The sequence below is a fragment of the Leptothrix discophora genome (assembly GCF_030705305.1).
GTDB classification, from domain to species: Bacteria; Pseudomonadota; Gammaproteobacteria; order Burkholderiales; family Burkholderiaceae_C; genus Sphaerotilus; species Sphaerotilus discophorus.
On sequence record NZ_JAUZEE010000005.1, the window covers coordinates 167,559 to 223,263 of the forward strand.

At 71.3% G+C, this 55,705-nt stretch carries 50 protein-coding genes and 1 pseudogene (2 of these 51 only partly in view); 21 read left to right on the plus strand and 30 right to left on the minus strand.

Annotation, left to right across the window (positions count from 1 at the left end):
- From Q8X39_RS11110 to Q8X39_RS11120, 3 genes are all read left to right on the plus strand, one after another.
- Window positions 1-34, plus strand: partial view of a sensor histidine kinase gene (locus Q8X39_RS11110; RefSeq protein ID WP_305749738.1) — the end only. It extends 1,541 nt beyond the left edge of the window; the window shows 34 of its 1,575 coding nt (coding positions 1,542-1,575); the start codon falls outside the window, past its left edge; it ends in the stop codon at window positions 32-34.
- Window positions 31-735, plus strand: coding sequence for a response regulator (locus Q8X39_RS11115; protein WP_305749739.1), 705 nt, complete (start codon window positions 31-33; stop codon window positions 733-735). Before Q8X39_RS11110 ends, Q8X39_RS11115 begins: the two co-directional genes overlap by 4 nt.
- A gap of 131 nt (window positions 736-866) precedes the next feature.
- The gene (locus tag Q8X39_RS11120) at window positions 867-2,819 is read left to right on the plus strand and encodes a potassium transporter Kup (RefSeq protein ID WP_305749740.1); all 1,953 of its coding nucleotides are present in this window, start codon (window positions 867-869) and stop codon (window positions 2,817-2,819) included.
- Window positions 2,820-2,926: 107 nt separating this feature from the next.
- Here Q8X39_RS11120 and Q8X39_RS11125 read toward each other — a convergent pair whose 3' ends face one another.
- Both Q8X39_RS11125 and Q8X39_RS11130 read right to left on the minus strand, forming a co-directional pair.
- Window positions 2,927-3,562, minus strand: a complete 636-nt coding sequence (locus Q8X39_RS11125; RefSeq protein WP_305749741.1) for a response regulator — start codon at window positions 3,560-3,562, stop codon at window positions 2,927-2,929.
- Window positions 3,559-5,037: an ATP-binding protein gene (locus Q8X39_RS11130; RefSeq protein WP_305749742.1), complete on the minus strand. Its 1,479-nt coding sequence runs from the start codon at window positions 5,035-5,037 to the stop codon at window positions 3,559-3,561. Before Q8X39_RS11130 ends, Q8X39_RS11125 begins: the two co-directional genes overlap by 4 nt.
- Before the next feature lie 204 nt (window positions 5,038-5,241).
- Here Q8X39_RS11130 and pqqA point away from each other — a divergent pair, with 204 nt between their 5' ends.
- From pqqA to ahpF, 7 genes are all read left to right on the plus strand, one after another.
- Entirely contained in the window at window positions 5,242-5,316 is a 75-nt protein-coding gene (pqqA, locus tag Q8X39_RS20525) for a pyrroloquinoline quinone precursor peptide PqqA (RefSeq protein ID WP_130482337.1), read from the plus strand.
- A gap of 160 nt (window positions 5,317-5,476) precedes the next feature.
- Complete coding sequence (gene pqqB / locus Q8X39_RS11135; RefSeq protein WP_305749909.1) at window positions 5,477-6,409, plus strand: pyrroloquinoline quinone biosynthesis protein PqqB; 933 nt, start codon at window positions 5,477-5,479, stop codon at window positions 6,407-6,409.
- Window positions 6,410-6,440: 31 nt separating this feature from the next.
- Window positions 6,441-7,202 (plus strand): pyrroloquinoline-quinone synthase PqqC, encoded by a 762-nt coding sequence (pqqC, locus tag Q8X39_RS11140; RefSeq protein ID WP_305749743.1) that lies wholly within the window; start codon window positions 6,441-6,443, stop codon window positions 7,200-7,202.
- Window positions 7,199-7,495: a pyrroloquinoline quinone biosynthesis peptide chaperone PqqD gene (gene pqqD / locus Q8X39_RS11145; RefSeq protein ID WP_305749744.1), complete on the plus strand. Its 297-nt coding sequence runs from the start codon at window positions 7,199-7,201 to the stop codon at window positions 7,493-7,495. The genes pqqC and pqqD overlap by 4 nt, the downstream gene beginning before the upstream one ends.
- Window positions 7,492-8,655 (plus strand): pyrroloquinoline quinone biosynthesis protein PqqE, encoded by a 1,164-nt coding sequence (gene pqqE, locus Q8X39_RS11150; protein WP_305749745.1) that lies wholly within the window; start codon window positions 7,492-7,494, stop codon window positions 8,653-8,655. The genes pqqD and pqqE overlap by 4 nt, the downstream gene beginning before the upstream one ends.
- A gap of 181 nt (window positions 8,656-8,836) precedes the next feature.
- Window positions 8,837-9,400 carry an alkyl hydroperoxide reductase subunit C gene (gene ahpC, locus Q8X39_RS11155; protein ID WP_305749746.1) on the plus strand — a complete coding sequence of 188 codons (564 nt, stop codon included), beginning with the start codon at window positions 8,837-8,839 and terminating at the stop codon, window positions 9,398-9,400.
- 278 nt (window positions 9,401-9,678) lie between these two features.
- Window positions 9,679-11,259, plus strand: coding sequence for an alkyl hydroperoxide reductase subunit F (ahpF, locus tag Q8X39_RS11160; RefSeq protein ID WP_305749747.1), 1,581 nt, complete (start codon window positions 9,679-9,681; stop codon window positions 11,257-11,259).
- Here ahpF and Q8X39_RS11165 read toward each other — a convergent pair whose 3' ends face one another.
- From Q8X39_RS11165 to Q8X39_RS11180, 4 genes are all read right to left on the minus strand, one after another.
- Window positions 11,260-12,012 carry a cytochrome c3 family protein gene (locus tag Q8X39_RS11165; RefSeq protein WP_305749748.1) on the minus strand — a complete coding sequence of 251 codons (753 nt, stop codon included), beginning with the start codon at window positions 12,010-12,012 and terminating at the stop codon, window positions 11,260-11,262. It lies immediately after the preceding gene.
- A complete protein-coding gene (locus Q8X39_RS11170) occupies window positions 12,009-12,593 on the minus strand; it encodes a hypothetical protein (protein WP_305749749.1) in 585 nt (194 codons plus the stop codon). Before Q8X39_RS11170 ends, Q8X39_RS11165 begins: the two co-directional genes overlap by 4 nt.
- Window positions 12,593-13,858 (minus strand): 2Fe-2S iron-sulfur cluster-binding protein, encoded by a 1,266-nt coding sequence (locus Q8X39_RS11175; protein WP_305749750.1) that lies wholly within the window; start codon window positions 13,856-13,858, stop codon window positions 12,593-12,595. The genes Q8X39_RS11170 and Q8X39_RS11175 overlap by 1 nt, the downstream gene beginning before the upstream one ends.
- Window positions 13,859-14,028: 170 nt before the next feature.
- The gene (locus Q8X39_RS11180; protein ID WP_305749751.1) at window positions 14,029-14,946 is read right to left on the minus strand and encodes a LysR family transcriptional regulator; all 918 of its coding nucleotides are present in this window, start codon (window positions 14,944-14,946) and stop codon (window positions 14,029-14,031) included.
- Between the two features lie 110 nt (window positions 14,947-15,056).
- Between Q8X39_RS11180 and Q8X39_RS11185 the strand changes: the two genes are divergently transcribed.
- On the plus strand, window positions 15,057-15,779 hold the full coding sequence (locus Q8X39_RS11185; RefSeq protein WP_305749752.1) for a DsbA family oxidoreductase: 723 nt from the start codon (window positions 15,057-15,059) through the stop codon (window positions 15,777-15,779).
- 94 nt (window positions 15,780-15,873) lie between these two features.
- On the opposite strand, the gene fusA is transcribed toward Q8X39_RS11185, so the two are convergent.
- Window positions 15,874-17,982 carry an elongation factor G gene (fusA, locus tag Q8X39_RS11190; protein ID WP_305749753.1) on the minus strand — a complete coding sequence of 703 codons (2,109 nt, stop codon included), beginning with the start codon at window positions 17,980-17,982 and terminating at the stop codon, window positions 15,874-15,876.
- Between the two features lie 392 nt (window positions 17,983-18,374).
- Between fusA and Q8X39_RS11195 the strand changes: the two genes are divergently transcribed.
- From Q8X39_RS11195 to Q8X39_RS11210, 4 genes are all read left to right on the plus strand, one after another.
- Window positions 18,375-19,637, plus strand: a complete 1,263-nt coding sequence (locus Q8X39_RS11195; RefSeq protein ID WP_305749754.1) for an efflux RND transporter periplasmic adaptor subunit — start codon at window positions 18,375-18,377, stop codon at window positions 19,635-19,637.
- Window positions 19,638-19,653: 16 nt separating this feature from the next.
- The gene (locus Q8X39_RS11200) at window positions 19,654-22,827 is read left to right on the plus strand and encodes an efflux RND transporter permease subunit (protein WP_305749755.1); all 3,174 of its coding nucleotides are present in this window, start codon (window positions 19,654-19,656) and stop codon (window positions 22,825-22,827) included.
- A gap of 1 nt (window position 22,828) precedes the next feature.
- Entirely contained in the window at window positions 22,829-24,370 is a 1,542-nt protein-coding gene (locus Q8X39_RS11205; protein WP_305749756.1) for an efflux transporter outer membrane subunit, read from the plus strand.
- A gap of 203 nt (window positions 24,371-24,573) precedes the next feature.
- Window positions 24,574-25,311 (plus strand): M48 family metalloprotease, encoded by a 738-nt coding sequence (locus Q8X39_RS11210; RefSeq protein WP_305749757.1) that lies wholly within the window; start codon window positions 24,574-24,576, stop codon window positions 25,309-25,311.
- A 197-nt stretch (window positions 25,312-25,508) separates the two neighbouring features.
- Here Q8X39_RS11210 and Q8X39_RS11215 read toward each other — a convergent pair whose 3' ends face one another.
- The 4 genes from Q8X39_RS11215 to Q8X39_RS11230 form a co-directional block, all read right to left on the minus strand.
- On the minus strand, window positions 25,509-26,996 hold the full coding sequence (locus Q8X39_RS11215) for an AMP nucleosidase (protein ID WP_305749758.1): 1,488 nt from the start codon (window positions 26,994-26,996) through the stop codon (window positions 25,509-25,511).
- 101 nt (window positions 26,997-27,097) lie between these two features.
- Window positions 27,098-28,219 (minus strand): endonuclease/exonuclease/phosphatase family protein, encoded by a 1,122-nt coding sequence (locus Q8X39_RS11220; RefSeq protein ID WP_305749759.1) that lies wholly within the window; start codon window positions 28,217-28,219, stop codon window positions 27,098-27,100.
- A gap of 105 nt (window positions 28,220-28,324) precedes the next feature.
- A complete protein-coding gene (locus Q8X39_RS11225) occupies window positions 28,325-29,164 on the minus strand; it encodes a class III extradiol dioxygenase family protein (RefSeq protein ID WP_305749760.1) in 840 nt (279 codons plus the stop codon).
- 5 nt (window positions 29,165-29,169) lie between these two features.
- Window positions 29,170-29,535: a protocatechuate 4,5-dioxygenase subunit alpha gene (locus Q8X39_RS11230; protein WP_305749761.1), complete on the minus strand. Its 366-nt coding sequence runs from the start codon at window positions 29,533-29,535 to the stop codon at window positions 29,170-29,172.
- 105 nt (window positions 29,536-29,640) lie between these two features.
- Between Q8X39_RS11230 and Q8X39_RS11235 the strand changes: the two genes are divergently transcribed.
- The gene (locus Q8X39_RS11235; RefSeq protein WP_305749762.1) at window positions 29,641-30,561 is read left to right on the plus strand and encodes a LysR family transcriptional regulator; all 921 of its coding nucleotides are present in this window, start codon (window positions 29,641-29,643) and stop codon (window positions 30,559-30,561) included.
- Here the strand turns inward: Q8X39_RS11235 and Q8X39_RS11240 are convergent.
- From Q8X39_RS11240 to Q8X39_RS11265, 6 genes are all read right to left on the minus strand, one after another.
- Window positions 30,539-31,147 carry a hypothetical protein gene (locus Q8X39_RS11240; RefSeq protein WP_305749763.1) on the minus strand — a complete coding sequence of 203 codons (609 nt, stop codon included), beginning with the start codon at window positions 31,145-31,147 and terminating at the stop codon, window positions 30,539-30,541. The genes Q8X39_RS11235 and Q8X39_RS11240 overlap by 23 nt on opposite strands.
- Window positions 31,148-31,277: 130 nt before the next feature.
- Window positions 31,278-32,288 carry an aldo/keto reductase gene (locus Q8X39_RS11245; protein ID WP_407068002.1) on the minus strand — a complete coding sequence of 337 codons (1,011 nt, stop codon included), beginning with the start codon at window positions 32,286-32,288 and terminating at the stop codon, window positions 31,278-31,280.
- Window positions 32,289-32,313: 25 nt separating this feature from the next.
- Entirely contained in the window at window positions 32,314-33,009 is a 696-nt protein-coding gene (locus Q8X39_RS11250; protein ID WP_305749764.1) for an HAD family hydrolase, read from the minus strand.
- 31 nt (window positions 33,010-33,040) lie between these two features.
- On the minus strand, window positions 33,041-34,288 hold the full coding sequence (locus Q8X39_RS11255) for a nucleoside recognition domain-containing protein (protein WP_305749765.1): 1,248 nt from the start codon (window positions 34,286-34,288) through the stop codon (window positions 33,041-33,043).
- Window positions 34,289-34,418: 130 nt separating this feature from the next.
- Window positions 34,419-36,692, minus strand: a complete 2,274-nt coding sequence (locus tag Q8X39_RS11260; protein WP_305749766.1) for a fibronectin type III domain-containing protein — start codon at window positions 36,690-36,692, stop codon at window positions 34,419-34,421.
- Window positions 36,693-36,709: 17 nt separating this feature from the next.
- Complete coding sequence (locus Q8X39_RS11265) at window positions 36,710-38,068, minus strand: hypothetical protein (RefSeq protein ID WP_305749767.1); 1,359 nt, start codon at window positions 38,066-38,068, stop codon at window positions 36,710-36,712.
- A gap of 311 nt (window positions 38,069-38,379) precedes the next feature.
- Here Q8X39_RS11265 and Q8X39_RS11270 point away from each other — a divergent pair, with 311 nt between their 5' ends.
- The gene (locus tag Q8X39_RS11270; RefSeq protein ID WP_305749768.1) at window positions 38,380-39,327 is read left to right on the plus strand and encodes a CysB family HTH-type transcriptional regulator; all 948 of its coding nucleotides are present in this window, start codon (window positions 38,380-38,382) and stop codon (window positions 39,325-39,327) included.
- 341 nt (window positions 39,328-39,668) lie between these two features.
- Here Q8X39_RS11270 and Q8X39_RS11275 read toward each other — a convergent pair whose 3' ends face one another.
- From Q8X39_RS11275 to Q8X39_RS11310, 8 genes are all read right to left on the minus strand, one after another.
- Window positions 39,669-40,736, minus strand: a complete 1,068-nt coding sequence (locus Q8X39_RS11275) for a sulfate/molybdate ABC transporter ATP-binding protein (protein ID WP_305749769.1) — start codon at window positions 40,734-40,736, stop codon at window positions 39,669-39,671.
- Window positions 40,737-40,801: 65 nt separating this feature from the next.
- Entirely contained in the window at window positions 40,802-41,728 is a 927-nt protein-coding gene (gene cysW / locus Q8X39_RS11280; protein ID WP_305749770.1) for a sulfate ABC transporter permease subunit CysW, read from the minus strand.
- A 105-nt stretch (window positions 41,729-41,833) separates the two neighbouring features.
- A complete protein-coding gene (cysT, locus tag Q8X39_RS11285; protein WP_305749771.1) occupies window positions 41,834-42,667 on the minus strand; it encodes a sulfate ABC transporter permease subunit CysT in 834 nt (277 codons plus the stop codon).
- A gap of 219 nt (window positions 42,668-42,886) precedes the next feature.
- A complete protein-coding gene (locus Q8X39_RS11290; protein ID WP_305749772.1) occupies window positions 42,887-43,912 on the minus strand; it encodes a sulfate ABC transporter substrate-binding protein in 1,026 nt (341 codons plus the stop codon).
- A gap of 176 nt (window positions 43,913-44,088) precedes the next feature.
- Complete coding sequence (locus Q8X39_RS11295) at window positions 44,089-45,360, minus strand: NAD(P)/FAD-dependent oxidoreductase (protein WP_305749911.1); 1,272 nt, start codon at window positions 45,358-45,360, stop codon at window positions 44,089-44,091.
- Window positions 45,361-45,397: 37 nt separating this feature from the next.
- A complete protein-coding gene (locus tag Q8X39_RS11300; protein WP_305749773.1) occupies window positions 45,398-45,760 on the minus strand; it encodes a c-type cytochrome in 363 nt (120 codons plus the stop codon).
- A gap of 376 nt (window positions 45,761-46,136) precedes the next feature.
- Window positions 46,137-47,453 carry a GNAT family N-acetyltransferase gene (locus tag Q8X39_RS11305; RefSeq protein ID WP_305749774.1) on the minus strand — a complete coding sequence of 439 codons (1,317 nt, stop codon included), beginning with the start codon at window positions 47,451-47,453 and terminating at the stop codon, window positions 46,137-46,139.
- The gene (locus Q8X39_RS11310) at window positions 47,450-48,130 is read right to left on the minus strand and encodes a hypothetical protein (RefSeq protein ID WP_305749775.1); all 681 of its coding nucleotides are present in this window, start codon (window positions 48,128-48,130) and stop codon (window positions 47,450-47,452) included. Before Q8X39_RS11310 ends, Q8X39_RS11305 begins: the two co-directional genes overlap by 4 nt.
- A gap of 300 nt (window positions 48,131-48,430) precedes the next feature.
- On the opposite strand from Q8X39_RS11310, the pseudogene Q8X39_RS11315 reads away from it, so the two are divergent.
- Together Q8X39_RS11315 and Q8X39_RS11320 are read left to right on the plus strand one after the other, a co-directional pair.
- A pseudogene (locus Q8X39_RS11315) lies at window positions 48,431-48,886 on the plus strand (cysteine dioxygenase family protein); the annotation flags it as partial.
- Between the two features lie 135 nt (window positions 48,887-49,021).
- The gene (locus Q8X39_RS11320) at window positions 49,022-50,329 is read left to right on the plus strand and encodes a rhodanese-like domain-containing protein (protein WP_305749912.1); all 1,308 of its coding nucleotides are present in this window, start codon (window positions 49,022-49,024) and stop codon (window positions 50,327-50,329) included.
- 32 nt (window positions 50,330-50,361) lie between these two features.
- Here Q8X39_RS11320 and Q8X39_RS11325 read toward each other — a convergent pair whose 3' ends face one another.
- The 5 genes from Q8X39_RS11325 to Q8X39_RS11345 all read right to left on the minus strand — a co-directional run bounded on the left by Q8X39_RS11325 (window position 50,362) and on the right by Q8X39_RS11345 (window position 55,006).
- Window positions 50,362-50,931, minus strand: coding sequence for an NAD(P)H-dependent oxidoreductase (locus Q8X39_RS11325; RefSeq protein ID WP_305749776.1), 570 nt, complete (start codon window positions 50,929-50,931; stop codon window positions 50,362-50,364).
- Entirely contained in the window at window positions 50,928-51,845 is a 918-nt protein-coding gene (locus Q8X39_RS11330) for an ATP-binding cassette domain-containing protein (RefSeq protein WP_305749777.1), read from the minus strand. Before Q8X39_RS11330 ends, Q8X39_RS11325 begins: the two co-directional genes overlap by 4 nt.
- A gap of 41 nt (window positions 51,846-51,886) precedes the next feature.
- A complete protein-coding gene (gene ssuC / locus Q8X39_RS11335; protein ID WP_305749778.1) occupies window positions 51,887-52,762 on the minus strand; it encodes an aliphatic sulfonate ABC transporter permease SsuC in 876 nt (291 codons plus the stop codon).
- Window positions 52,763-52,786: 24 nt separating this feature from the next.
- Window positions 52,787-53,959, minus strand: coding sequence for an FMNH2-dependent alkanesulfonate monooxygenase (gene ssuD, locus Q8X39_RS11340; RefSeq protein WP_305749913.1), 1,173 nt, complete (start codon window positions 53,957-53,959; stop codon window positions 52,787-52,789).
- A 90-nt stretch (window positions 53,960-54,049) separates the two neighbouring features.
- The gene (locus Q8X39_RS11345; protein WP_305749779.1) at window positions 54,050-55,006 is read right to left on the minus strand and encodes a sulfonate ABC transporter substrate-binding protein; all 957 of its coding nucleotides are present in this window, start codon (window positions 55,004-55,006) and stop codon (window positions 54,050-54,052) included.
- 356 nt (window positions 55,007-55,362) lie between these two features.
- Between Q8X39_RS11345 and Q8X39_RS11350 the strand changes: the two genes are divergently transcribed.
- On the plus strand, window positions 55,363-55,530 hold the full coding sequence (locus Q8X39_RS11350) for a hypothetical protein (RefSeq protein WP_305749780.1): 168 nt from the start codon (window positions 55,363-55,365) through the stop codon (window positions 55,528-55,530).
- Window positions 55,531-55,558: 28 nt separating this feature from the next.
- On the plus strand, window positions 55,559-55,705 hold the start of the coding sequence (locus tag Q8X39_RS11355) for a type 2 periplasmic-binding domain-containing protein (RefSeq protein WP_369538102.1). 360 nt of this gene lie beyond the right edge of the window; 147 of the gene's 507 nt are visible here — the first part of the coding sequence; the start codon lies at window positions 55,559-55,561; its stop codon lies beyond the right edge, outside the window.

Sequence of the window (55,705 nt, forward strand, 5' to 3'; positions counted from 1 at the left end):
GCTCTGGCTGCCGATCGAGGTGCAGCCGACATGAGTCGCACCGTCCTGCTGGTCGAGGACGACCGCGAGCTGCGCGCCACCCTGCGCGAAGCCCTGCAGGTCGAGGGCCATAGCGTGCTGGCCGCCGCCAGCCTGGCCGACGCGCGGTTGCTGGCCCGCCAGGCGCTCGCCAGCGACGCGCTGGACCTCGTGCTGCTGGACCTGGGCCTGCCCGACGGCGACGGTTCGCAGCTGCTGGCCGAGCTGCGCTCGCGCCCGGGATTGCCGCTGATCGTCATCTCGGCCCGCAGCGACGAGGAGGGCAAGGTCGCGCTGCTCGATGCCGGGGCCGACGACTACCTCGTCAAGCCCTTCAGCCTGGCCGAGCTGCTGGCTCGCCTGCGCGTGGCCTGGCGGCATCGCGGCCGGCATGTCGCACCGGCGCTGACCCGGATCGAGGTTGGCGGCCTGTGCGTCGACCTGCCGGCCCACCGTGTCACCCGGGACGGCCGCGAGGTTCACCTCACGCCGACCGAGTTCCGCCTGCTGGCGCGGCTGGTGCGGCAGGCCGGGCAGGTGGTCACGCACCGTCAGCTGCTGGCCGATGTCTGGGGCGTGTCCTTCGTCGAGCACACCCACTACCTGCGGCTCTACATGGGCCAGCTGCGGGCCAAGCTGGAGGATGAACCCGGCGATCCGCAGCTGCTGCTGACCGAGCCGGGGATCGGCTACCGGCTGGCGGATCCGGGCGTCTGATCCTGGCGGCGTTACCGGAGGCGCTACCGGTGACGTTTCCCGGCTGCGCTCCCCGGCTGCGGCCCCTGGCCCTTATGCCTTCCTGATGCGGCCGCCGGCATGCTGTCACCTTCCCAACCCCCAGGCTTGTCATGACCGACGCTCCCGCCTCGCAGGCCCCGTCCTCCCCTTCCCGTCCAGCACCCTCCCGCGACAGCGCCGATGCCGGCTACCAGGCCACCCGCCGCCAGGGCCTGGCGGCGCTGACGCTGGGCGCCATCGGCGTGGTCTACGGCGACATCGGCACCAGTCCGCTCTACACCATGAAGGAGATCTTCGCGCCCGCCACCGGCGTGCCGCTGGACGCGGCCAGCCTGATCGGCGCGGTCTCGGTGATCTTCTGGGCCCTGATGCTGGTGGTGACGCTGAAGTACGTCGTGCTCATCCTGAGGGCGGACAACCATGGCGAAGGCGGGGGGCTCGCGCTGACCGCCCTGGCCGCGCAGGCGGTGCAGGGCCAGCCCCGGCTGCGCCACGCCCTGCTGCTGCTGGGCGTGTTCGGCGCCACCCTGTTCTACGGCGACAGCGTGATCACGCCGGCGATCTCGGTGCTGGGCGCCGTCGAGGGCCTGCATCTCATCACCCCGACGCTGGATGCCTGGGTCGTGCCGCTGTCGGTGCTGATCCTCGTCGGCCTGTTCGCGCTGCAGCGCCATGGCACGGCGGTGGTGGGGCGCTGGTTCGGGCCGGTGATCGTGCTGTGGTTCGTCACGCTGGGCGTGGCCGGCGGGGTCCACATCGCCGAGGCGCCAGCCATCCTCGCGGCGCTCAACCCGGTCCATGCCTGGGACTTCCTGGCCGGACGCGGCTGGCATGTCTTTGCCGCGCTGGGCGCGATCGTGCTGGCATTGACCGGCGCCGAGGCGCTCTATGCCGACATGGGCCACTTCGGCCGGCGGCCGATCCAGCTGGCCTGGACCGGCCTGGTCATGCCCTCGCTGGCGCTGAACTACCTCGGCCAAGGGGCCCTGCTGATGAACGACCCGACCGCCATCGAGAACCCGTTCTACCGCCTGTTCCCCGATGCCTGGCTGCTGCCGGCCGTGGTGCTGGCGACGGCCGCCGCCATCATCGCGTCCCAGGCGGTCATCTCGGGCGCCTACTCGATGACGCGCCAGGCCATCCAGCTCGGGTTCCTGCCGCGCATGCGGGTGCGCCACACCTCCGCCCGCGAGGCCGGCCAGATCTACCTGCCGGCCGTCAACTGGGTCCTGCTGGCGGGCGTCGTCGCCGCGGTCCTGCACTTCGGCAGCTCGTCGGCGCTGGCGGCGGCCTACGGCATCGCGGTCACGCTGACGATGTTGATCACCACCTTGCTGACCTGGTTCGTGGTGCGACGCGCCTGGCGTCTGCCGGCACCGCTCGCGATCGCCGCGACGGCCTTCTTCCTGACGCTCGACGTGCTGCTGGTGGCCGGTTGCGCGGTCAAGTTCCTCGACGGCGGCTGGTTCCCGCTGGTCCTGGGCCTGCTGCTGTTCGTCGCGATGAGCACCTGGTCGCGGGGTCGCAGCCAGCTGCTGGCCGGCATCCGCCGCGACGGCCTGGACCTGCGCCCCTTCGTGGACGGTCTGGACACCGTCGGCATCTGCCGCGCCGACCGCACCGCCGTCTACCCGGTGGCCGACCCGACCACGGTGCCGCAGGCGCTGCTGCACAACCTCAAGCACAACCAGGTCCTGCACCTGACCAACGTGATCCTGACGGTGGTCTTCGAGCCGGTCCCCTGGGTGGCGATGAGCGATCGCATCGAGGTCGAACCGCTCGGTCATGGCTTCTGGCGCGTGACCTTGCGCTATGGCTTCATGAACACGCCGGACGTCCCCCAGGCGCTGACGCTGGCGGCCTCCCACGGCCTGCGCGTGCCCGTGTTCGAGACCAGCTATTTCCTCAGCCGCGAGACCGTGGTGCCGACACCCGGCCAGGGCATGGCGGCGTGGCGCGAGTCGCTGTTCGCGGTCATGAGCCGCCATGCGAGCGACGTGTCGGCCTTCTTCCGCCTGCCCGACAACGCGGTCGTCGAACTGGGGACGCGCGTCCAGATTTGATGTCAGCCCCTCGCCCGGCGGGTACGCCGGTCGATCCCCCGGGGGGATGCCCGCCGGCTTGGGGCGGCCCGGCGCCCGGCGGGGCTGTCAGCCCCTCGCCCGGCGGGTCAGGCTTCCAGCAGTCCCCAGCGCAGCGCCAGCAGCGTCAGTTCGGCCTGGTTGGCGGCGCCGAGCTTCTGCTTGACGTTGTAGAGGTGGGTGCCGACGGTGCTGGCGCTGAGCTTCAGCCGGCTGGCGATGTCGGCCACGCTGGCGCCGCGGGCCAGCATCACGAAGACCTCGAACTCGCGCTCGGACAGCGCGTCGACCGGGTTGGGCTCGTTGCCCAGCTGCGCCAGCGCGAGCTTCTGGGCGATGGCCGGGTCGATGTAGCGCTGGCCGGCGGCGACACGCCTGATCGCGTCGACCAGCGCCTCGGGCGCGCCGCGCTTGCTCAGGTAGCCCTGCGCGCCGGCGGCCAGCACGCGGCGCGGGTGGGCGGTGTCCTCGTGGGCCGACAGCACCAGCACGCGCAGCGTGTCGTCGCGGGCGCGCAGCCGCCGCAGCAGCTCCAGGCCAGACATGCCGGGCATCGACAGGTCCAGCACCAGCAGGTCGGGGCGGTTGCGCTCCAGCTCGGCCAGCGCCTCGTCGCCGGAGCCAGCCTCGGCGACCACCTCGATGTCGGCGCCGGAGGACTCCAGCAGCATCTTGAAGCCCATGCGGACGATGGTGTGGTCGTCGACCAGCATGACGCGGATCATCGGCCGGCCTCCCGGCGCATCGGCAGGCTGGCGTCCAGGCGCACGCCGGGCGACTCGCCGCCGACCTGGGCCGTGCCGACCGCCAGCGAACCGCCCAGGCTGCGCACGCGCTCGCGCAGGCCGCGCAGGCCGTAGTGGCCGGGGCGCTGCCAGTCGGCCGGCAGGCCGCGGCCGTTGTCGTCCACGCGCACCCGCAGGCGTTCGCCTTCAGGGCCGTCATCGACCTGCACGGCGATGTGCAGCAGCGTCGCGCCGCTGTGGCGCAACGCGTTGTTGAGGGCTTCCTGCACGACCCGGTAGGCGGCCAGCGCGAGGTCGCCGTCGAGGTCGGCCGGCAGCGGCGCGACCGTCAGCTCGATGCGTGGCGCACCCGGATGCTGGCGGGCGCCGCCGGCCAGGTCGGCCAGCGCGTCGGCCAGGCCCAGGCTGTCGAGCGCCAGCGGCGTCAGGCGCGGGATCAGGCCGTGCATGACCGCGTAGAGCCGGCCGGCCTCGTCGGCGATCAGCGTGGCGGTGGCCTGGCCGGCCGAGTCGCGCGTGGCCAGCCGGTTGGCCAGCGACAGCGCCAGGCTGCGCATCGCGGTGACGGACTGGCCCAGCTCGTCGTGCAGCTCGCGCGCGATCTCGCGCCGCTCGCGCTCGGTGTGCAGCTCGATCTGGTGGGCGATCTCGCGGCTCTCGGCCAGCGAGCGGCGGGCCTCGTAGGCCGCCAGGCGGGCCTGCAGCTGGTCCTCGACCGCGGCGGCCATGCGGTTGATGGCCGCGCCGATCGAGCCGGCCTCGCGTCCGGGCAGTGCCGGCAGCCGGGCGGCGTAGTCGCCGCGTTCGAGCCGGCCGAGTCCGGCCAGGATGGTGGCGAAGGGTCGCAGCGTGACGCCGACGAACCAGAACACCAGCGCGTTGATCAGCAGCAGCGCCGCACCGCCCAGCGCGGCCAGCCGCAGCAGGTCGTCCCAGCCGTCGAGGATGGCGCGGGAGGCATCGGCCTCCACGGTCAGCCGACCACCGCCCGGCAGCTCGATGAGCTGGCGCTGCGGCGGCGGCGCGACCCAGGCGACGAACCAGGCCGGCGCCTCGCGGCCCTGCTTGTAGACCGAGGGCGGCGAGCGGTAGACGACATGGCCGTCGCGGTCGACCAGCGAGATCTCGTTGGCCCGGACGCGGCCGAGCTGGCGCAGGAAATCGAGCATCGCGTCCGGCCCGGACAGCCGGTAGACCCAGCCGACGCGCTGCAGCATCTGCCCGGCCACGCGGTTGCCGGCCACGATTTCCTCGTGCACGCTGCTGCGCGTGGCGGCGATCTGCAGCAGCAGCAGCGCGGCGATGAAGCCGGCCATCAGCACCGCCAGCAGCACCTGCACCTTGAAGCGCAGGCTGTGTCCGGAGGCCAGGCCACCCGGCGCGGGGGCCGCAGCGGGCGCGCCCTCCGGCCGTGGCGGGGTGGACGGTTCAGAGGAGGCGGTGAGGCTGGCCATGACCCGATTGTCCCGGCCGCAAGCCAGCCCCGTCGCGACTGCGGGCTGGGGACTACCCGGCCAGCGAATGGCGATTTTCATGAGGCCCGGCTCATGGTCCGCGCGACGACAGCCCGGTGGCCTTTGCCGACACTGGCGACGCACCGGAACACATTCGGTGCCGGACCTCACCGACACCACCCATCCATCCATCTGGAGACTCACATGACCTGGGAAACCCCTGCCGCCATCGACTTCCGCTTCGGCTTCGAGATCACGATGTACGTGGCCGCTCGCTGATCCGGCGACCGACCCCATCGTCCCTTGACGAGCCGCACGGCCCGGCTGTGGAGTCCATCCGCAGCCGGGCCGTGTCGCATCCGACGCCCGCGCTCCCCCGACCACGACCTGACCCGGCCTGCCCACCGTGACTGCCTCGACTTCCTCCGCCTCCCCGGTCCTGACCGTGCGCGTGCTGGGCTCCGCCGCCGGCGGCGGCTTCCCGCAGTGGAACTGCAACTGCCGCCAGTGCGCGGCGGTGCGCGCGGGTTCGCCGGACCACCGCGCCCGCACCCAGTCCTCGATCGCCGTGGGCGGTCCGCACGACTGGCTGCTGGTCAACGCCTCGCCCGACATCCTGACCCAGCTGCAGCGCAGCCCGGCGCTGCAGCCCGCCCGTGCGCTGCGCGACAGCGGCATCGCCGCCGTGCTGCTGTGCGACGGCCAGATCGACCACAGCACCGGCCTGTTCATGCTGCGCGAACGCGGCCGGCCGCTGCCCCTGTGGAGCACCCGCCCGGCGCACGAGGACCTGAGCCACGGCAACCCGATCCTGCGCGTGCTGGGCCACTACTGCGGCGTCGACTGGCATGAGCTGCCGATCGACGGCCGTGCCGTCACGCTGCCGGCCGCGCTGGAAGCGCCCGGCGTGGCGACGCTGCGCGTCACCGCGCTGCCGCTGGACAGCAAGCCCGCGCCCTATTCGCCGCACCGCGAGTCACCGGTCGACGGCGACAACGTCGGCCTGATCCTGGAGAACACGGCCACCGGCGGGCGGGTCTTCTACGCGCCGGGCCTGGGCGCGATCAGCCCGGCGGTCTGGGAGGCCATGAACAGCGTCGATGCCGTGATGGTCGACGGCACCTTCTGGACCGACGACGAGATGATCACGCTGGGCTTCTCGCGCAAGACCGCGCGCGACATCGGCCACCTGCCGCAATCCGGGCCGGGCGGCATGCTGGAGGTGCTTGGCCGCCTGCCGCGGCGCACCCGCAAGCTGCTCATCCACATCAACAACACCAACCCCATCCTGGACGAGGCCTCGCCCGAGCGCCGCGCCGTCGAGGCAGCCGGCGTCGAGGTCAGCTTCGACGGCCTGGAGCTGACGTTCTGAACCCCGCCGACACACCCGAACCGCCGCCACGATGAACCACGCCACCCTGCCGACCCTGAGCCCCGAAGCCGCCCGCGCGCTGGCCGATGCGCCCGCCTGGGACCGCGTCACCTTCGAGCAGAAGCTGCGCGAGCGCGGCCGCAGCTACCACATCCACCACCCGTTCAACGTGATGCTCAACAGCGGCCGCGCGACGCCCGAGCAGATCCGTGGCTGGGTGGCCAACCGCTTCTACTACCAGATCGCGATTCCGGTGAAGGACGCGGCGGTGCTGTCGAACTGCCCCGACCGCGAGATCCGGCGCGGCTGGATCCAGCGCATCCTGGACCATGACGGCTTCGAGATCGGCGAGGTCAAGGATGCCGGCGGCATCGAGGCCTGGATCCGCCTGGGCACGGCCACCGGCCTGAGCCGCGAGGAGATCGTCGACCTGCGCCACGTCGTCCCGGCGGTGAAGTTCGCGGTCGATGCCTACATCCATTTCGCCCGCCATGCGCCCTGGCAGGAGGCGGTCTGCTCGTCGCTGACCGAGTTGTTCGCGCCGGAGATCCACAAGCAGCGCCTGGCCACCTGGCCCGAGCACTACCCCTGGATCGACGCCGAGGGCCTGAGCTACTTCCGCAACCGCGTCAGCCAGGCGCGGCGCGATGTCGAGCAGGGCCTGGCTGTCACGCTGGACCACTTCCGCACCCGCGAGCAGCAGGAACGCGCGCTGACCATCCTGCAGTTCAAGCTCGACATCCTCTGGGCCATGAACGACGCGATGGCGCTGCGCTACGGGGTGAACGCATGAACGCGTCCGTGTCCACCGTTGCCGAACTGGGCGACGCCAGCGTGCCGGCTGTTGCCGCCGGCTTCCGCCTGCAATGGGAACAGGCCCAGGGCAACCATGTGCTGCTCTACCCGGAGGGCATGGTCAAGCTCAACCGCAGCGCCGGCGAGATCCTGAGCCGCTGCGACGGCGTCGCCACGGTGGCTCAGCTCGTGAGCCAGCTCGAAGCCGCCTTCGGGGCGCAGGGCCTGCGCGCCGACGTGATCGCCTTCCTGCAGATGGCCCGCCAGCAGGGCTGGGTGCGCTGGTCATGAGCACGGCCATCTCGCCGGGAAGCCCGTCGCCATCGGCCTCGCCGACGATCGGCCCGCCGCTGTGGCTGCTCGCGGAGGTCACCTACCGCTGCCCGCTGCACTGCGTGTTCTGCTACAACCCGCTCGATTTCGCGGCCACCGGCAAGGGCCAGGAACTGTCCACCGAGGACTGGCTGCGCGTGCTGCGCGAGGCCCGCGAACTGGGCGCCGTGCAATGCGGCTTCTCCGGTGGCGAGCCGCTGGAGCGAGACGACCTCGAGGTCCTGATCGCCGAGGCCCACCGGCTGGGCTACTACACCAACCTGCTGACCTCCGGCGTCGGCCTGACCGATGCGCGCGCTGCGGCGCTGAAGGCCGCCGGGCTGGACCATGTCCAGCTGAGCTTCCAGGACTCGACCCGCGAGCTCAACGACTTCCTCAGCCACACCAAGACCTTCGGCCTGAAGCAGCAGGTCGGCGAGCGCATCAAGGCCAACGGCTGGCCGATGGTCATGAACGTGGTGCTGCACCGCCTGAACATCGACCACATCGACCGCATCATCGCGATGGCCGAGGCGCTCGGGGCCGAGTACCTCGAACTGGCCAACTCGCAGTACTACAGCTGGGCCCACCTGAACCGCGACCAGCTGCTGCCGACCTCCGACCAGATCCGCCGCGCCGAGGCCGTCACCGACGCCTGGCGCCAGAAGCTCGAAGGCCGCATGCGGCTGTTCTTCGTCGCCCCCGACTACCACGAGGGCCAGCCCAAGAAGTGCATGAACGGCTGGGGCAACGTCTTCCTGACCGTCACGCCGGACGGCACGGCATTGCCCTGCCACACCGCGAAGATGCTGCCGGGCCTGAGCTTCCCGAACGTGCGCGAGCACGGCATCGCCCACATCTGGCGCGACAGCGAGGGCTTCAACCGCTACCGCGGCACCGGCTGGATGAAGGAGCCCTGCGTGTCCTGCCCGGACAAGGAAAAGGATCTCGGTGGCTGCCGCTGCCAGGCCTTCTTGCTGGCCAACGACCCGGAGGCCGCCGACCCGGTCTGCCCGAAGAGCCCGCACCACGCGCAGGTGCAGCGGGCGGTCGACGATGCCGATGCCGGCCGGATGATCGAGCGCCCGCTCGTCTTCCGCGATCCGAAGAACTCGCGGACCTTGATGGGCGCGGGCTGAACGTCGCTGCGACGCGGCGGACCGGTTTCCTGTGGGTCGCCCCGGATGGGCACATCCAGGGCGATAGCGTGGGCTTAACGGGGTTGATTGAGATCGTTGATGCAATCGCACATGAATTGTCGATAGCATTCAACCCATCGCTTCCTCCCCAACCCCTTCAACCCCACCCACAGGAACCACCATGTCCATCATCAACACCCCCGTCCAGCCGTTCAAGACCCAGGCTTTCCACAACGGCAAGTTCATCACCGTGTCCGACGAGAGCCTGAAGGGCAAGTGGTCGGTCCTGATCTTCATGCCGGCGGCCTTCACCTTCAACTGCCCGACCGAGATCGAGGACGCCGCCGACAACTACGCCGCCTTCCAGGCCGCTGGCGCCGAGGTCTACATCGTCACGACCGACACGCACTTCTCGCACAAGGTGTGGCACGAGACCTCGCCGGCCGTCGGCAAGGCCAAGTTCCCGCTGGTCGGCGACCCGACCCACACGCTGACCAACGCCTTCGGCGTGCACATCGCCGAAGAGGGCCTGGCGCTGCGCGGCACCTTCGTGATCAACCCGGACGGCGTCATCAAGACCGCCGAGATCCACTCCAACGAGATCGCCCGTGACGTGTCGGAAACGCTGCGCAAGCTGAAGGCCGCGCAGTACACCGCCGCCAACCCCGGCCAGGTCTGCCCGGCCAAGTGGAAGGAAGGCGCGAAGACGCTGGCTCCCTCCATTGACCTCGTCGGGAAAATCTGACCCACCCCTCTGGGGTGGGTCAGGCCCACCCCCCGGAGCGGCTTGACGCCGCTCCCCCCTCAAGGGGGGCGAGACGAGTGGACCGGCAAAGCCGGATCCACCGTCTCCGCTGGATGAAGAGAACGACCGAGTGAGAGCCCAAGGGTGCTGCGGCACCGGACTGTTCGGAGACTTCTTCGGAGCAGTTGAAAGCATGTGATCGGCCTGCGGGCGCGTGCTTTCAACTGGGCCGGGACATGACTCGCCCCTGCGACACACGCCACCGAAAGGAACGCACCATGCTGGACGACACCACCAAGGGCCAACTGGCCTCGTATTTCGAGCGCATCACCCAGCCGATCGAGCTGGTCGGGAGCCTCGACGATTCCCAGGGTGCGGCCGACATCCGCGAGCTGATGACCGAGATCGCGGCGATCGCGCCGGAGAAGATCAGCGCCCGCTACGACGGCCGCCACGAGCGCCGCCCGTCCTTCCAGATCACCCGCGTCGGCCACGACATGGGCGTGCATTTCGCCGCGCTGCCGATGGGCCACGAGTTCACCTCGCTGCTGCTGGCGCTGCTGTGGGCCGGCGGTCATCCGCCCAAGGTCGAGCCGGCGGTGATCGAGCAGATCCAGGCGCTCGACGGCGACTTCAGCTTCACCACCTGGATGAGCCTGACCTGCCACAACTGCCCAGACGTCGTGCAGGCGCTTAACCTGATGGCCGTGCTGAACCCCCGCGTGCGCCACATCGCCATCGACGGCGGCCTGTTCCAGGCCGAGGTCGAGGCGCGCCAGATCATGGCCGTGCCCAAGACCGAGCTGAACGGAGCGGACTTCTCCAGCGGCCGCATCGAGATGGGCGAGATCCTCGCCAAGATCGACACCGGCGCAGCCGCCCGCGAGGCCCTCAAGCTCGGCGAGAAGGCGCCCTTCGACGTGCTGATCGTCGGTGGCGGCCCGGCCGGCGCGGCGGCGGCGGTCTACGCGGCCCGCAAGGGCATCCGCACCGGCATCGTGGCCGAGCGCTTCGGCGGCCAGACCATGGACACCATGGCGATCGAGAACTTCATCTCGGTCCAGGAGACCGACGGCCCGAAGTTCGCCGCCGCGCTGGAGGCCCACGTCAAGGCCTATGACGTCGACGTGATGACGCTGCAGCGCGTGCAGGCGGTCGAGCCGGCCGCCGCGCCCGGCGCGCTGGCCTCGGTCAAGCTGGAGAACGGCGCCGAGCTGAAGGCCCGCACGGTCATCCTGGCCACCGGCGCGCGCTGGCGCAACATGAACGTGCCCGGCGAGCATGAGTACCGGACCAAGGGCGTGGCCTATTGCCCGCACTGCGACGGCCCGCTGTTCAAGGGCAAGGACGTCGCGGTGATCGGCGGCGGCAACTCCGGCGTCGAGGCCGCGATCGACCTTGCCGGCGTGGTCCGCAGCGTCACGCTGCTGGAGTTCGCCGACCAGCTCAAGGCCGACCAGGTGCTGGTCAACAAGCTGCGCAGCCTGCCCAACGTGACGGTCCACGTGAACGCCCAGACCACCGAGGTGGTCGGCGACGGCCAGAAGATGACCGGCCTGCGCTACAAGGACCGCGTCTCGGGCGCCGAGCACCAGCTCGACCTGGCCGGCGTGTTCGTGCAGATCGGCCTGGTGCCCAACACCGAGTTCCTGCGCGGCACGGTCGAACTGAGCCGCTTCGGCGAGATCATCATCGACGCCAAGTGCCAGACCAGCGCCCCCGGCATCTATGCCGCTGGCGACGTGACGACCGTGCCGTTCAAGCAGATCGTCATCGCGGTGGGCGAGGGCGCGAAGGCGGCGCTCGGCGCCTTCGACCACCTGATCCGTCAGCCGGTGGTCGAGGCGACGGCGGCCTGATCAGTCGCGCTCCCGGCGGTCGCCCCCTCCACGGCGGCCACCGCCGGACCGACCGTTGCCCTCGCCCGGCTCGACGCCCGGGTCGCGGTGGCACTCGACGCAGTCGGCGAAATCCCGGATGCCCTCTTCCTCGTGCTCCGCGCGCACGTTGGCGGGCGTGTGCTCGTGGCAGCCGTAGCAGGTGTAGCGGGCGTAGTCGTTGCCCACGTGACAGGTGACGCAGGCGACGTCGTGGTCGCGGTCCAGCACGAAATGCCGGTCGTGCTCGAAGGTCGCGGGCTTCCACGCTTCCTGGCTGTGGCAGGCGCCGCAGTCCCCGCCGACCTTCCGGTGCAGCCGGTCCTCCGGCGCCCGGTGGCAGCTGCCGCAGGCCTTGCTGACCTCGGGCATCAGCAGTGCGTGCGAGAAGGGCTTGCGGCTGCGCTGCGTCAGCTTCGGGCCGAGATGGTCGCTGTGGCAGGCCATGCAGTCCTGCTCGATCAGCTTCTGGTGGAAGGACGCTTTCAGCGCGCGCTGGGGCAGCGTCGCGCCCTTCGTGCTGCGCAGGCCGATGTCGGCCGGCTTGTGGCAAAGGGTGCAGCGCTCGGCGCTCGCGCCGCGCCACGGCGCATGGCAGGCGAAGCAGTCGGTGGCCAGTTCGGCATGGCCCTGCACCAGCGCACCGGGGCTGATCATCAGGTGCGGGTAGACGAAGACCAGCACGATCAGCGCCACGGCGTTCAGGGCCGCCAGCCACAGCAGAAGCCGCTTCATGCCCAGCCCCAGAACAGGAAGATCGCGACGATGTGCGCCAGCGCGAGCAGCGCGAAGGCCAGCGTGATCGGGATGTGGATGACGCGCCACTGGCGCACCGCGTCGAAGGTCATGCTGTCCCAGTAGGTGCGATCGGCCAGCTCGGCGGGCGACAGGCCCTGGGCGCGCAGTCCCTCGCGCGCCGCGTCGAGCCGGCGGCGCGAACGGTCGAGCAGGAACTTGCCGGTCAGGCCGCTGATGACGTTCAGGCTCATGGCGGCCACCGCCAGCCAGCCGAGGATGGCGTTGAAGTGGATGCCCGCATGCACCAGCACCAGCAGCGAGCCGAGCCAGGCCAGGACCTCGTGGGCGCGCAGCCAGCCCACCGGTGAACCGGTCTGGATGTGGCGGCGCTTGCGCAGCGAATAGCCGAACGACGCCACGATCAGCAGCGTGCCGGGAATGCCCAGCCAGCGGCCGATCCAGGCGATGCCCAGGCGGTGCAGCAGCAGGTCGATCAGCAGCGTGGCCAGCGCCAGCGTCACGAGGTAGACCAGGAAGGGCAGCACCTCGCGGCGCATCAGGCGGGCTTGTCGTGCCATCAGGCCTCCAGCACGAGGGCGGTGAGCGGGCGGGCCACGCAGGGCAGGCAATGGCCGGCGGGGACGTCGTGGTCGGGCGTGCCGTCGTAGCCGACCCGGCCGTCGATCAGCCGGGTGGCGCAGGTGCCGCAGCCGCCGGAGCGGCAGCCCGATTCGATCGGCACCGCATGGCGCTCGGCGAAGTCGAGCAGGCTGGCGTCCTGGCCATCCCAGACGAGGCTGCGGCCGCTGCGCTGGAAGCGGATCGGCAGCCTGGCGGCCGAGGCGTCGCGCGTCGCCGTCGCCGCCGGGCGCTGGACCGAGGCCGGACCGAAGGCCTCGAAGCGGATGTCCTCGTCGGGCACGCCCCACGCGCGCAGTGCCGGCACCAGCGTGCCCATCATCGCGCCCGGGCCACAGATGAAGAAGCGGTGGCGGCCGTGCGGCAAGGTCCGCTGCAGCAGCGCCAGGTCGACATGGCCTTCGTGGTGGTGGTCGACGCCCAGCCTGTCCGATGCCTCCGGCCGGCTGTAGACCACGTGCAGGCGCAGGGCTGGATGGCTGGCCTGCAGCGCCTGCAGATGGGCCTGGAAGGCGTGCTCGCGGCGACTGCGCAGGCCGTAGTAGAGGTGGACCGGGCGTGCGGGCTGGTGCGTGATCAGCCAGCCCAGCATCGACACCATCGGCGTGATGCCGATGCCGCCGGCCACCAGCACGGCCGGCACGGATGCGTCCTCGTCGATGTGGAAATGGCCCGAGGGTGCGCGGACCTGCAGGATGTCGCCGACCTGCACCTGGTCATGGAAGTGGTTGGACGACAGCCCCGCTGGCCACTCCGGATGATCGGCCGGCGCCGGCACGCGCTTGATCGTGACCCGCAGCTGCGGCAGGCCGGGACGATCGGACAGCGAATAGCAGCGCGTCACCTGGCGCTGGCCACCGGGCGCGCGCGCATCGGGCAGGTCGAGCGCGAAGGTCAGGAACTGGCCCGGCCGGAAGGACGGCGGCGGCGTGCCGTCGACCGCTTCGAGCAGGAAGGAGCACTGCGTCTGCGCCAGGTCCTCGTGCTGGCGGGCGACCACCCGCCACGGCCGGGTGCCGGGCCAGGCCAGCGGCTGGCGCAGATCGGTCGATGGATCGGGATCGGCATCGGTCGCAGCCGGGTCTGGCCGATCCGCTGCGCGCTGGCGCTGGCGAATGGCCAGCACCGCCACGCCAACGGCCTGCAGCAGCAGGGCCGCGACGATCAGGCCGAGCAGCTGGCCGGCATCGGGTGCGGGAATCATGTCGTGGGGCGTCCTTCCGGGGCCCATTCTTCGGCATCGCCGATGAACCCTTGCTGAGCTTCGGCAGCGCCGATGAGCCCTTGTTGACCTGGCGCACGCCGGGATGCCGGGACGCTGGGACACCGGTGCGACACCGGCGCGACACCGGCGCAACACCGGTGCGACACCGATCAGGTCGGGTCCGGCGTCTCCCACCAGCGCCCCTGCAGGGATGCCTGCAGGTGGACGATGAAGCTGGTGACCTTCGAGGGCACCAGCTTGGGCGAGGGGAAGACCGCGTGGATCTCCTGAGACGGCGGCGCATGGTCGCCCAGCACCGCCACGACGCGGCCGTTGTCGAGCGACTCGCGTGCCACGTACCAGGGCAGCATCGCCAGACCCAGCCCGCCGCGCGCGGCGGCCAGCACGGCCGACAGGTTGTTCGAGCGCAGCGGTCCGCGCACGGGCACCGACTGCGTCGCGGCCGTGCCCGGTGCGCCCAGGCTCCAGCGGTCGTCGCCCTGCACGCTGCTGTAGACCAGGCAATCGTGTTGCGCCAGGTCGCTCAGCGTCTGCGGACGGCCGCGCCGGGCCAGGTAGTCGGGCGCGGCCACCATCACCCAGGGGTTGTCACCCAGGTAGCGCGCGCCCAGCGACGAGTCGGCCAGCCGGCCCATGCGGATGGCCAGGTCGACGCCCTGCTCGATCAGGTCGACGTAGCGGTCGTCGAAGCTCAGGTCGATGCTCACGCCTGGGTGCAGCGCCATGTAGCGCAGCACGCGCGGCACCAGCACGCGCCGGCCGAAGGCCACCGAGGTGCTGACCCGCAGCTGCCCGCCGACGCGGCTCTGCAGCAGCGTGGCGAGGTTGTCCGCCTCGTCGATCTCGTGCGCGATGCGCTTGCACTTGTCGTAGTAGATCGTGCCGACCTCGGTCGGCGTGACCCCGCGCGAGGAGCGGTGCAGCAGCCGCGCGCCCAGGCGCAATTCCATCGCCGCGACGGCCTTGGTGGCGGTCGGCTGGGTGATGCCCAGTTCCACGGCGGCGCGGCTGAAGCTGCCGGTCTCGACCACGCGGATGTAGAGCTGCACGCTGGTGATGCGGTCCATGGCCGGACTTTAGGGTGCAACGGTCATCGACGGCGGCCTAGACTTCGCACCCGCAAGGCCCGACGCCTGGGCGACCGGGTCGCCGGCGAGGCGGGCCAGGAGGTGCGGTCATGAGCGAACAGACGGTCCCGATGACGATCGAGGTGGTATCCGACGTGGTGTGCCCGTGGTGCGCGGTCGGCGTCAGCTCGCTGATGCGCGCGGTCGAGCAGCTGGAGGGCGAGCTCTCGCCACGGATCCGTTTCGAGCCCTTCGAGCTCAACCCGACGCTGGGCCCGGGCGGCGCCGACATCGTCGACTACCTGAGCCGCAAGTACGGCTCCACCCCGGCGCAGATCGAGCAGATGCACGCCAAGATCGCCGAACGCGGCGCCTCGGTCGGCTTCGCCTTCTCGATGGACAAGCGCAGCCGCACCTACAACACCTTCGACGCGCACCGCCTGCTGCACTGGGCCGGCGAGGTCGATGCCGAGGACGGCGGCACGCGCCAGCTGGCCCTGAAGCAGGCCTTGCTCAGCGCCCACTTCACCGATGGCCGCGACCCCGGCGACCACGGCCTGCTGATCCGGTTGTGCGACGCGGTCGGCCTGGACCCGAACCAGGCCGCCGTCATCCTGACCGGCAACGCCCATGCCGACGCGGTGCGCGAGCGCGAGCAGTACTGGCAGGAGCTGGGCATCCATTCGGTACCCGCCTTCATCGTCAACGACACCCACCTGATCGAGGGCGGCCAGCCCCCCGAGGTCTTCGTCGCCGCCCTGCGCCAGATCGCCGCCGAACGCGCCGGCGACGCCGGCCCCGAGACGACGGCGTCGACCGATCTGGAGCTCTGACATGCGGCCCCTCGCCAGACGGGTACGTCTGGCGGTCCCCCGGGGGGACGCCGGGCCGGCTTGGGGCGGCCCGGCGCTCGGCCCGGGGCTGGCTTCAGTCTTCTTCGCGCAGCTGCCAGCCCTTCATCAGCTCGGCCTGCACGTTCGGTGGCACCGGGTCGTGGTGGGCATAGGTGATCGTGTAGCGGCCGGCGCCACGGGTCAGGGCGTTCAGGCGCAGCTGGTAGCCCGACAGCTCCGACAGCGGTGCGCGGGCGCGCACGCAGGCCAGGCCGGCGCCCAGGCTGTCGGTGCCGCGGACCTCGCCGCGGCGGCTGGCGAGGTCGCCGGTGATGTCGCCGATCAGCGGCTCGGGCGCATGGATCTCCACGTCCACGAGGGGCTCCAGGACGGCCGGGCCGGCCTCGCGCATGGCGCTGACGAAGGCCTTCTTCGCGGCGGTCACGAAGGCGATTTCCTTGCTGTCGACGCTGTGGTGCTTGCCGTCCAGCACGGTCACGCGCACGTCGACCACCGGGTGGCCGCTGATCACGCCGGCCTCCATCGCCAGCCGCACGCCCTTCTCGACCGCCGGGATGTAGACGCTCGGGATGGCACCGCCCTTGACCAGGTCGACAAACTCGAAGCCCGCGCCGCGCGGCAGCGGGTCGACCTGCAGGTGGACCTCGCCGAACTGGCCGGCGCCGCCGGTCTGCTTCTTGTGGCGGTACTGGGCCTGCGCGGTGCGGGTCAAGGTCTCACGGTAGGCGATGCGCGGCGGTGCGGTGTCGACCTCGACGCGGCAGGTCTCGCGCAGCCGCTCCAGCAGCACCCGCAGGTGCAGCTCGCCCAGGCCGTAGACGACGGTCTCGTGCGTGCTGGCGACCTGCTCGACGCGCAGGCAGGGATCCTCGGCCGCCAGCCTGGCCAGCACCTCGGCCAGGCGCTGCTCGTCGCCATGGCGGCGCGGCTTGAGCGCCAGGCCGTGCACCGGCACCGGGAAGGGCAGCGGCCGGAGGTGGATGTGGTCGTCCTCGGGCGCGTCGTGCAGCACGGCGTCGTAGGCGATGTCGTCGACCTTGGCCACCGCGACGATGTCGCCCGGCCCGGCGCGCTGGACCTCGACATGGTCCTTGCCCTGCAGCATGAAGAGGTGGCCGACCTTGAACGGCTTGCGCGCATCACCCACCACCAGCAGGCTGTTGGGCGTGACGCTGCCCTGGTGGATGCGGAAGATGCCGAGCTTGCCGACGTAGGGATCGATCGCGACCTTGAAGACATGCGCCAGCACGTGCGCGGCCGGGTCGACCGACGCATGCATCAGCGTGGCCGACTCGCCCTCGCCGCGCAGGAAGTCGGGCGGGTTGCCCTCGGTCGGATCGGGCAGCAGCTGGGTGATGACGTCCAGCAGCGCGGCCACGCCCGCGCCGCTCTTGGCCGACACGAACACGACCGGGATCAGGTGGCCCTCGCGCAGCGCCTGCTCCAGCGGGGCATGCAGCTCGCGGGCGTCGACGTCGCCTTCTTCCAGGTAGCGCTCGACGAAGGCGGCGTCGACCTCGACCACCTGTTCGACCAGCGCCCGGTGGGCGGCGGCCACGCTGGAGAAGTCGGCCTCGTGGCCCGGATCGGCCTCGGGCCGGAACCAGCAGTCGACCACCTCGCGGCCGCCGAGGGCGGGCAGGTTCAGCGGCAGGCATTCGCGCCCGAAGGCGGCCTGGATCTGCGCCAGCAACTCGGCCGGCTTGACGCCCGGTGCATCGATGCGGTTGACGATGACGACGCGGTCCAGGCCGCGTTCGCCGGCCCAGGCCATCATCTGGCGAGCCATCGGCTCGACGCCGGCGGTCGCGTTGACGACGATCGCGGCGGTCTCGACGGCTTCGAGCGCCGGCAGCGACTGGCCGAGGAAATCGGCGTTGCCCGGCGTGTCCAGCAGGTGGATGCGCACGTCGCCGTGCAGCAGGTGCATCACGCTCGTCTGCAGCGAGTGCTGCATGCGGCGCTCGATCGGGTCCCAGTCGCTGACGGTGCTGCCGCGCTCGACGGTGCCGACCGCACCGATCGCGCCGCTGGCCTGCAGCAGCGCCTCGGTCAGCGTGGTCTTGCCGGCGGCTGCCGGGCCGACCAGGGCCAGGGTCCGGATGCGGTGGACGGCCGCAAGGCCGTCGGCCGTGACATTCGAGGGCTGGGCGGCGGTGCCGCCCGGTGCTGGGCTCGACATGAGGCTGCTCCTTCGCACCCGGCCACCGTTCGCGGCGGGCGCCTGGGGGGTGGATCGTCGGGCCAGCCTACGCCGATCGTCGACACGTCACAAGCAAGGGCAGGGCAGGTCGCCGGGCTGCGCGGGGACGGCCGCCCGGGTCGCCGCCATCGTGTACACAGATCCGGAAACCGTGTCGGTCTGTGCCATTCAGCACAAGAAGTGCACGACCGTTAGACTGCGCGCTCCGGGTTTGTCCCAGTCCTGTCGAGCCGGCTTCCACGGCTTCCGGACCCCGTCTTCCCGGACGTCGGCGTGCCGCGCCGCGCCCTCCACGATCCCGCCGATCGCCGCGCCAGCCGCCGCCAGCGTGCGCTCCCCGGGCAGACCTTGTCGCTGAACGATCTGCTGCCATGCCTGACCAATTCCTGCATTCCTTCCCTGCGCGCCGCACCGGCCTTGCCGCTGCGGCGCTGGCTTGTCTGCTGGCCCTCGCCGCCTGTGGCGGCGGCGGCGCCGCAGCCGGCCCTGGCGGCCCGGGCGGCATGCCGCCGCCGTCGGTCGGTGTCGTCACCGTCCAGCCGGCCAGCGTCGAGATGCTGACCGAGCTGCCCGGCCGGCTCGAGGCCTGGCGCACCGCCCAGGTCCGCGCCCGCATCCCCGGCATCGTCAACAAGCGCCTCTACACCGAAGGCGCGATGGTCAAGGCCGGCCAGGCGCTGTTCGAGATCGACCCCGCCCCCTTCCAGGCCGCGCTCGACAGCGCGCTGGCCAGCGTGGCGCGCGCCGAGGCCTCGGTCGCGCAGGCCCAGTCGGTGGTCGAACGCAACCGTCCGCTGGCCGCCGCCCAGGTCGTCAGCGATGCCGAGTGGGTCGCCAACCAGAACGCGCTGAAGCAGGCGCAGGCCGATCTCGCCGCCACCCAGGCGGCGGTGGCCGCTGCGCGCATCAACCTCGGCCATGCCTCGGTCCGGGCGCCGATCGCCGGCTTCATCGGCCGCGCCCAGGTGACCGAGGGCGCGCTGGTTGGCCAGGGCGACGCGACGCTGCTGGCGACCATCCAGCAGACCCAGTCGATGTACGTGAACTTCACCCAGTCGGCCAGCGAGGCGATGCGCCTGCGCCGGGCCTACGAGGCCGGCCAGTTCAAGCGCGTCGGTGGTGCCGGCGCCGAGGTCAGGCTGGTGCTCGACGACGGCAGCGTCTACCCGCGTGCGGGCAAGCTGCTGTTCTCGGACCTGAGCGTGGACGCCGGCACCGGCCAGGTCACGCTGCGCGCCGAGGTGCCCAACCCGGACGGCCTGCTGCTGCCCGGTCTGTACGTGAAGGTCCGGCTGGCCCAGGCCAAGGCCGACGGCGGCATGCTGGTGCCGCAGCAGGCCGTGACGCGCGGTGGCGCGGGCGGTGCCGACATCCTGATGGTGGTCGGCGAGGGCAACATGCCGGCGCCTCGCCCGGTCAAGATCGGCGGCGCGAATGGCCAGGACTGGGTCGTGCTCGACGGCCTGAAGGCGGGCGACCAGGTCATCGTCGACGGCTTCCAGAAGATGCGCCCGAACACGCCGGTCACGCCGGTGCCGTGGACGCCCGGCGGCGCCAAGCCGGCTGGCGCTCCCGCGGTGGCCGCCTCGGCAGCCGCTGCGGCCCCGGCCGCCTCCGCCGCCTCGGCCCGCTGACCCCGAAGGCTGACGCATGAACTCCAAGTTCTTCATCGACCGGCCCATCTTCGCGTGGGTCATCGCGCTGTTCATCCTCGTGCTCGGCGCGGCGGCGATCACCCGCCTGCCGGTGGCGCAGTACCCGACGGTGGCGCCGCCCGCCATCGTCATCAACACGGCCTACCCGGGTGCCTCGGCCCAGGTGCTGGAAGACAGCGTGCTGGCCGTCATCGAGCAGGAGCTCAACGGCGCGCCCGGCCTGATCTACATGGAATCGAGCGCCGACGCCAACGGCGGCGGCCAGATCACCGTGACCTTCGAGCCCGGCACCGACGTCTCGATCGCCCAGATCGAGGTCCAGAACCGGCTCAGCCGCGCCACGCCGCGCCTGCCCGCGGCGGTGGTGCAGCAGGGCGTGCGGGTCGACAAGGCGCGCTCGAACTTCCTGCTGTTCGTCTCGCTCACGTCGACCAACCCGGCCTATGACCCGGTCGCGCTGGGCGACTACGCGGCGCGCAACATCCAGCCCGAGCTGCTGCGCATCGCCGGTGTCGGCCAGGCCCAGCTGTTCGGCACCGAACGCGCGATGCGGGTCTGGATCGACCCGGCCAAGCTGCTGTCCTACGGCCTCGGATCGGCCGACGTGGTGGCCGCGATCCGGGCCCAGAACATCCAGGTCTCGGCCGGCACGGTGGGTGGCACGCCCAACCCGCAGGAGCAGGGCGTCTACGCGACCGTCTCGGTGGCTGGCCAGTTCACCTCCACGGCCGAGTTCGGCCAGGTGCTGCTGCGCGCCAACGCCGACGGTTCGACCGTGCGGCTCAAGGACGTCGCCCGGCTCGAACTCGGCGGGGCGAACTACGCCACGTCCTCGCGCCTGAACGGCAAGCCGTCGAGCGGCATCGGCGTCCAGCTCTCGCCGACCGGCAACGCGGTGGCGACCGCTGCGGCCATCAAGGCCCGCATGGCGGAGCTGCAGAAGTTCTTCCCCGACGGCGTCGCCTACGAGGTGCCCTACGACTCGTCGAAGTTCGTCAGCATCTCGATCCAGCAGGTCGTGACGACGCTGCTGGAGGCCGTCGCGCTGGTCTTCGTCGTGATGTTCGTGTTCCTGCAGAACATCCGCTACACGCTGATCCCGACCATCGTCGTGCCGATCGCGCTGATGGGCACCTTCGCCGTCATGCTGACGATGGGCTACTCGATCAACGTGCTGACGCTGTTCGGCATGGTGCTCGCCATCGGCATCCTGGTCGACGACGCGATCGTGGTGGTCGAGAACGTCGAGCGCATCATGGCCGAGGAGGGCCTCTCGCCGGCCGAGGCCACGCGCAAGGCGATGGGCCAGATCACCGGCGCCATCATCGGCATCACCGTGGTGCTGGTCAGCGTGTTCGTGCCCATGGCCTTCTTCGCCGGCTCGGTCGGCAACATCTACCGCCAGTTCTCGGTGGCGATGGTGGCCTCGATGCTGTTCTCGGCGCTGATGGCGCTGTCGCTGACGCCGGCCCTGTGCGCGACGCTGCTCAAGCCCATCCCGCCCGGTCACCATGAGCGTCGCGGCCCGTTTGGCTGGTTCAACCGCGCCTTCAAGCGCACGACCCACGGCTACGAGGCGGTGGTCGCCCGCATCATCCGCAAGGCCGGTCGCTACCTGCTGATCTACGGCGCGGTGCTGCTGGGCGTGGCCTGGCTCTACAAGAGCCTGCCGACCTCCTTCCTGCCCAACGAGGACCAGGGCTACCTGATCGTCAACGTGCAGCTGCCGCCGGGCGCCTCGGTGCACCGGACCGAGGCGGTGATGAGCCAGGTCGAGGGCTTCTTCCTGGCCCAGCCCGAGGTCGACAAGGTCGTCGGCGTGATCGGCTTCAGCTTCTCCGGCGCCGGCCAGAACGCGGCCATCGCCTTCGTGCCGCTGAAGGACTGGAAGGACCGCCCCGGCCCGCAGCACTCGGCCCAGGCGCTCGCCGGCCGGGCCTTTGGCGCGCTGATGGGCATCCGCGATGCCTTCATCTTCCCGCTGTCGCCGCCGCCCATTCCCGAGCTGGGCACCGCCACCGGCTTCAACTTCCGGCTGCAGGACCGCAACGGCCAGGGCCACGAGGCGCTGGTCGCCGCGCGCAACCAGCTGCTGGGCATGGCGCGCCAGAGCAAGGTGCTGGCGGGCGTGCGTCCGGACGGCCTGGAGGACGCGCCGCAGGTCAAGCTCGACATCGACCGCGAGCGTGCCGCCGCGCTGGGCGTGTCCTACGACAGCATCGCCAACGTGCTGGCCACCGCCTTCGGCTCGGCCTACGTCAACGACTTCCCGAACGCCGGCCGGCTGCAGCGCGTGATCGTCCAGGCCGATGCGAAGTCCCGCATGCAGCCCGACGACCTGCTCAAGCTCAACGTGCCCAACAGCCGTGGCCAGCAGGTGCCGATCGCCTCGTTCGCGACCACCCGCTGGGTCACCGGCCCGGTCCAGACCGTGCGCTACAACGGCTACCCGGCGATGAAGCTGGGCGGCGATGCCGCGCCCGGCTACAGCACCGGCGAGGCCATGGCCGAGATGGAACGCCTGGCCGGCCAGCTGCCGCCGGGCTTCGGCTTCGAGTGGACCGGCCAGTCGCGCGAGGAAAAGCTGTCGGGCTCGCAGGCCATGATCCTGCTGGGCTTCTCGATGCTGGCGGTCTTCCTGTGCCTGTCGGCGCTCTACGAGAGCTGGAGCATCCCGGTGGCCGTGCTGCTGGTCGTGCCGCTGGGCGTGCTGGGATCGCTGACCGGCGTGTGGCTGCGCGGCATGCCCAACGACGTCTACTTCAAGGTCGGCCTGATCACCATCATCGGCCTGTCGGCCAAGAACGCGATCCTGATCATCGAGTTCGCCAAGGACCTGCAGGCCGAGGGCAAGGGCCTGCTGGAGGCCACGCTCGAGGCCTGCCACCTGCGTTTCCGCCCGATCGTGATGACCTCGTTCGCCTTCATCCTCGGCGTGCTGCCGCTGGCCATCGCGACCGGCGCGGGCTCGGCCAGCCAGCGCGCCATCGGCACGGGCGTGATGGGCGGCATGATCACGGCCACCGTGCTGGCGGTCTTCCTCGTGCCGGTGTTCTTCGTGGTGGTTCGCCGCCTGTTTCCGGGCACGCGGCTGATGCACCTCGGTGGCACCATCGCCTCGCCCGCGTCCGACGCGGCCACCGCCGAAGCCCTGGGCGGGAAGCACTGACATGACCTTCCCCATCCACACCCGCATGACGACGAAGACGACGATGCGTGATGAACCTTCCTCCCTGCTGCGCCCGCTGACGCTGGCCGTGGCCGTCGCGCTGCTGTCCGGCTGCGCCGACCTGGCCCCGCGACTCGAACGTCCGGCCCTGCCGGTGCCCGGGCAGTTCGTGCTGCCCACGGCGGCGGCGGCTTCCGACGCCGCAGCGGCCGCCGCCGCGCTGCCGGCCTCGGCACCGGCCGAGCCGCTGGCCTGGGGCGACTGGGTGCGCGACCCCGGCCTGCGCCGCCAGGTCGAGGCCGCGCTGGCGAACAACCGTGACCTGCGCGTCGCGGCGCTGAACGTCGAGCGCGCCCGGGCCCAGCTGGACGCCTCGCTGGCCGACCGCTACCCGACCCTCGGTGCGGGCCTCACCGCCAACTCGGCGCCCAACGTGTCGACCGGCAAGCAGGCCCAGACCTACACCGCCGGCCTGCAGCTGGCCAGCTGGGAGATCGACTTCCTCGGCCGCATCCGCACCCTCAACGACGCGGCCCGCTCGCAGCTGCTGGCCACCGAGGCCGGCCGTCGCAGCGCCGAGCTGAGCATCGTCGCGGCCGTCACCCAGACCTGGCTGGCGCTGCTGGCCGACCGCCAGGCCATCGACCTGGCCCAGCGCAGCCTGGCCAGCCGCGAGCAGACGCTGGCGCTGACCCGGCTGCAGGCCCAGGCCGGCGCCACGTCGGTGCTGGCACTGCAGGGCAACGTCAACCTGGTGGCCCAGGCCCGCGTCGCGCTGCAGCAGGCGCTGCGCCAGCGCGCCCAGGACCTGTCGACGCTGGCGCTGCTGACCGGCGCCCAGCCGGCCGCCGACGCCGTGCCCGGCCTGCCGCCGCCCCCCCCGGCCGCGACCGCGCCGAACGCCAACGTGGCGGTGGCCGACACGACCGGCTCGGTGCTGACCGAGGACCCGCTGGCCGGCGTGCTGGCCGATGTCCCGGCCGGCCTGGATGCCCGCGTGCTGCTGCGTCGCCCCGACGTGGTGCAGGCCGAACGCCAGCTGGAGGCGGCCAACGCCAACATCGGCGCGGCCCGCGCGGCGATGTTCCCGCGCATCACGCTGACCGGCAGCGCCGGCCAGGCGTCGAGCCAGTTCAGCGGCCTGTTCCAGGGCGGCAACTTCGCCTGGACGCTGGGCGCGCAGGCGCTGATGACGATCTTCGACGCCGGCCGCAACCAGGCCAACGTCAACGCGACGACGGTCGGCCGCGACATCGCGGTGGCGCAGTACGAGCGCGCGGTCCAGTCCGCCTTCAAGGACACAGCCGACGCGCTGGACGGCCTGTCGACCTGGCAGGCCCAGCGCGAGGCCCAGGCCGAGCAATCGGCCAGCGCCCGCGAGATCGCCCGCCTGACCGACCTGCGCGTGCGCGCCGGCGCCGCCAGCGAACTCGACCGCCTCGACGCCCAGCGCAGCCTGCTGCAGGCCGAACAGGCGCTGCTGCAGACGCGCCTGGCCGAGCAGCTCAACCGCGTCGCGCTGTGGAAGGCTCTCGGCGGCTGAGCTCGGGCCGGCGGCAGACGCGGTCTGGCCCCGGTCTTGCTCAGCCTCTGGCGTGATCCCGGGCAAGTCTCGCGTGCAGATTTGGCGCGAGCGGCTGCGTCATCCATCGCGGTGATGCGGCGCCTGCGGGTCTGGCCTCATGCTGGCGGCTGCCGTCGCACGTCGCCGGCCTGACCTCCCGATGCCTCGCCAGGAGCCGCCCCATGCGCCCATCCGCCCCGACCGATCGCCCCGCCCGCCGGACCCGGCTCCGAGCGGTGTGGTGGCAGGCCCTGCTGGCGGGCGCGCTGCTGTCGACCGGCTGGAACGCCGGGGCAGCCGACCCGGCGCCCGCGCCGGAGACCATCCGCCAGGTGCTCGACCGATCGGCCCGGACGCGGCTGGACGGCTACGCGCAGCACCAGGTCGACCCGGCCCACAGCGCGCTGATCCGCGCTGACCTGGAACGCATCTTCAACCAGCTGGCACACCGGCCGGACATCGAGCTGCTGGTGGTCGACGGGCCGTTCCACGCCGAGACGCTGGCCGGCCGCATGCTGGTCGTCAGCGCCAGCCTCGCGGCCTTGCCCGAAGGCGAGCGCCTGTTCATCCTGGCCCACGAGGTCGGCCATGCGGTGATGGGCCACTGGGGCGAGCTGGGCGACCTCTACACCCGCCTGATTCCCGGCGAGGTCCGCCCGGAGGTCACCGACGCCGTCGCGCCGCAGCTCGGACGCGAGGCCTCGAACCTGGTCCACGGCCACGAATACGCCGCCGACGCCTACGCCTGGCAGATCCTGCGCAGCCTCGGCTACGGCATGGACAGCGTCATGGCCGCGCTCCAGGTCGTGCCCGGCATGGGCGACACGCCGACCCACCCCGCCACGCGCAAGCGCTACGCCCGCCTGCGCATGCTCGGCGAGAACGACCTGCGCAGCGCCGCGCTCAAGAACCCCGACTGAACCGGGTCAGCCCCCGGGCCGAGCGCCGGGCCGAGCGCCGGGCCGCCCCAAGCCGGCCCGGACCCCCACGGGGGTGGTCACGCGTACCCGCGTGACCGGGGGCTCCAAGTCACCGGGCCGAGCGCCGGGCCGCCCCAAGCCGGCCCGGACCCCCACGGGGGGTGGTCACGCGTACCCGCGTGACCGGGGGCTCCAGTTCACTGAAACGCGACCTCGGCGAAGCTCCGCAGCTTGCGGCTGTGCAGGTGATCCAGCCCCTGGTGGCGCAGGATCTCGATCGCGCGGATGCCGATGCGCAGGTGCTGGTCGACCCGCTCGCGGTAGAACTGGTTGGCCATGCCCGGCAGCTTGATCTCGCCGTGCAGCGGCTTGTCGGACACGCACAGCAGCGTGCCGTAGGGGACGCGGAAGCGGAAGCCGTTGGCGGCGATGGTGGCGCTTTCCATGTCCAGCGCGACCGCACGGCTCTGGCTGAAGCGGCGCTCGGGGCCCGGGTGCGGCAGCAGCTCCCAGTTGCGGTTGTCGGTGCTGGCGACCGTGCCGGTGCGCATGATCTTCTTGAGCTCGTAGCCCGACAGCTGCGTCACCTCGGCCACCGCTTCCTCCAGCGCCAGCTGGACCTCGGCCAGCGGCGGGATCGGGACCCACAGCGGCAGTTCCTCGTCCAGCACGTGGTCCTCGCGCACGTAGCCGTGCGCCAGCACGTAGTCGCCCAGCTGCTGCGTGTTGCGCAGGCCAGCGCAGTGGCCGAGCATCAGCCAGGCATGCGGGCGCAGCACGGCGATGTGGTCGGTGATGGTCTTCGCATTGCTCGGGCCGACGCCGATGTTGACCATCGTGATGCCGCTGTGGCCGTGGCGCTTGAGGTGATAGGCCGGCATCTGCGGCAACCGCGGCGGCGGCGCACCCAGCTCGTCGCCGGCCTCGGCGGCCAGGCCGGCGCGGCGCGTCACGACGTTGCCGGGCTCGACGAAGGCGACGTACTCGCTCTCCTCGTCGGCCATCAGCTCATGGCCCAGGCGCACGAACTCGTCGATGTAGAACTGGTAGTTCGTGAACAGCACGTAGTTCTGGAAGTGCTCCGGCATCGTGCCCGTGTAGTGGCGCAGCCGGTGCAGCGAGTAGTCCACCCGCGGGGCCGTGAACAGCGAGAGCGGATGCCGCACGAGGCCGTCCGGGCCCGGTTGCGGATCGAGCGTGCCGTTGGCGATGCCGTCGTCCATCGCGGCCAGGTCGGGCAGGTCGAACAGGTCGCGCAGGCGCTGGCGACGCTCGGGCGTCAGCGCGCCTTCGAGGTGATCGTGCTCGGCCAGGCTGAAGTGCACCGGGATGGGCTGGCTCGACAGCCCGACCTCCAGCGCCACGCCGTGGTTCTTCAGCAGCAGCTCGAACTGCTCGCGGTAGTAGTGCCGGAACAGCTCCGGCCGCGTCAGCGTGGTCTCGTACACGCCCGGTCCTGCGACGAAGCCGTAGGCCAGCCGCGAGTCGGCCCGCGCCACGGTGTCGACCCGCACCCGCACGAAGGGATAGCAGGCACGCACGTGGCCGCCGTCGTCACGGCCGGCGACGAACTCGCGCAGGGCCTGGCGCAGGTGGGCGATGCCGCTGTCGTAGATGGTGCGGGCATGGGCCAGCGCGGCGCTGGCATCGGTGAACGACTGGGTGGTGATCACGGTGGGGCTCATGCGGCCCATTGTCAGCCGTGAGCCGGCCCTTGTGACCCGGGCCGCGCCCGCAACGGGCATCAAGCGGGTTTCAGGCCGATTTCAGGCCGGCCGGTCGTGCATCAGTTGCGGCTCAGCCAGAGGTCGACGATCAGCGGCCGGTGCTCGCTCGCCTCGGCGCCGCCGACGGCCACCTCGGCCAGTCCGAGTCCGGGGCTGACCAGCACATGGTCGATGCGCAGGAAGCTCAGGTTGGGCCGCAGCGAATGGCCGTGCGTGTAGCCCCAGCCGGTGGCGGCCGAGGACCAGGCATCCCGCAGGTTCAGCGCCAGCAGCGACTGCACCACGGCCGAGGCCTCGGGCGCATTCAGGTCGCCGGCGATCAGCATGGGCAGCGGGCGCTTGCCCGGACCGGTCGGACGGGTGCGCGCCAGGTCCTCGGCCAGGTGCCGGGCCTGACCCAGCCGATGGCCGAAGTTGATGCGCCAGTCGTCCAGGCCGCCGAGGTGCTCGCGCCGGGCGGCGTTGAGGCCTTCGCGCGGCGACAGCAGGTGCACGTTGACGATCTCCAGCCGCTGGCCGTTCACCTCGACCGTGCAGCGCAGGTAGTCGCCCAGGCCGGGCTGGACCGACAGCGGCGCGGTGCGGCAGTCGCGCAGCGGGTGGCGGCTGGCGATCACGTACTGGCCGCTGAGCTGCAGGTGCCGTCCGGCCAGCAGCAGCTTCATCGCCTCGGGCATCGGCAGCCACTTGTCGGTCAGCTTCTGGGCGTCCTGCAGCACCAGCACGTCGGGGCTGTGGCGCTGCACCTCATCGACGATCGGGCCATAGCCCTCGGGCCGGTCGTCGGCCTTGTAGGACTTGATGTTGAAGCTCATCACCCGCAGCCGGTTGCTGCCGTTCTCGGGCTGGCCGTGGGTCCATCCCATCAACGGGAAGACCACCACCAGGACGCTGGCCAACGCGGCCAGGCGCCAGGTCCAGCCGACCGTGATCGACAGCGCCAGCGCCAGCAGCGCCGGCACCAGCAGCAGCAGGTAGGGCGTGTAGCGCAGCAGCTCGACCCACCAGGCCAGCGGATCGCCCAGGTTCTGGGCGGCCCACAGTCCGCCGATGGCGAGCACCGTCAGGCTGATGAAGAAACGGGCGATCGACTGCAGCGGATGCGACTCGACCCGCGACAGGCGGGCATCGCGCGCGGCACGGGCGTCCAGGGGGGTGCGGGGGCGGCGGCTCGATGGCATGGGTGCGCATCAGCCTACCTCAAGCGCCGCTCGACGGCGTGTCAGCGCCCCTGCCCCGGTGTCGATTGCTGCACGCGCGCGACGCGCCCGCCGGCCGTGCGCCGGTCAATCCTCGCTGGCCAGCACCATCAGGCCGGCGGCCGTGTTGGAGATGGGGATGTGGTAGTTCCGGCTGACCTCGCGCACCTTCGAGCCGAGCGCGCCGCGCATCGCCAGCCACATCAGCAGCTCGACGCCCTGCGTGCCGGTCTTCTCGACCAGTTCGGGGATCGAGAACCGCGTCGCCCAGGTCGGGTCGTCGACCAGGCTCTGCATGAACTGCTGGTCGAACGCGCGGTTGATGAAGCCGGCGCGCTGGCCGTCCAGCTGGTGCGACAGGCCGCCGGTGCCCAGCACCATCACGCGGGCCTCGCTGTCCCAGCTGCGCACGGCGCGGCCGACCGCCTCGCCCAGGCGCCAGCAGCGCTGCGCCGACGGCAGCGGGAACTGGACCGTGTTGATGCACACCGGCACCACCGTCACCGGCCAGTCCTGGTCCGGCCAGCACAGCGCCATCGGCAGCGTGAAGGCATGGTCGACCAGCATCTCCTGGCAGGTCGTGAGGTCGAAGTCCTCGGCCACCAGGCTGTTGATCAGGTGCCAGGACAGCTCGCGCTGGCCGGTGAAGGCCGGCACCTCGGGGATGCCCCAGCCCTCGTCGGCATTGCGGTAGGTCTCGGCCGCGCCGACCGCGAAGGTCGGCATCTTGTCGAGGAAGAAGTTCAGCCCGTGGTCGTTGTAGAACACCACGACGACGTCCGGACGGGCCTGCGCCAGCCAGCGGTGCAGCGGTGCGTAGCCCTCGAAGAAGGGCGCCCAGTACGGGTCGTCCTGCAGCTCCTTGGCGATGGCGCGGCCGATGGCCGGGACGTGGGACGTGGCGACGCCACCGATGATCTTGGCCATGTCGTTCAACCCCGCGCGGCCAGCAGCCTGGCCTTGAATTCGTCCTTGCTCAGGCCCGTCTGCTGGGCCCCGATGTCCTGCACGTCCAGGCCGAAGATGCCGGCGAACTTGGCCAGGTAGTAGACGTTGCCGCCGGCCGCCAGCAGCTGCAGCACGTTGCGCGCGCGGATCGCCTCGCGCTGCGGCGCGGTCAGGCCGTAGCGGGCGCAGTAGCCGTCCTCGTCGGCCTTGAAGGCGGCGCGGTTGGCGGCGTCGTTGAAGGAAAAGCACATCTTGTTGAGCGCGTAGCCCTTCATGGCCTGCGTGCCGTCGAACAGCGTCGTGCCGGGGATGTCGATGTGTCCGGGATCGGACCGTTTCGGGTCTTTCATGGGTCTCCTCGTTCGGTGGAAGGGCGGCGCATCGGTCGGGATGCGATGGCCGTCAGTATTCGCACCGAGGCGCCGCCGAACAACGCGCCGATACTCATGTCACCCATGAGCGAACCCGATCATTTGGACCTCGACGGCCGCCTGCTCCAGCTGCTGGTGACCGTGCTCGACAGCGGCAGCGTGACCGCGGCGGCGCAGCGCCTGGGCGTGACCCAGTCGGCCGTCAGCCACGGGCTGGACCGGCTGCGCGCGATCGTCGGCGACGCGCTGTTCGTCAAGGCCGGACGCGGCATCGCGCCGACCGAGCGGGCCCGCGCGCTGGCCGGCCAGGCGCGCGAGCTGCTGGCCGGCCTGCAGCGCTTCGCCGAGCCGGCCCGCTTCGATCCGGCCAGCCTGCGCGGCGAGATCACCATCGCCGCCAACGAGCTGCAATGCCACCTGCTGCTGCCGCCGCTGCTGCTGCGCCTGCGCGAGGCCGCGCCGGGCCTGCTGCTGCGCATCCTGCCCTCGCGCGTGCCGGGCCTCGAACTGCTGCGTGACGACGACTGCCAGCTGGTCATCTCGCCGCGGCCGCCGGACAGCCGCGACGTCAAGCAGAAGCGCCTGTTCGCCGACCGCTACCGCGTGTGGTTCGACGCCGCGCAGCGCGAGGCGCCGGCCACGCTGGCCGACTACCTCGCCGCCGACCACGTCAGCGTGCGCTACGAGGACCGCCGCCGGCTCGACATCGACGCGTGGTTGCACCAGCAGGGCATCGAGCGCCGCCTGGTCGTGACCGTGCCGGGCTTCTCCGGCATCGCGCCCTTCCTGCGCGGCACCGCCCGCCTGGCGACCCTGCCCAGCCTGCTCGGCACCGAGCTGCTGCGCGGCTTCGCCCAGGCCGACGTCCCGCTGCCCGCGTCATTGCAGACGCCGCCGCTGCCGATGTACCTGCTGTGGCACCGCCGGCACCAGGACGATCCGGTGCAGCAGTGGGTGCGGGCGGAGGTGGAGGCGGTGGCGCTCAGCGCTGTGCGGCTGCCTTGATCTGGGTCTGCGCCACCCGAAGGATCTCTTGGGCATAGTGGCGCTGGACCCCTTCGGTCCCTCCCGTGATCGAACCCGACGTCGTTGGCTCCTGCATCCTCACGGCCCAGACTGCCTTGCCCTTGATCCTGAGTTCGAGGATCACGTCGTTCTTGATGTTGCATGGCGAGCAGAAGACACGGCCGCCCGACGGCACGACGATCAGCACGGGCCAGTCCGGCTGCTCGTGCAACAGAAAGTCCATGGCTTCGGACGTGAGGCTGGCCGACTTGTCCGTCTTGACGTGCAACGAACGGGACTCGATGCCCGCGTTCTCGAAGCCGGCCGGCAACACCGCCATGACCGCATGCCCCAGTTCGGCGACCGATTCGTTCAGCCGGGCGTCATTGAAGATCGGATGGGTCGAGTTGATCGAGGCCTCGCGCTGAAGGTAGAGCACCCGCAGTCCTTCGACCGCGAACACCTGGTCGGATGGCAGAAGCGTGCGGACCGTCGCGGTCGAGCTGCATCCGCCCAGTGCCAGCAGCCAGAGCAGGACGATCCAGTGCATCCGATACCAGGCGTGGCGTCCATGTGTCGCATTCATCGGTTTCTCCTCCTGGGTTCACACGCGGATCGCGTGCTTTGGAGAAAGATCGCACGGGTGACGCCGTCGTGTCTGGAGGCGGGACTCACGGACTTGATCCACATCAATCGACGCTCTTGGCCTGTGCCGCTCAGAACTCCTCCGTATCCACCTCCGACTGGTTCTGCGTGCTGTAGCGCCCGCCGTGGATGGCGCTGGGCGGCATGAGGTGGTCGAGGCGGGCGAGCTGGGCGGGGCTGAGGGTGATGGGCAGCGCGCCGAGGTTCTCTTCCAGGTGGGCGATCGAGGTGGTGCCGGGGATCGGGACGATGTGCTCGCCGCGGGCCAGCAGCCAGGCCAGGGCCAGCTGGGCCAGCGTGCAGCCGGCCTCGTGGGCGACCTCGCGCAGGCCCGTCAGCAGGGCCGCGTTGGCGGCCAGGTGGGACGGCGTGAAGCGCGGCATGGCGCGGCGGATGTCCTTGGCGTCGAAGGCGGCCGGGTCCAGCGCCACGTCGGTCAGGAAGCCGCGGCCGACCGGGCTGAAGGCGATGAAGGCGGTGCCCAGTTCGCGGCAGGCCTGCAGCACCGCGATCTCCGGGTTGCGCGTCCACAACGAGTATTCCGACTGCACCGAGGCGATCGGGTGGACCGCGTGGGCGCGTCGCAGCGTCGGGGCCGAGACCTCGCTCAGGCCGATGCTGCGGATCTTGCCGGCGCGCACCAGGTCGGCCAGCGCGCCGACCGAGTCCTCGATCGGCACCTGCTTGTCCCAGCGGTGCAACTGGTAGAGGTCGATCACGTCGGTGCGCAGGCGGCGCAGCGAGTCCTCGCAGGTGGCCTGGATCGTCTCGGGCCGGCCGTCGATGACGCGCACGCCGTCGACGCCCTGCATGCCGCACTTGCTGGCCAGCACGAAGCGGTCACGCTGGCTGGCCAGCACCTCGCCGACCAGCGTTTCGTTGGCGCCGAAGCCGTACAGCGCGGCGGTGTCGAGCAGCGTCACGCCCAGGTCGAGCGCCCGGTGCAGCAGCGCGGCGGCCTGCTCGCGCGACGGCGGCTGGCCGTAGGCATGGCTGAGGTTCATGCAGCCCAGGCCGATGGCGCTGACCTCGAAGGGGCCGAGGGCGCGGGTGGGCAGGGCGGTGACGGGCTTCGTGTTCATGGGCGTTCTCGTCGTGGGGCAGGGTTCAGCGGGGCTGCGCGGCGCCGGTCGGCAGCGTGAAGTGGCGCGCCACCCAGTCGGTCGCGGCGACCAGGTCGGTGCAGACGGCGGCGGCACCGCGGAAGTCGTGTTCGGCCGAGATCGGCGTCGGGATGGCGATGGCGGTCACGCCGGCCGCGACGGCGGCGGCCAGGCCGTGCTGCGAGTCCTCGAAGGCGACCGCCTCGCCGGGCTGCAGGCCGAAGCGGCTCAAGGCCAGCTGGTAGCAGTCGGGGTAGGGTTTGTTGCGCGGCACGTCGTCCATGCCGACGAGGGTGTCGAAGCGCTCGAGCAGGCCATGCGGGCCGAGCACCGCGTGGATCGCTTCCTGGGACGCGCCGGTCACGACCGCACAGCGCAGGCCACGGGCCTGGCGCCAGTCCAGCGTCGCACGGGTGGCCGGCTGCAGCGGGTAGCCCTCGCGGGCCAGGTGGGCGCGGGTCTCGTCGACCTTGGCCTGCACCAGATCCTCGACGCTGGCGCTCAGGCCGTAGCGGCGCTGCACGTCGATGGCGTTGTCCAGCGTGGGCATGCCGGCGTGGTGGGCGCGGTAGGTGGTCTCGTCCAGCTCGGCGCCCCAGCGCCGCAGCACGCGGACCCAGGCCTGCCAGTGCGCGCCTTCGGAGTCGACCAGGGTGCCGTCCATGTCGAACAGCACGGCCTTGAGGGTGGGGAGGGTCATCGGATGAGCCCGTGAAGAAAGTGGGGTGGGGTCAGTGATAGAAGGCGTAGGCCACCGCGATGGCACCGACCAGTCCGACCGCGTCGGCGATCAGGCCGCAGGCCAGTGCGTAGCGGGTCTGGCGGATGTTGACGCTGCCGAAGTAGACCGCCAGCACGTAGAAGGTCGTCTCGGTCGAGCCCTGGATGATGGCCGCCACGCGTGACGGGAAGGCATCGACGCCGTGGGTCTTCATGACGTCGACCATCAGGCCGCGCGCACCGCTGCCCGACAGCGACTTCATCAGGCCGACCGGCAGCGCGGGCACGAAGTCGGTGTTGATGCCGAGCGCGCCGATCAGCCCGGCCAGGCCGCGCATCAGCAGGTCCATGCAGCCGCTGGTGCGAAACACCGAGATGGCCACCAGCATCGCGATCAGGTAGGGAATGATCTGCACGGCCACGCCGAAGCCGTCCTTGGCGCCCTCGACGAAGGCCTCGTAGACGTTGATCCGCCGCAGCGCCCCGGCCGCGACGAACAGCGCGACGATGGCCAGGATGGTCAGGCTGCCGATCAGGCTCACGCGCTGAGCCAGCTGGTCCGGCGGCAGGCCGCGCAGGCCGACGTACAGCGCCCCCATCAGCGCGATGAAGCCGCCGTAGAAGGCCAGCACCGGCGCACACAGCAGGCGGATGCGCTGCATCCAGGCGACGGCCAGCAGCCCGGCGCTGAAGGAGATGAAGGTGCCGATCAGCGTGGGCAGGAAGATGTCGGCGGCGTTGAAGCCGACCAGGCCCTGCTCGACCGCGAGGGTCTGGCGGATCGCGATGACGCTGGTCGGGATCAGCGTCAGCCCGGCCGTGTTCAGCACCAGGAACATGATCATCGGGTCGCTGGCCACCGCTGGCTGCGGGTTGATCTGCTGCAGCTCGCGCATCGCCTTCAGGCCCAGCGGCGTGGCCGCGTTGTCCAGGCCGAGCAGGTTGGCGCTGAAGTTCATGACGATGCTGCCGCCGGCCGGATGACCGTTCGGGATGGCCGGAAACAGGCGCCGGAAGAACGGTGCCGCCGCGCGGGCGAACAGGCCGATCACGCCGGCCTGCTCGCCGATGCGCATCAGGCCCAGCCACAGGCTCATCACGCCGACCAGGCCGATGCTGATGTCGAAGCCGGTCCTGGCGGTGTCGAACAGGCCGGTCAGCATCTTCGGGAACACGCCCAGGTCACCCGCCAGCATCTGGCCGAAGGCGGCCATGAAGCCGACCAGGATGAAGGCGATCCAGACGATGTTGAGGGCCATGGCGCGGGCGGTGTCGAAGGCAGGCCGGCAGCATAGCCGCGCCCAAACGACGCGGGGGCGGTGCGCTGGCTGCGCACCGCCCCCGACGACCCGGGTTCGGGGTTCGATCCGGCCGAGGCCGGATGCCCGATCAGTTCGGCGTGCCGACGATCGGTGCCGACGCGTTCGACACCAGCCCCGCCGCGCCCGTGTGGGTGCGGATGCGGAAGCTGTAGGGCTGGCGCGAGGCCAGGCCGGTGACGGTGTAGGCCGCGGTGGCGCGACCGTTCAGGCGCACCACGGTCGTCCAGGTCGAGCCGGCCGCCGCGCACTGGGCGATCGTGCCGGTGCAGCGCTCGATCTCGTAGCCGGCGACGGCTGCGACCGTGCTGGCGGTCCAGGCCAGCGGCACGCGACCCGCCGGCGTCGCGCCGATGCCCAGCACGCCGGCCGAGACGGTGCTGCGGAAGTTCGCCGGCACCGGCAGCGTGCCGTTGAAGTGCGAGACCGTGCTGGTCGGACCCTGCACCGTGCCGTTCACCGCATTGACCCGGTAGCTGTAGAGCGTGTTGGCGGCCAGGCCGGTGTTCTGCACCTGCGTCGCGTTGGCCGGCAGGTTGCCGCTCGGCGCCGTGATCGTCGCGTAGGTCCCGACCGTCGCGGTGCCGTTGGCGGCCACCGTGACCGGGGCGCGCTGCACGCGGTAGGCGGTCTCGCCGGTCGAGGCATCGCCCCAGGCCACCAGGGCACTGTTGGCGACGGTGCCGAGCCGTGCGTTCAGCCCGGTCGGCGCCGCGATCACCAGCGGCAGCGGGGTGGTGACGCTGACCGGGTTGGAGGCGCTGCTGCCGGCGGCGTTGACCGCGACGACCTGGTAGGTCACCGCACGGCCCGACGGCGCGGCCGTGTCGCTGTAGGCGCGGCTGTTGACCGGCAGCGTCGCGATCGGCACGCCGTCGCGGCGGACCTCGAAGCCGGTCTCGTTGACGGCGGCGTCGGTCCAGGCCAGGTCGACCCGGGTGGCCGAGACCACCGTCGCGGCCAGCGCCTGCGGGGCGGCCGGCAGGGCCGGTGCGATCGAGCGCACCGTGCGGACCTGGGCGCGGTCCCAGCCACCGGCGCTGGACATCACCGTGATGACGGCCGGCGGCGCATCGGTGCGCACCGCCACGCCGGTCGCACCGACGGGCAGCAGGTAGTCCTGCAGCGTCAGCGTCGGCGGCACGCGGGTGTCGCTGGACGTGGCCGTGACCTGCAGCGTGCGGGTGTCGAGGTCGTAGTCGGCCTGCGTCACGACGACCTGGTCGACCAGCGCGCGCACCAGCCGGGTCGTGTCGGTGCTGGCATCGGCCACGCTCGCCACCACCTCGACCGCGCCGGGCAGCGCGGTGGTGTTGGGCGCATCGGCCAGCACCTCGGTCGTGAAGAATTCGCCGGTGGTGTTGCCTTCCAGCGGCCGGGGCGTGCCCAGTCGCACGGCTTCCGGCGCGGTGCCGGCGGCGTCCTGCACGGTCACCGAGGCGCCGCTGATCGCGTGCGCGAAGGCGTCGACCTGGCCGACGCGGGTCGGCGTGCGCGAGTAGGTCATGCGGTCGCTCGACAGCGGCGTCTGCACGCGGCCGTCGAACAGCTGGCCCTGAACGGTGAACAGGCTGGTCGTCGCGACGTTGCCGCCGGCGGCGTTGATGGCGATCGGCAGGCCATTGAAGCCGGTCGCCGTGACGCGCACGAAGTTGGTGTCGCAGGGGCTGCCGACCACCGGCTGCGGCGTCGCGCCGTCGCCGATGTAGCCGGCCGGCGGCGGCGGGGCCAGCACCGGGTCCCAGGTCAGCCAGGGGCCGACCTTGCCCTGTGCGGCCGGGTCGTTGGCGACGAAGGTCGTGTCGAAGGTCTCGCTCAGGTCACGGCCGGCCTGGATCACCTCGATGCGGTACTCGTTGACGCCGTAGGGATGCTCGACGCGGTAGATGCCCGCCGCCGGCACGTCCAGGCGGATGCGCAGGCGGGTGAAGGTCAGCTGCTGGCCGTCGACCGGCTCGGGCGTGTTGTAGGTGGCTTCGGTGGCCATCACGACCAGCGCGTCGAAGCCGCGTGCGGGTTCGCTGATGGCGGCCTCGGCCAGCCAGTAGAAGGACTCGGTGCCGGTCCCCGTCTGGGACGAGACCAGGTTGCCGGGGATGGCCGGGTCGAAGAAGCACAGGTCGGCGTTGCGGCAGATCTGCAGCGCCAGGCCGCGGCTGTCGGTGACGGATTCCGGATAGCGGTCGACCGGGTTGACCGGGCCGGTGGCGAAGGGCGTCGCGCCGTTGGGGGCCGGGCAGGCGGCCTGGGCCAGTCCGGCGGCGGTCAGTTCCAGGGCGCCGGCCAGCAGGGCCGCGCCAAAGGCGCGGGTCTTGTGTCGCTTGAGAAGTCGGTTGTGGCTCATGTTGCGTCGGTCCGGGCTCAGGGGTTGATGACGGTCAGCGGCTTGCTGGCGATGCCGCCGGCGCTGGAGCGCACCGTCACGGCGGCCGGCAGCACGGTCAGGCCGGGCACGCTCGCGGCGCCGTTGACCAGCGTCGTGGTGGCACCGCCGGGCAGGGCCAGCGTGAGCGTCGGCAGGCTCGCCGGTGCCTGGTCGCTCGACGAGGCCTGGACCTCCAGCGTGCAGGTGCGCGGTGCGGCCGTGCATTGCGCCTGGGCGCGGGTGATCGTCACCAGGTCGGTCAGCGGCACGTGCTGGACCGGGCTGGGCGCGTTGCCCTGGGCCGCGTTGGTGGCGGTGAAGGCGACGGTGGCCGGCAACGTGGTCACGTCGCTGGCGGTGAAGTGGCGGCCGTTGCCGTCACCCCGCAGGTTGCCGCCGGGCGTGGCGGTCACGGTGGCGGTGGTCGGGGCGCTGGCATGCAGGCTCAGCGTGGCCGCGCCGGTCGTGCGGGCGTAGGTCGCGCCAGTGACGGTCAAGGGCGTGATGCCTTGCGGTGCCAGCTTGCCCTGCACGGTGAACTCGCGGCTCGTGTAGGCCGAGGCCATGCCGTCGCGGTCGACGTCGGTCGGGTCGATCGCCAGCGGCGTGGTGCCGTCCAGCGCGGTCGCGCTGATGCGCACGAAGTTGCGTCCGCAGGGGCTGCCGATCACCGCATGCGGGGTCGCGCCGTCGCCGATGTAGCCGGCCGGCGCGGCCGGTGCGACCGCCGGGTCCCAGCGCAGCCACGGACCGACGATGCCGGTGCGCGAGCCGTTGGGCGTGAACTCGACGTCCACCGTCTCGTTGATCTCGCGGGCGATGGCACGGCCGCGGTCATCGACCACCGACGTCACCGTGTACTGGCGCTGGCCCCAGGGATGCTGGACCGTGTAGATGCCGGGCTGCGTCACGTCGACGCGGATGCGCAGGCGGGTGAACGAGAACTGGTCGCCGGGGGTCGGCACGCCGCTGGCGTAGGCCGCCTCGGTGGCCATCACCACCAGCGCGTCGACGGCGTTGGCGCCGGTCGTCGCGAAGGCCGATTCGGCCAGGAACCAGAAGCCCTCGCCGCCGAAGCCCGAGGCTTCCGACTGCGCGTTGCCGGGGATCACCGGATCGAAGAAGCAGGGCGGCGGGTTGCCCTGGCCGTCGACGCTGTCGGTGCAGATCACCAGCGCGACACCTTCGGAATCGACCACCTGCGTCGCGAAGCCGTTCTGCGCGTTGACCGGGCCGGCGGTGAACGGGGTGGTGTTGTCGGGGCGGCACAGCGTCTGGGCCAGCGCGGCACCGGGGCCGGCCAGCGTGGCCGCCACGGCCAGTGCGAGCGCGAGCGGTCGCGGATGCATCGTCATCGGGTGTTCTCCTGCAATTTCGGAATCTCGGAAGCGGTTGGAAGGGGCGCAGCGCGGGGGGCGCACGGCCTCGAAATAACGCTCTCTTAAGCGTCGGAAGCGATACGCAGCCCGGTGTCTGCTGGATGCAGGTTACACAAGTATCGAGACGTAACTTGACGAATCTTAAGATTCATTCAGAAACCGTCCAGCTTGGTGCGTGTGCTTATGCGCCGATCGCACATCGATCGTCGTTTTTCATCGTTTGACCGCGCTAGGGCGGTCTCGATAATTCGTTTTTCAGATAAGGGGCGTGCCGACGCCCGACCGCCGTGAACTTCCAGCAACTGCGATCTGTCCGCGAGACCGTCCGTCAGGGCTTCAACCTGACCTCGGTGGCCCAGACGCTGCACACCTCGCAGCCGGGCGTCAGCCGGCAGATCCGCGAGCTGGAGGACGAACTGGGCGTGGACATCTTCGTGCGCGCCGGCAAGCGCCTGACCGGCCTGACCGCACCCGGCGAGGCGGTGCTGCCGATCGTCGAGCGCATGCTCACCGAGGCGCAGAACCTCACCCGCGTCGGCGACGACTACGCCGAGCGCGACACCGGCCGGCTGTCCATCGCCGCGACCCACTCGCAGGCCCGTTACGCGCTGCCGCAGGTGGTGCGCGATTTCCGCCAGCTCTACCCGCGCGTGACGCTGAACCTCCACCAGGGCTCGCCGCGCCAGGTGGCGCAGATGCTGCTGGACGGCGAGGCCGACGTCGGCGTCGCCACCGAGGCGCTGGCCCAGTACGACCAGCTCGTCGCGCTGCCCTGCTACCGCTGGACCCACAGCGTGGTCGTGCCGGCCGGCCATGCCCTGCTGGACGGTCCGGGGCCGCTGACGCTGCAACAGATCGCCGCCGAGCCGGTCATCACCTACGACGTCGGCTACACCGGCCGCACCCACATCGACGAGGCCTTTGCCCGCGCCGGCATCCGGCCCGATGTGGTGCTGACCGCGATGGACGCGGACGTCATCAAGACCTACGTCGAGCTGGGCCTGGGCATCGGCATCGTCGCCTCCATCGCCTTCGACCCCGACCGCGACCGCAACCTGCGCGCGATCGATGCCCGCCACCTCTTCGCCACCAACCTCACCCGCCTGGCGGTCCGCCGCGGCACCTACCTGCGCGCCTACGTCTACGACTTCATCCAGGCCTTCGCCTCACCGCTGACCCGCGAGGTGGTCGAGAAGGCGCAGGCAGAGGTGCCGGGGGCGGATTTCGAGATCTGAGGGGTGTGTCGCGGGCGTCCTGAAGCAGGGCCTGCACGCCCTTGGGCAGATTCGTGTGGGCGCTGCCCATGCCACCCGTTGGCTCGACCGTTCGGCTGGCGCTCGGACCGAGGTGGGGCGCGATGCGGACCTGCTTCGGTCGCGCCGCGGGTGCTTCCTGGCACGCACTGCCCCGGACGTCCACGCGGTCGTTGACAGCCCGAGGCAGTGCCGAGCGTTGCCAGATCTCACAGGCCGGCAGCTGGGCGGCGCGATGCCATCGACGTCCCGTCGGAAGGGGAACGCCCAAGCGGGCACGCGGGCAGGCAGGCGCGCTGTGCGCCTTGCCGCCCGATCCCGCCTCAGATCGCCGCCGCCGGATCCTCCGCCACGTCCTGGCGGACGTCGCCGCCGGCGACGAAGCGGGTGACGCGGCGGGCCTTGAGCCAGACGCGGCTGCCGGTGGACAGCGCGAGCTGCTCGCGCAGCTGGTGCCAGCGCACGCGCGGGAGTTCGACGTCGACGTAGCTGCCGTCCTCGCGCTTGAACTCCAGGCGCGTGCTCGGGCCGACGGTCAGGGCCTGGCTCAGCGTCACCGCGATGGCGTCGGGCTGCGGCGCGCCGACCACCTCCAGCTCGTGCGGGCGCACATAGCTGACTTCGCCCTCGCTGCCGCCGGGCGCATGGCCCAGGCGGCCGTGGAACAGGTTCACGTCGCCCAGGAACTGCAGCACGAAGGGCGTGGCCGGGCGGTCGTAGACCTCGTCGGGCGTGCCGACCTGCTCGATGCGGCCCTCGTTCATCACGACGATGCGGTCGGCCACCTCCATCGCCTCTTCCTGGTCGTGCGTGACGAAGACGCTGGTGACATGCACCTCGTCGTGCAGGCGGCGCAACCAGCGGCGCAGTTCCTTGCGCACCTTCGCATCGAGCGCGCCGAAGGGCTCGTCGAGCAGCAGCACCTTGGGCTCGACCGCGAGCGCGCGGGCCAGCGCGATGCGCTGGCGCTGGCCGCCGGAGAGCTGGTGCGGGTAGCGGTCGGCGATCCAGTCGAGCTGGACCAGCTGGAGCAGCTCGGTGACCTTGCGGTGGATGGTCGCGTCGTCCGGCCGCGTGGCCTTGGGCCGCACGCGCAGGCCGAAGGCGACGTTCTCGAAGATCGTCATGTGCGCGAACAGCGCGTAGTGCTGGAACACGAAGCCGACCTGCCGGTCGCGCACGTCGGTGTGGGTGGTGTCCTCGCCGTGGAACAGCACGCTGCCGCTGTCGGGCACTTCCAGGCCCGCAATGATGCGCAGCAGGCTGGTCTTGCCCGAGCCCGACGGGCCCAGCAGCGCGACCAGCTCGCCCGACGGGATGTCGAGGTTCAGGTTGTCGCAGACGACGGTCTTGCCGAACCGCTTGTTGAGGTGTCTGACTTCGATGGACATGGGCAGGAATCCGAGAGGGTGGGTGTTCGTCAAGCCGCCGGTGCAGATCCGGCTTCGCCGGTCTGCTAGCGGAGCCCCCCCGGGGGGTGGCGACCGAAGGAAGCCTGGGGGTCCTTTTTCTGTGCCTTGACGCGCTGTTCGACGATGTATTTCAGGACCAGCGTGACCAGCGCCAGGCCGGCCAGCAACGAGGCCACCGCGAAGGCGGCGGCGAACTGGTATTCGTTGTAAAGGATCTCGATGTGCAGCGGCATCGTGTTGGTGTAGCCGCGGATGTGGCCCGAGACCACGCTGACCGCGCCGAACTCGCCCATGGCCCGGGCGTTGCACAGGATCACGCCGTAGAGCAGCGCCCACTTGATGTTGGGCAGCGTCACGCGGCTGAAGATCTGCCAGCCGTTGGCGCCCAGCACGCGGGCGGCCTCTTCCTGTTCGCTGCCCTGGGCCTGCATCAGCGGGATCAGCTCGCGGGCGACGAAGGGGAAGGTCACGAAGACGGTGGCCAGCACGATGCCCGGCACCGCGAAGATGACCTTCAGGTCGTGGTCGCGCAGCCATTCGCCAAACCAGCCCTGCAGGCCGAAGACCAGCACGTAGATCAGGCCGGAGATCACCGGGCTGACCGAGAAGGGCAGGTCGATCAGCGTCAGCAGCACGTTCTTGCCGCGGAACTCGAACTTGGCGATGCACCAGGCCGCGGCCACGCCGAAGACCAGGTTCAGCGGCACCGCAATGACGGCGGCCAGCAGCGTCAGCCGCACGGCGGCCAGCGCGTCGTCGTCGACGATCGCGGCGAGGTAGACGTCGACGCCCTTCTTGAAGGCCTCCACGAAGACCAGCGCCAGCGGCACGAACAGGAAGAAGGTCAGGAAGGCCAGGGCGACGCCGATCAGCAGCCAGCGCACCAGCGGCGTCTCGGTGGTTGCCGCCCGGATCGGACGCGGCGCGTGCGTGGCCCCGTGGGTCGAGGCGGTCAAGGTGGTCGTGGTCATGTTGTCTCTCGATTCATCCAGCAGCCTCGGTGGATCCGGCTTGGCCGGTCCACCCGAGACGCCCCCTCGAGGGGGTCGCGCGCAGCGTGTCCGGGGGGGAGCCCATCACCGGCCCTGTTTGGCGCGGGCCCAGGCCTGCAGCGCGTTGATCGCCAGCAGCATCGTGAAGGCGGCCAGCAGCATCACCACGGCGATCGCGGTGGCTCCGGCGTAGTCGTACTGCTCCAGCTTGGTGATGATCAGCAGCGGCGTGATCTCGCTGACCATGGGCATGTTGCCGGCGATGAAGATGACGCTGCCGTACTCGCCCAGCGCCCGCGCGAAGGCCAGCGCGAAGCCGGTCAGCAGGGCCGGCATCAGGATCGGGAAGATCACCCGCGAGAAGGTCTGCCAGCGGCTCGCGCCCAGCGTCGCGGCGGCTTCTTCGAGTTCCTTGTGGACGTCCTCCAGCACCGGTTGCAGCGTGCGCACGACGAAGGGCAGGCCGATGAAGGTCAGCGCGACGAACACGCCCAGCGGCGTGAAGGCGACCTTGACCGGCAGCCACTGGCCGATCCAGCCGTTCTCGGCATACAGCGCGGTCAGCGCGATGCCGGCCACCGCCGTGGGCAGCGCGAAGGGCAGGTCGACCAGCGCGTCGACGATGCGCTTGAACGGGAACTCGTAGCGCACCAGCACCCAGGCGACCACCAGGCCGAAGAAGGCGTTGAGCGTCGCCGCCGCCAGCGAGGCGCCGAAGGTCAGCCGGTAGGACGCCACCACGCGCGGTGTCGCGACGGCCTCCCAGAAGGCCGGCCAGGTCATCGTGAAGGTCTTGAGGAAGGCGGCGCTCAGCGGGATCAGCACGATCAGGCCGAGGTAGAACAGCGTGAAGCCCAGCGCCAGGTCGAAGCCCGGCAGGACCGTGTGCCGCTTGAGCAGCGTGCGGGAGAACAGCATCGTCGGGGCCGTGTCGGTGGGGGTCTTGGGAAGGCGGCGCGGCGGGCTGCGCGGAGCGCGTCCAGCGGTGCGCCGGCAGCCTCTCCGGGCTGCGGTCCCGCATGCTATGGACGGCGAAAACGCGTGACTACGACGCTTTCCGCGCTTCCTTATGCAAAAAGCGCAGAAGCCGTGCGGCGCTGGTGACGACGCACGGCTTCGGGGGAGCAGACGACCGGCTTATTTCTTCAGGTAGATCTGGTCGAACACGCCGCCGTCGGCGAAGTGCTTCTTCTGCGCCGGGGTCCAGCCGCCGAAGACCTCGTCGATCGTGAACAGCTTGACCGGCGCGAAGGACTTGGCGTACTTGGCAGCGACCTTGGGGTCGATCGGGCGGTAGTGGTTTTCCGCCGCGATGGTCTGGCCTTCGGTCGAGTACAGGTAGGCCAGGTAGGCGGTGGCGACCTCGCGGGTGCCCTTGCGGTCGACGGTCTTGTCGACCACCGCGACCGGCGGCTCGGCCAGGATGGAAAGGCTGGGCGTGACGATCTCGAACTTGTCCGGACCGAGTTCCTTGGTCGCCAGGTAGGCCTCGTTCTCCCACGAGATGAAGACATCGCCGACGCCGCGCTCGGTGAAGGTGGTCAACGAGCCGCGGGCACCGGAGTCCAGCACCGGCACGTTGCGATAGAGCGCGCCGACGAAGTCCTGCGCCTTCTTCTCGTCGTTGCCGAACTTCTTCAGCGCATGGCCCCAGGCGGCCAGGTAGTTCCAGCGCGCGCCGCCCGAGGTCTTCGGGTTGGGCGTGATCACGCTGATGCCGGGCTTGACCAGGTCATCCCAGTCCTTGATGCCCTTGGGGTTGCCCTTGCGCACCAGGAACACGATGGTCGAGGTGTAGGGCGAGCTGTTGTGCTCGAAGCGCTTCTGCCAGTCGGCCGGGATCAGCTTGGCCTTGGTCGACAGCTCGTCGATGTCGTAGGCCAGGGCCAGCGTGACGACGTCGGCGTCCAGGCCGTCGATGACCGAGCGGGCCTGCTTGCCCGAGCCGCCGTGCGACTGCTTGACGATGACGTTGTCGCCGGTCTTGGCCTTCCAGTGCGCGGCGAACGCCTTGTTGAAGTCGACGTACAGCTCGCGCGTCGGGTCGTAGGACACGTTCAGCAGCGTGATGTCCTTGGCCAGGGCGGACACCGAGGCGGTCAGGGCGCTGGCGCCCAGGGCCAGCGAGATCAGCGTGTTCTGGAAGAAGCGGTTGGCGCGCATGTCGTGGAAGGCCGGAGCCCGTTCAGTGATCGATGGGATCGATGCTAGGGACGGGGGCATGTTCGGAGAACGAAGCGATCGGCGCATCCTTATGCGGAAAACGAATGGGCCGACGCGGCGGGCAAGGGCCGATGACCCAGCACGCCTCACCACCATGCCGACCCACTCGGCCGCGATCAGCTCAGCGCGTCGGCCCAGATGCTGCGCGCCCAGCCGTCGGCGTAGAGCGCTTCCTGCGCATTGCGGGCGCTCGACAGGCCGCCGGCGCCTTGCACCGCCACCAGCGTCTTCTGCGCCGGATCCCACTTGTGCACGCTGGCCACATGCACCACCGACTGGTCGGAGACGAAGCTGTAGCAGGTGTTGGCGATGATGGGCGACTCGTTGATCGGCTGGCCGGTGAGGCGGGCGATCACCGCGTCGGCCACGACCTTGGCCTGGTTGTTGGCCATGAAGCCGCTCTTGGGCATGCCCGGCGCGGCGGCGATGGCGTCGCCGATCACGTGCACGCCGGGGGCCTTGAGCGATTCGAAGGTCTGGAACTCGACCCCCACCCACTGGTTGTTGACGCTGATGAAGGGCTGCGCGATGCGGCCGGCCTTCTGCGGCGGGATGATGTTGAAGAGGTCCGCGCGCACGTCCTCGGTGGTCAGCTTGGCGACCTGCGCGCCCGGATCGAACTCCAGCAGCTCGCTGTTCGGGCGGTACTCGATCAGGCCGGGGTACAGCTCCTTCCAGGCCTTCTCGAACAGGCCCTTCTTCGAGACGATGTCCGGGTTGGCGTCCAGCACCAGCACCTTGGAGCGCGGCTTGTGCTGCTGGAAGTACTGCGCGACCACGCTGGCGCGCTCATAGGGTCCGGGCGGGCAGCGGTAGGGCGCCTTGGGGATGGCGATGGCGAACACGCCGCCATCGCGCAGGGCCTCCAGCTGGCGGCGCAGCGCGACGGTCTGCGGGCCGGCCTTCCAGGCATGCAGCACGAAGCCGGTCTCGTCGGCGGCGGCCAGGCCGGGCACCGCGTCGAACTGGAAGTCCACGCCGGGCGACAGGATCAGCCGGTCCCAGGGCAGCACGCGGCCGTCCTGCAGCCGCAGCTCGCGGCGCTCGACGTCGATGGCGAGCGCCTCGCCGCGCACGCGCTTCACGCCGTGGCGGTCCAGGCCGTCGTAGCCCAGGGTGATGTCCTCGATCTGGCGGGCGCCGGACAGCACGAGGTTGCTGATCGGGCAGGACACGAACTGGGCGTTGCGCTCGACCAGCGTGACCTCGATGCGGGGCGCCCAGCGGCGGATGTACTTGGCCGCGGTCGCGCCGCCGTAGCCCCCGCCGACGACGACCACGCGGCCGATCGGCTTCTGGCCGATCAGCGGCGTGGCACAGCCGGCCAGGCCGGCGGCGGAGAGCGCGGCACCGGCCAGGCCGGCACCGAGGAATTGACGTCGTGGGATGGCGTTCATGGTGTGGGATCGTCCTTTGGCGTCAGGATCAGCGCGTGGCCGGCGGGGTGGCCAGCACCTGGGCGATGCGGCGCAGCTCGTCGTCGGTGTAGCCCTTGGCGTGCTGGTGCATCACGGTGGCGGCCGGGCGCTGGCCGTTCTTGAACTCCAGCAGCGTGCGGTAGAGCGTCTCGGCATCGCGCCCGCCGATCAGCGGGATCGCACCGGGCGTGCGCTGGTCGGCGCTGTGGCAGGTCGCGCAGGTGGCGGCCCACACACGGGCGGCGCGGTCGGCGGTGGCGGGCTGGGCCAGGCTGATCGGCGGCATCAGGCCCGCGCCCATGAACAGGGCGGTCAGTGCGAAGGATCGGAGCGGGCCTCGGGTCGGCCGGAGCGGTCGGTTCGGGGTCATGGGTTCCTCTTGAGGGATCGCCAGGGTGGCGCGTGTCGGACTGTGCGCCAGGCCGACACGCGCTGCCAACTGGGGGAATAGCCGACGTGGTGGCCAGCCGATCAGCGTGGGTGGTTCGAGTTCGGCGGCACGCTGCGCGTTAGCCAGACGTTGCTGCCGATGGACGGTCGCGGCCGATCGTGACGCGATCCAGGGTGGCCGCGCCGGCATGGCTCAGTCCATGAGCCTGTGCGGCCGCGCGGACTGGCGATGGCCAGCAGACGCCAGCGTAGGCAGTCCCTCCTGCCCGGGGAACGAAGCGATTCGCGCTTGTTCATGCGCGCAACGCATGCCTCCCGGCGTGCGTCGGTGCGGCCCGTCCGGAACGGGCGGTTGCTCAGTCCGCGTGCGGCGCGCGGCGCGAGCGGCTTCGGCCCAGCGCGGACATCGCCCCGGCCTTCAGGGCCTGCACGCCCTTCAGGCCCTTGAGCGCGCGCAGGCCGGCTTCGAGCCGCAGCGGCCAGTCGCGCGTGGTCAGCACGCGCCAGGCCAGTGCGCCGGTGTCGGTCGACATCGAGCGCTTGTAGCGCGCTTCGCCCATCAGGAAGTCGTAGACCGCATGGCCCTGCTTCGCATGCAGCGCGACGGCCAGCGCATGCGCGACGTAGCCCGGCCGCACCGACTGGCCCGGACCGTCGTAGTCGAAGCCGCCCTGGTAGAAGCAGACGCGGCCGTGGCCGGCCAGGCTGTAGAGGTAGCCGGCCTCGTGTTCGCCGGCCCGCAGCGCCAGCACCATGGCGCGACCATCGGCCCACATCGCGCGGATCAGGCGCTGGTGGAAGGCCACGAAGCCTGGGTTGGCGAAGGCGCCGGGATGGCCCTTGGCGGTCCAGCGCGCCTGGTGCAGCGCGGCCAGGCGGTCGAGCCAGTCGAGCGCCTGTTCGACGCTGGCGGCCGGCTCCAGGCGCAGCTTGCCGACCGCCTCGTAGGCCTTGATCGAGCGGCGCACCTGCTGGCGCAGGTTGCTGCTGAGCAGGCGCAGGTAGCCGCCGTCGGTGTCGCGCACCGCGTCGAGGTCGACCGACCAGGTCTCGCGGACCTGCTCGCGCCGGTCCAGGCCGGCGACGTCGTCGGCCAGCACGGACTCGGCCACGCCCGGCAGGCTCAGTTCGCGCGGGCCGCGGGTGGCATCCAGCCAGTGCGACCGCATGGCCGCACGGATCGCGTCGGCACCGTGGCGGTCGACCAGGAAGTCGTTGTGCTCGATGGTCAGCGCGTCCAGCGTCGCGTCGCCGGTGGCGTGCAGGTGCCAGGTGGTGCAGACCGGCAGGCCCCATCGGCGTCGCACCTGGGGCACCAGCAGCGCCAGGCCACATGCCGGGCTGCCGTGGCGCGTGAGGCTCCCGCCGGCGAGGTCCTCGGCGCGCAGCACATGGACCGAGAGGCCGGCCGGCAGCATGGCCAGCCAGGCGGCCATCCAGTCCCAGTCCAGGAAGACCGAGGCCCGCGCCGCCCGGTGCAAGGCCCGCCAGTCATGGGCCAGCGCGGCCATCGTGGCGGCATCGTCGCGCCGCAGCGGCGCCAGCGTGACGCGCAGGGTCAGCGCCGGCTCGGCCGGGGGCGGCAGGTCGGGGCTCAGGCGGGCATCGTCGGGACCCATGAGGGCGACCTCGTGCGTGAAGGGCAGGCCGGCCACGCCCGTCCGCGCGCTCATGCGGCCACCGCGCCGGTCTGGCGCGAGATGCCGTGGCGGCGCAGGCCGGGCGTCAGCCAGGCCCAGGCCGGACGGCCAGGTCGGCCGATCAGCCAGATCGAGCCGATGCGGCGGAAGCCGCTGCGGGCCTGGCCACGTCGGGAGGCGAAGTTGGTGCTGCGCACGTAGCCGATCAGGCCAGCCCGGTCGGCCCACTCGGGCTGGGCCAGCACCGCCGCATGGCGCAGCGTCTGCAGGCCCAGGCCGCGGCCTTCCGGCAGGGTCAGGCCGGCGTAGGTGTAGAGGTGGTCCGGCGGCAGCTGCAGCCGCAGGCCGGGCAGCAGTTCCGGGTGGCCGACGGCATGGACCCACAGGTAGCCGACCGGCCGGCCGTCCAGCAGGCTCAGCAGGCAGCGGTCGCCCTGGCGTGCGAGGGCCAGCTGTCCTTCGCCGAGGTCCCAGGCCGGATCGGCCTGCAGCCGGCGCAGCTCGGCCTCGTCGGCCAGCCGGGTGCTGGCCCGGCGCAGCGCCTCGGCAGGGATGGCCTGCACCGCCGCACGGTCCAGCCGCGTGATGTCGAGGCGTTCCAGCCGGGCATAGCGGTTGATGGCGTGGTGCAACAGGTGGCGCGCGGCCGCCAGCACGCCATGGTGGCGATGGACGACGGCGCAGCCGCGCCGGATGTCGGCCAGGCTCATGGCATGACCCCGTGGAAGCGGCGGGCCGGACGTGGCGGTGTCGCCGGTGGCGGCTGGGAGCGGAAGGGCGACATCGGCAGGTCGGGTGGCGGGTGGCGGGGAACGGCGGCGGCGGCGTCCGCGAATGCGGGCGGGGCCATGAGCCGGGCGGCCGAGTTTAGAAGTGCGACATGCGTGACCTTGATGAAAGTCGCCTCGCCAGGTGCCGCGCCACGCTGCCCTGCCGGCTGGCACTAAGCTCGGGCCCCGCCGCACCTGCCCCGTCTGCACCATCTGCCCCATCCTCGTCACGGAGACGCCATGTACCTTGCCCCGCTGCGCGATTTCGTCACCACCGTCACCCGCCTGGTCGAGACCACGTCCGAAGAGGCCAGCCTGCTGCCGCCGGTGCGCGCGGCGCTCGCCACGCTGGTCCACCGCGACGACTGGTTGCCGCCGGCGCTGGCCGAGCCGCATCCGCAGTTCTACCGCCAGTACCTGCTGCATGCCGACCCGCTGGGGCGCTTCTCGGTCGTCAGCTTCGTCTGGGGCCCCGGCCAGGCCACGCCGATCCACGACCACACCGTCTGGGGCCTGATCGGCATGCTGCGCGGCTCCGAGTGGTCGCAGGCCTGGGCCCGCGGGCCGGACGGCCGCCTGCAGCCCCAGGGCGAGCCGGTGCGTCTGCTGCCCGGCCAGGTCGAGGCGGTCTCGCCGACGCTGGGCGACATCCACCGGGTCTCGAACGCCCACGACGACCAGGTCTCGATCAGCATCCACGTCTACGGCGCGAACATCGGCGCGGTGCAGCGCGGGGTCTATGCCGAGGACGGCACGCGCAAGGCCTTCGTCTCGGGCTACTCGAACGACTGGCTGCCCAACCTCTGGCACGGCCCCGCGCCCCTGCCGACGATGACGCCCGAAGCGGTCCGCGCGGCGCTGCGCGAGCGCCGCGAGATCGCGCTGGTCGACGTGCGCGACGAGGACCCGTATGCCCAGGCCCATCCGCTGTTCGCGGTCCAGCTCGCGCCCGACCGCCTCGATGCCGACGCGCCGTGGCGCCTGCCGCGCCGCGACGTGCCGGTTGTCGTCTACGACGACGGCGAGGGCCGGGCCGAGGCGGCCGCGCGGCGCCTGCAGGAACTGGGCTGGACGGCGGTGTACCGGCTGGCCGGCGACCTGGCCGGCTGGCGCGACAGCGGCGGCGAGGTCTTCCGCGACGTCAACGTGCCCAGCAAGGCCTTCGGCGAACTGGTCGAGCACGAGGCCGGCACGCCGTCGCTGCCGGCCGACGAGGTCAAGGCGCTGCTGGATGCGCGCGCCGACGTGGTCGTGCTGGACGCGCGCCGCTGGGACGAGTACCAGACCATGAACATCCCCGGCAGCACCAGCGTGCCCGGGGCCGAGCTGGTGCTGCGGGTGCGCGAGCTGGCACCCGATCCGCGCACCCGCGTGATCGTCAACTGCGCCGGCCGCACCCGCAGCCTGATCGGCGCGCAGTCGCTGGTCAACGCCGGCATCCCCAACCCGGTCGCGGCGCTGCGCAACGGCACCATCGGCTGGACCCTGGCCGGCCATGCGCTCGAACGGGGCCAGGCACGTCGCCACCCGGAGGCCGTCGATGCGGCCGGCCGAGCCCAGGCCCGCGATTCGGCCCGGCGGCTGGCCGAACGGGCTGGCGCGGTCCGGCTCGACGCGGCCGGCCTGGCCGACTGGCTGCGCGACGCCAACCAGCCGGGCGGGCGCACCGTCTACTGCTGGGACGTGCGCACGCCGGCCGAATACGCGGCGGGCCACCTCGCCGGCTTCGGCCATGCGCCGGGCGGCCAGCTGGTCCAGGAGACCGACGTCTACGCGGCGGTGCGCGGCGCCCGCGTCGTGCTCAGCGACATCGGCGGGCCGCAGGACGAGGCCGACGCCATCGGCATCCGCTCGGCCATGACGGCGCACTGGCTGGCCCAGATGGGCTGGCAGGTCGCGTGGCTGGAGCGCGTCGCGCCCGATGCCGCCGTGGCCACCGGCCCGTGGCAGCCCAGCCCCCTGCAGCCGCCGGTGACCGAGCGCCTGCCCCTGCCGGCCGCCAACCGCTACCGCCGTCCCTACGAGGGCACCGACAACCCGCAGGCCGCCATGCAGGCCTACCTGGACTGGGAGTTCGGCCTCGTCGCCCAGCTCGCCCGCGACGGCACGCACGGCTTCCGGGTGCTGAGGCCGGCCTGAGGTCGATGCGGCGCTGCGCGGCTCAGGCCCGCTCAGGCGACGGCACGCAGAGGCGGCTTGACCGCCCGGCGGGCGCTCAACAGGCCGGCGGCCTGGGCCGCGGCCTCGCCGATGCGCTTGCGCAGCGGACCGTCCTTCAGCAGGTAGCCGTCGAAGTCGGCCTCGGAGGCATAGACCGCCGAAGGCACCGTCAGCGCGCGGAAGAACGAGAACAGCGGACGCAACTGGTGGTCGACCACCAGCGCATGGCGGTCACTGCCGCCGTTGGCCGCCAGAAGCACCGGCCGGTCCACCAGCGCGTCCGGCGGGACCAGGTCGAACAGGTGCTTGAACAGGCCGCTGTAGGAGCCCTTGTAGACGGGGCTGACGGCGACCACGAGGTCGGCGTTCGCGATCGCCTGCAACGCCAGCCGGCCGGTCAGGTCCAGATCCTGCGGGTTGCTGGTCACGCCGATCACGGACGTGAGGTGCGCGATTTCCAGCACGGTGAGCTGCACCGGCAGCGCGGTGGCGAGCGCGTCGCCGATGGCTTGTGCGAGGACCTTGGTGCGCGAGCGTTCGCTGACGTTGCCGACGACGACGGTGATCTGGTGCGGTTTCATGCGGATGCCGATGAGCAAGCGGGGTTGGGGTAGGACCGCGCGGTGGCCGTCGACGGGGTCGCGGCCCGGGCAGGTTCACGGAGCACCCGGTCGAGCACCCTGGCCTCCAGCGCCGCGAAGGCGGCCTGGCCGCGCGACCGCGGGCGCGGCAGGGCGATGCGCTCATCCAGCGCGATGCGGTGGTCCTCGATCAGCAGCACGCGGTCGGCCAGCGCGATGGCCTCGGACACGTCGTGCGTGACCAGCAGCGCGGTGCAGCCGTGCTGGCGCCACAGGCGCTCGATCAGCTGCTGCATCTCGATGCGGGTCAGCGCATCGAGCGCGCCCAGCGGCTCGTCGAGCAGCAGCAGGCGCGGCGCATGCACCAGCGCGCGGGCCAGGGCGACGCGCTGGCGCTGGCCGCCGGACAGGCGCGCCGGCCATTCGCCGGCCCGGTCGGCCAGTCCGACCTCGGCCAGCGCGGCGCGGGCGCGTTCGCGGGCGTCATGGCCCGTCAGCCCCAGCGCGACGTTGTCCAGCACCGATTTCCACGGCAGCAGCCGGGCGTCCTGGAACATCAGCCGGGCGTCGTCGCGGTGGCCGTCCAGCGGCAGGCCGTCGAGCGTCACGCGGCCCTGCGTGGCCGGCTCCAGGCCGGCGACCAGGCGCAGCAGCGTGCTCTTGCCGCAGCCGCTGCGGCCGACGATGACGACGAACTCGCCGGGCGTGATCGTCAGGTCGATGGCATCGAGCACGCGGCGTGCGCCATAGGTCTTGCCCAGGCCGTGCAGCTCGACGGTCAGGCCGGTGGCCGGCTGGCTGCCGGGCGGGCCGGTCCAGACATCGGGTTGTTCGAGTTCGGCACGCAGGCGCAGCACGTGCTCGGGCAGGGCGCCGACGCGCAGCGCGGCACCGTCCAGCTCGGTGAGGATCATGGGCAAGCTCGGTCGTCGGTGGGTGGGGAAGGTGGACAGGCTCATGCCGTGAGCCCGTGGCCGGCCTGGTGCGACGGATGCCAGCGCAGCCAGCGCCGTTCCAGCGCCTTGGCCAGCAGGTCGGCCAGCTTGCCCAGCAGGGCGTACAGCAGGATGCCGACCAGCACCACGTCGGTCTGCAGGAACTCGCGCGCGTTCATGGTCATGTAGCCGATGCCGGCCTGCGAGGAGATGGTCTCGGCCACGATCAGCAGCACCCACATCAGGCCCAGCGAGAAGCGCAGGCCGACCAGGATGGACGGCAGCGCGCCCGGCAGGATGACGTGGCGATGCAGCGCCCAGCCGCCCAGGCCATAGCTGCGCGCCATCTCGATCAGGCCGGCGTCGACCGAGCGGATGCCGTGGAAGGTGTTGAGGTAGACCGGGAAGAACACGCCCAGCGCGACCAGGAACAGCTTGGCGCTCTCGTCGATGCCGAACCACAGGATGACCAGCGGGATCAGCGCCAGCGGCGGGATGTTGCGCACCATCTGCAGCGTGCTGTCGAGCAGCGTCTCGGCGCGCCGGAAGGTGCCGTTGAGCAGGCCCAGCGCCAGGCCCAGGCCGCCGCCGATGGCCAGGCCCAGCAGCGCACGGCGGGCGCTGACCGCGACGTGCGCGGCGATCTCGCCGGACAGCAGCAGGGCCCAGAAGGCCTTGAAGACGGCCAGCGGCTCGGGCAGCACGCGGCTGGACAGCCAGCCGGCCAGCGAGGCCGCCTCCCAGCCGAGCAGGATGGCCAGCGGCACCAGCCAGGGCGCGATGCGGCCCGCGTGGCGGCTGCGCCGTGTGGCGCGGCGGGCCGTCGCTGCGGTCGGATTCAGGGCCGGACGGGTGGCGACCCGGTCCAGCGGCGTGGCGGGAAGGACGGCGGACATGGTGCGGACTCCTGCGCGTTCGGCTCAGCTGGCCGAGGCCTGCGGCACGTAGGTGTTGGCGACGATCTCGCCGAAGGGGCCGGTCAGCGCGGGCTGGCGGGTCAGCTGCTCGCGCAGGTCCAGCGGCAGCAGCGGGAAGACCAGCTCGGCGAAGCGGTAGGCCTCCTCCAGGTGCGGATAGCCCGACAGCACGAAGTGCTTGAGACCGAGGTCGGCGTACTCGCGGATGCGCGCGGCGACCTGCTCGGGGTTGCCGACCAGCGCGGTGCCGGCCCCGCCACGCACCAGGCCGACGCCGGCCCACAGGTTGGGGGCGACCTCCAGGCCCTTGCGGATGTCGCTCGGGTCGTACTGGCCGCCGTGCAGCTCGGCCATGCGGCGCTGGCCGACGCTGTCCATCGCCGCGAACTTCTTCTGCGCCGCCGCGACGGTCGCCGGGTCGAGGTGCTGGACCAGCTCGCGCGCCGCGTCCCAGGCCGCTTCCTCGGTCTCGCGCACGATCACGTGCAGGCGGATGCCGTATTCCAGCGTGCGGCCGTGCCTGGCGGCGCGGGCCTTCACGTCGGCGACCTTGGCGGCCACCGCGGCCGGCGGCTCGCCCCAGGTCAGGTAGGTGTCGAGCTGCTGCGCGGCCAGCTCATGGGCCTCGGGCGAGGAGCCGCCGAAGAACAGCGGCGGATAGGGTCGTTGCACCGGCGGATAGAGCAGCCGGGCGCCCTTGACCTGCAGGTGCTGGCCGTCATGGTCGTAGCCCTCGCCGGTGTGGCTGCGGCTGAGGATCTCGCGCCAGATCGTCAGGAACTCCGATGACAGCGCATAACGCTCGCCGTGCGGCAGGAACAGGCCGTCGCCTTCGAGCTCCTCCGCGTCACCGCCGGTGACGAGGTTGAGCAGCAGCCGGCCGCCCGACAGGCGGTCGAAGGTCGAGGTGATGCGGGCGTACTGCGCCGGCGTGATCAGGCCGGGCCGCAGCGCGACCAGGAACTTGAGCCGGCGGGTGGCGTCGATCAGGCTGGCGGCGACGGTGAAGGGGTCCTCGCAGGACCGGCCGGTGGGGATCAGCACGCCTTCGTAGCCCAGCGTGTCGGCGGCGATGGCGACCTGCTTGAAGTAGGCCAGGTCGGTCTGTCGGCCACCGCGCGAGGTGCCGAGGTAGCGGCTGTCGCCGTGGGTGGGGATGAACCACAGGATCTTCAGAGCCTGTGCGCGGGTCGTGCTCATGTCGGTGTTCCTCGAAAGCGTCGGGGGGCGGGTCGTGGTCGTTCGCTCAGGCGCTGCGGTCGGCGCTCACTGCGGCGCCAGCACGGCGTCGGCGATGCGGATGGCCCTGGGGATCAGCTTCAGCTCGGCGAAGGTGTCGGCGACCTTCTGCTGTGCCGCGATCACCTCCGGCGTCAGCGGGGTCACGCCGTACTGGTAGCGGCGGATGGCCTGCTCGACGATCTCGACGTCCAGGCCCTGCACCGGGGCGATGATCCGGGCGGCCTCGCGCAGGTTGGCCTTGAGCCAGCGGGCCTGCTGGGCGTTGTCCTCGAACACCGCCTGCACGATCTTCGGGTGCTTCTGCACGAAGCCGCGCTCGGCCAGGTAGTAGGCATGGTTCGGCACGATGCCGCGTGCATCGGTCAGCAGCCGCGCACCGGTCTGCTTCTCGATCGCCGACAGGAAGGGATCCCAGATCGCCCAGGCATCGACCGCGCCCTTCTCGAAGGCGGCGCGGGCGTCGGCCGGGGTCAGGAAGACGGGCTGGATGTCGGTGTACGTCAGGCCGGCCTTCTCCAGCGCCTTGACCAGCAGGTACTGCACGTTGCTGCCCTTGTTAAAGGCGACCTTCCGGCCCTTCAGGTCGGCGATGCTGCGGAGGGCCGAATCCTTCGGAACCACGATGCCTTCGGCCTCCGGCGCGGCCGGGTCGTGGCCGATGTAGACGAAGTTGGCGCCGGCGGCCTGGGCAAAGATCGGCGGGGCCTCGCCGACGAAGCCGATGTCGATGGAGCCGACGTTCAGGCCTTCGAGCAGCTGCGGGCCGGCCGGGAACTCGACCCACCTGATGCTGGCGCCCAGCGGCGCGAGCTTCTTCTCCAGCGTGCCCTGCGCCTTCTGCAGCGTCAGCAGGCTGGCGGACTTCTGGAAGCCGATGCGCAGCTCGACGGCGGTCTGCGCCAGGGCCGGCGCGAGGCTGGCGCACAGGCCGGCCAGCGCGAGGGTGGCGAGGGCAAGGCGGCGATGGATGGGTCGGTTCATGGTCGGCTCTCGTGGGCAGCGTGGGGATGGGAAAGATCAGGTCGGGCGGCTCGAAAAAGGCGCCCCGCAGGACAGGTCCCGCGGGGCCCGTGAACACCCCCGACGTGGGGAGGAGACAAGCGGCCGGGTCCGGCAGCGGCGACGACGCGGCGAGCGCCGGCAGGACCCGATGCACTGCACGATAGGCAACCGTCCTGCTGCTGCGAACGAAGCAATTCGAGAATGAATATGCGAGGCAGCGAGCCGCGCCGGCGCATATCGATCGGCGGTTTTCTTCGTCGCCAGCGCGGCCCGCCCGCTCTACAAACCGTCTCGATGGGCAAGCCCTTCCGGATGCCCCGAACGCTGGACCCACGATGTTCGACCTGAGCTTCGAGGACTGGATCGGCTGGCTCGGCGCGCTCGTGCTGGTCGCATTGGTCATCACCCCGCTGCGCTGGAAGCCCGATGAACACGAGGCTTCCGACCGCCCGCATTCCGGTCGCCCACATCCCGACGCGTCGAACCTTCCGCCTTTCCACTGATCACCCAGCCCACCCACCGGGACCTGACATGCTCCACCGCCGAGACCTCTTCCTCGCCAGCGCCGCCGCGCTGGCCGCCTCCCTGCCGGCCGTCGTCCGCGCCGCGTTCGAGAACGGCAGCATCGCGGCCTGGGTGATCTGGGATCCCTTCCTCGCGGCGGTGCAGCGCCAGTCC

Coding starts and splice junctions, on each gene's coding strand:
- Q8X39_RS11115 (WP_305749739.1), top strand. CDS start 31: ATGAGTCGCACCGTCCTGCTGGTCGAGGACGACCGCGAGCTGCGCGCC.
- Q8X39_RS11120 (WP_305749740.1), top strand. CDS start 867: ATGACCGACGCTCCCGCCTCGCAGGCCCCGTCCTCCCCTTCCCGTCCA.
- Q8X39_RS11125 (WP_305749741.1), bottom strand. CDS start 3,562: ATGATCCGCGTCATGCTGGTCGACGACCACACCATCGTCCGCATGGGC.
- Q8X39_RS11130 (WP_305749742.1), bottom strand. CDS start 5,037: ATGGCCAGCCTCACCGCCTCCTCTGAACCGTCCACCCCGCCACGGCCG.
- pqqC (WP_305749743.1), top strand. CDS start 6,441: ATGAACCACGCCACCCTGCCGACCCTGAGCCCCGAAGCCGCCCGCGCG.
- pqqD (WP_305749744.1), top strand. CDS start 7,199: ATGAACGCGTCCGTGTCCACCGTTGCCGAACTGGGCGACGCCAGCGTG.
- pqqE (WP_305749745.1), top strand. CDS start 7,492: ATGAGCACGGCCATCTCGCCGGGAAGCCCGTCGCCATCGGCCTCGCCG.
- ahpC (WP_305749746.1), top strand. CDS start 8,837: ATGTCCATCATCAACACCCCCGTCCAGCCGTTCAAGACCCAGGCTTTC.
- ahpF (WP_305749747.1), top strand. CDS start 9,679: ATGCTGGACGACACCACCAAGGGCCAACTGGCCTCGTATTTCGAGCGC.
- Q8X39_RS11165 (WP_305749748.1), bottom strand. CDS start 12,012: ATGAAGCGGCTTCTGCTGTGGCTGGCGGCCCTGAACGCCGTGGCGCTG.
- Q8X39_RS11170 (WP_305749749.1), bottom strand. CDS start 12,593: ATGGCACGACAAGCCCGCCTGATGCGCCGCGAGGTGCTGCCCTTCCTG.
- Q8X39_RS11175 (WP_305749750.1), bottom strand. CDS start 13,858: ATGATTCCCGCACCCGATGCCGGCCAGCTGCTCGGCCTGATCGTCGCG.
- Q8X39_RS11180 (WP_305749751.1), bottom strand. CDS start 14,946: ATGGACCGCATCACCAGCGTGCAGCTCTACATCCGCGTGGTCGAGACC.
- Q8X39_RS11185 (WP_305749752.1), top strand. CDS start 15,057: ATGAGCGAACAGACGGTCCCGATGACGATCGAGGTGGTATCCGACGTG.
- fusA (WP_305749753.1), bottom strand. CDS start 17,982: ATGTCGAGCCCAGCACCGGGCGGCACCGCCGCCCAGCCCTCGAATGTC.
- Q8X39_RS11195 (WP_305749754.1), top strand. CDS start 18,375: ATGCCTGACCAATTCCTGCATTCCTTCCCTGCGCGCCGCACCGGCCTT.
- Q8X39_RS11200 (WP_305749755.1), top strand. CDS start 19,654: ATGAACTCCAAGTTCTTCATCGACCGGCCCATCTTCGCGTGGGTCATC.
- Q8X39_RS11205 (WP_305749756.1), top strand. CDS start 22,829: ATGACCTTCCCCATCCACACCCGCATGACGACGAAGACGACGATGCGT.
- Q8X39_RS11210 (WP_305749757.1), top strand. CDS start 24,574: ATGCGCCCATCCGCCCCGACCGATCGCCCCGCCCGCCGGACCCGGCTC.
- Q8X39_RS11215 (WP_305749758.1), bottom strand. CDS start 26,996: ATGAGCCCCACCGTGATCACCACCCAGTCGTTCACCGATGCCAGCGCC.
- Q8X39_RS11220 (WP_305749759.1), bottom strand. CDS start 28,219: ATGCCATCGAGCCGCCGCCCCCGCACCCCCCTGGACGCCCGTGCCGCG.
- Q8X39_RS11225 (WP_305749760.1), bottom strand. CDS start 29,164: ATGGCCAAGATCATCGGTGGCGTCGCCACGTCCCACGTCCCGGCCATC.
- Q8X39_RS11230 (WP_305749761.1), bottom strand. CDS start 29,535: ATGAAAGACCCGAAACGGTCCGATCCCGGACACATCGACATCCCCGGC.
- Q8X39_RS11235 (WP_305749762.1), top strand. CDS start 29,641: ATGAGCGAACCCGATCATTTGGACCTCGACGGCCGCCTGCTCCAGCTG.
- Q8X39_RS11240 (WP_305749763.1), bottom strand. CDS start 31,147: ATGAATGCGACACATGGACGCCACGCCTGGTATCGGATGCACTGGATC.
- Q8X39_RS11245 (WP_407068002.1), bottom strand. CDS start 32,288: ATGAACACGAAGCCCGTCACCGCCCTGCCCACCCGCGCCCTCGGCCCC.
- Q8X39_RS11250 (WP_305749764.1), bottom strand. CDS start 33,009: ATGACCCTCCCCACCCTCAAGGCCGTGCTGTTCGACATGGACGGCACC.
- Q8X39_RS11255 (WP_305749765.1), bottom strand. CDS start 34,288: ATGGCCCTCAACATCGTCTGGATCGCCTTCATCCTGGTCGGCTTCATG.
- Q8X39_RS11260 (WP_305749766.1), bottom strand. CDS start 36,692: ATGAGCCACAACCGACTTCTCAAGCGACACAAGACCCGCGCCTTTGGC.
- Q8X39_RS11265 (WP_305749767.1), bottom strand. CDS start 38,068: ATGACGATGCATCCGCGACCGCTCGCGCTCGCACTGGCCGTGGCGGCC.
- Q8X39_RS11275 (WP_305749769.1), bottom strand. CDS start 40,736: ATGTCCATCGAAGTCAGACACCTCAACAAGCGGTTCGGCAAGACCGTC.
- cysW (WP_305749770.1), bottom strand. CDS start 41,728: ATGACCACGACCACCTTGACCGCCTCGACCCACGGGGCCACGCACGCG.
- cysT (WP_305749771.1), bottom strand. CDS start 42,667: ATGCTGTTCTCCCGCACGCTGCTCAAGCGGCACACGGTCCTGCCGGGC.
- Q8X39_RS11290 (WP_305749772.1), bottom strand. CDS start 43,912: ATGCGCGCCAACCGCTTCTTCCAGAACACGCTGATCTCGCTGGCCCTG.
- Q8X39_RS11300 (WP_305749773.1), bottom strand. CDS start 45,760: ATGACCCCGAACCGACCGCTCCGGCCGACCCGAGGCCCGCTCCGATCC.
- Q8X39_RS11305 (WP_305749774.1), bottom strand. CDS start 47,453: ATGAGCGCGCGGACGGGCGTGGCCGGCCTGCCCTTCACGCACGAGGTC.
- Q8X39_RS11310 (WP_305749775.1), bottom strand. CDS start 48,130: ATGAGCCTGGCCGACATCCGGCGCGGCTGCGCCGTCGTCCATCGCCAC.
- Q8X39_RS11320 (WP_305749912.1), top strand. CDS start 49,022: ATGACGCCCGAAGCGGTCCGCGCGGCGCTGCGCGAGCGCCGCGAGATC.
- Q8X39_RS11325 (WP_305749776.1), bottom strand. CDS start 50,931: ATGAAACCGCACCAGATCACCGTCGTCGTCGGCAACGTCAGCGAACGC.
- Q8X39_RS11330 (WP_305749777.1), bottom strand. CDS start 51,845: ATGATCCTCACCGAGCTGGACGGTGCCGCGCTGCGCGTCGGCGCCCTG.
- ssuC (WP_305749778.1), bottom strand. CDS start 52,762: ATGTCCGCCGTCCTTCCCGCCACGCCGCTGGACCGGGTCGCCACCCGT.
- Q8X39_RS11345 (WP_305749779.1), bottom strand. CDS start 55,006: ATGAACCGACCCATCCATCGCCGCCTTGCCCTCGCCACCCTCGCGCTG.
- Q8X39_RS11350 (WP_305749780.1), top strand. CDS start 55,363: ATGTTCGACCTGAGCTTCGAGGACTGGATCGGCTGGCTCGGCGCGCTC.